We start from the raw sequence: 54,900 nt of genomic DNA on the forward strand, positions 1-54,900 counted from the left end.
CAGGCGCGCGCCGTCCATGTGGTAGGCGAGGCCCTGCTGCTGCGCCAGGGCGCCCAGCGCCTCGATGTCCGACAGCGGCCAGATGGCGCCGCCGCCCATGTTGGCGGTCTGCTCCACCGCGATCATGCGGGTCTGCGGATTGTAGCGGTCCTTGGGACGCAGCGCCGCGCGCGCCGCCTCGACGCTGAAACGTCCGCCGGGGCCGTCCAGGCCCTGCACCTGGGCGCCGGAGAAGGCGGCGGTGCCGCCGCCCTCGAAGTTCAGGATGTGGGCCGAGCGGTGAGCGATGATTTCCTCGCCCGGGCGGCAGTGGATGTGGATGGAAAGCTGGTTGCACATGGTGCCCGAGGGCAGGAAGACCGCCGCCTCCTTGCCCAGCAGCTCGGCGGTCATCTCGCAGAGCCGGTTGACGCTGGGGTCCTCGCCGCGCTGCTCGTCGCCGACCTCGGCCTCGGCCATGGCCAGGCGCATGGCCTTGGAGGGCTGGGTCTGGGTATCGCTGTAGAGGTTGATCAGCTTTCCGGCCATCGCGTCTAGTCCTCGACCTTCCCGGCCAGGGCGCGCTGGCGCAGCAGGTGGTCGGCCAGCACGATGGCCATCATGGCCTCGCCGACCGGCACCGCGCGGATGCCGACACAGGGATCATGGCGGCCCTTGGTGACGATCTCGGTCTCCTTGCCGTGGCGGTCCACGGTCTTACGCGGCGTCAGGATGGAGGAGGTCGGCTTCACCGCGAAGCGCACCACCACGTCCTGGCCGCTGGAGATACCGCCCAGGATGCCGCCGGCCTTGTTGGAGGTGAAGACCACGCGGTTGCCCTCCAGGCGCATCTCGTCGGCATTCTCCTCGCCGCTCAGCGCCGCCGCTTCCAGGCCGGCGCCGATCTCCACCGCCTTGACCGCGTTGATCGACATCATCGCCTTGGCCAGGTCGGCGTCCAGCTTGTCGTAGACCGGTTCGCCCAGGCCCGCGGGCACGCCCGAGGCCACCACCTCGATCACCGCGCCGGTGGAGGAGCCCGCCTTGCGGATGTCGTCGAGGAAAGCTTCCCAGTCCTGGGCCGCCGTGGCGTCGGGGCACCAGAAGGGGTTCTGCTCGACCTGGTCCCAGTCCCAGTTGTCGCGCTCGATCCGGTGCGGGCCCATCTGCACCAGGGCGCCGCGAATGGAGACCGGCTGCGGCAGGATGTGGTCCAGCACCTTGCGGGCGATGCCGCCGGCGGCGACCCGCATGGCGGTCTCGCGCGCCGAGGAGCGTCCGCCGCCGCGGTAGTCGCGGATGCCGTATTTCTTCCAGTAGGTATAGTCGGCGTGACCCGGGCGGAACTTGTCTGCGATGTCGCCGTAGTCCTTGGATCGCTGGTCCTGGTTCTCGATGACCAGCGACAGCGGCGTACCCGTGGTCTGCCCCTCGAAGACGCCGGAGAGGATCTTCACCTCGTCCGCTTCGCGCCGCTGCGTGGTGAAGCGCGACTGGCCGGGCTTGCGCTTGTCCAGCCAGTGCTGCAGTTCTTCGGCCGCCAGCGGGATGCGCGCCGGCACGCCGTCGACCACGCAGCCGATGGCGGGGCCGTGGCTTTCACCCCAGGTGGTGAAGCGAAACATCTCTCCGAAACTGTTGCCTGCCATCGCCGGGTCGCCCTCGCGCAGTAGGTGGAGGGCCTCAGGATTGAGGCGTGAAATTCTTCAGCAGCTCGGCCAGCTGAGGCGCCGCGTCGACGGACATCATGCCGACCACGTGGTAGCCGGAATCGACATGGTGCACCTCGCCGGTGACGCCGGTCGAGAGGTTGGAGAGCAGGTAGAGTCCGGCGCCGCCGACCTGATCGATGCTGACGTTCTGGCGCAGCGGCGAGTTCAGCTCGTTCCACTTCAGGATATGGCGGAAGTCGCCGATGCCGGAGGCCGCCAGGGTCTTAATCGGTCCGGCGGAGATGGCGTTCACGCGGATGCGCTGGTCGCCCAGGTCCGCGGCCAGGTAGCGCACGCTTGCCTCCAGCGCCGCCTTGGCGACGCCCATGACGTTGTAGTGCGGCATGACCCGCTCGGCGCCGTAGTAGGTCAGCGTCAGGATGCTGCCGCCGTCCTTCATCAGCGGTACCGCCCGCTGGCTGATCGCGGTCAACGAATAGCAGGAGATGTCGAGCGAGCGCAGGAAGTTGTCGCGGCTGGTTGCGAGGTACTTGCCTTTGAGCTCCTCCTTGTCCGCATAGGCGATGGCGTGGACCAGGAAGTCGAGCTGGCCCCAGGACTTCTCAATCTGGGTGAAGACCGCGTCGATGGAGGCGTCGTCGGTGACGTCGCAGGCGATGACCTGGTCGGAGCCCACCGATTCGGCCAGCGGGCGCACACGCTTCTCCAGGGCCTCGCCCTGGTAGGTGAAGGCCAGCTCGGCCCCCTGTTCGTGTACGGCCTTGGCGATACCCCAAGCAATGGACCGGTCATTGGCGACACCCATCACAAGGCCACGCTTGCCGGCCATTAACGGTTGGGGCTCGGTCATTCCATTCCCTCGATGTAAGTCAGATTTCAAAGGCGTTGCAAATCGTGCGGCATCCTACACCAAAGGTCTCAGGGGTCAACGCTGGGGCCTCCGAATATTCCCACATTTCCGCCGATTCTTGCTGTAGAATGGCGATCTTTCGGGGGAGTGTGGCCGGAGCCGGGAAAACGCCATGAAGAATCCCGATTTGTCAGGATTTTCGCGGAATCTGATCCGCTTCGCGGCCTATTGCGGCCGTCGCTTTCTGAGCGACCAATGTCTGCGCCGGGCCACCCAGCTCAGCTATGCCTCGCTGCTGGCCATCGTCCCCATCCTGGCCATCTGTTTCAGCCTGCTCTCCGCCTTTCCGGCCTTCGAGCAGCTGCGCGTCGATGCCCAGCTCTTCCTGTACGAGAACCTGGTCCCCAACGCCGGGGTGGAGGTCAGCGACCAGCTCGCCACCTTCGTGGAGAATGCCCGCTCCATGACCGGGATCGGCATGGCGGCGCTGATGATCACGGCGATCCTGCTGCTCTCGGCGGTCAACGGCGCCTTCAACGCCATCTGGCGGGTGACCGAGCCGCGGCCGCTGATGATCCGGATCATGGCCTACTGGATGGTGCTGACCGTCGGCCCGATCCTGCTCGGCGCCTCGCTGTCGCTGTCCAGCTACGGCTTCGCCACGGCGGTCATGGAGCACGGCGAGCGCGCCTTCGGCCTGACCCGCCTGCTGCCCTACGCGCTGACCGCCGGCGGTTTCACGCTGCTGTATATGGTGGTGCCGGCGCGCAGCGTCGCCTTTGCCCATGCCCTGGCCGGCGGCGTCGTCGCGGCGGTGCTCTTCGAGGGCCTCAAGTCCGGCTTCGCCTTCTACCTCGGGCAGTTTCCCTCCTACGAGGCGATCTATGGGGCGCTGGCCGCGGTGCCGATCTTCCTGATCTGGATGTATCTCTCCTGGGCGGTGGTGCTGTTCGGAGCGGAGATCGCCGCGGCGGCGCGGGAGTGGCGCCTGGTCGACCGCCTGGGCGAGGGCAGCCGGGGTTCCGGTCACCGCCTGGCCCTGGCCCTGGCGCTGCTCTACCGGCTGCGCAATGCCGCGCGCAGCGGCACGGTGCTGAAGGAGTCGGCCCTGACCCGCGGCCTGCCGGCGGACCTGGATCAGCTTTCCTCGGTGCTCCACTCTCTGAAGCAGAGCGGTTTCATCAGCCGCAGCGGCGGCCGCTTCTTCCTGGCCCGCGACCTCACCGCCGCCAGCCTGGACGACCTCATGGGGGGCCTGGACCTGACCCTCGATCCGGGGGAGGGCTGGCCCGAAGGGGTGGAAGCCATCGTCACCGAGGCCGGCCAGGTGGGCGCCGGGGTCAAGGGCAAGAGCCTGGCGATGCTGATCGACAAGGCGACGGTCAGCGATCCGCCCGACGGCGTGGCGCGCCTGCACCCGGCCCCCCAGGACGAGCGCTGATTTCTATGGGTCTTAGGTAAGAGGAGTGGTTTGACGTGGAACTGGTTTCTGTTCTGGCCTTCGCCGCGGTGGCGAGCCTGCTGGTCATGTCGCCCGGCCCCAACGGGGTCCTGATCGCCAAGACGGTGCCGACCTCCGGGCGCGCCGCGGGCTTCGCCAACGTCGCCGGCTTCGTCGGCGCATTCTATCTGCACGGCGCCCTGTCGATCTTCGGTATCTCCATCATTCTGGTGCGCTCGGCCGAGGCTTTTTTCGTGGTGAAGGCCCTGGGCGCGGCCTACCTCTGCTGGATCGGCCTCAAGGCCCTGCGGGAGGCCTGGCGCGGCGTCGAGAGCGTGGCGCAGGTCGCGCCCGCGAAGCGCCGGCGCAATCTCGGGCGGGCTTGCGCCGAGGGCTTCCTCACCAATGCCCTCAATCCCAAGGTCTCGATGTTCTACCTGGCGGCCTTTCCGCAGTTCATGCCGCTGGGCGAGGGCGCGGCGCGGGGCGCCTTCGTGCTGGTCACCGTCCACGCCCTGCTGAATCTCGTCTGGTTCTCGGCCATGGTGCTGCTCTTCGCACGCCTGATGAAGGCGGCGCGCAGCGGCCGCTTCCAGCGTTGGCTGAAAGCCGTGACCGGGGTGATCTTCGTGGGCTTCGGCGCCAAGCTGGCCGCGCTCAATCCCTGAACCGGCCCCCGCCGTGGAGGGGGTTCAGTGGGCGGTGTGGTCGCCCTCGTCCTCGTCCTCGTCCTCGCCATCGCTCAGGTAGTCGCGCAGCTGTTCCTGCGCCGACTCCGGCAGTTCGTGGATGGCGTCGTTCAGTTCCGCCAGGGCGCGGCGCAGGCTGTAGACCTGATCGAGCAGGCGCAGCACCACCGGAATGGCGTCCTCGTTGACGCCCAGGTCGTTGCGCAGTTCGGCGATCAGCCGTACCCGGGCGACGTCGCTGTCGTCGAAGAAGAAATCGCCGTTCTCCTCGACCGGCAGCACCCAGTTCTGCTCGATCCAGGCGTGCAGCTCGCTGGCGCCGATGTCGACCGAGACCAGGACTTCGTCGAATTTCACCAGCATGCGCTCCCCTCGCTCACTGATCCTGCATCTTTCCGCCTGCCTGGCGTCCCCCCTCGGCGGGGGGGCATTCTTCCCTTGGGCGCCCCTTGCCCGGGGCGCGGTCTTTCCAATGCTATTTTCGATCGACCGGGATGCGGCCGTATCCGGTCAGGCGTCTCGGTCCCAAACAATGTCCGGCTTTGATTTATCGAATTTTGGACCGAATATCGACAGGGCGGCAAAGCTTTGTCCTTCGTCCAGAATGGGACCGTGGAGCGTGTCGCGGGGGATAAAGACCAGATCACCGCGCTTCACCTCCTTGACCTCCTCGCCTACTTGGAAGTTCACGCCGCCATCGATAATGACAAGCACCTCGTCGTGCTCCTTCTGCGTGTGAAGCGCGTTGCCGCTGTCCCTGACGATCCCAACGTTTGCGGTCAGGTGATCACCATCGATGACAAATATCCGCTTGATCGGGTGGTCTTTTGTCGAGGGTTCTATGTCCAGCGACTCGGCGATCTGATCCAGGTTTTGAAAGTAGGTCATGACACGCCTCCTTGAGTGGTCAGAGCAACACTACAGCACTTCTTAGTGTTTGCTCCACAACCTGCCCGAGCGCGGCCGAGAGGGGCTTCTGGTGGACCTATGAAACTCAGGTGAGGCCCGCCTTGCGGCGCGGATCATAGTCGTGCGAGCGGCTCCAGTTTTCGATGAAGTCGCGCAGTTCCTGGTCCGGGCGCTCCGGCAGCATGACCTTCAGCTTCACGTACTGGTCGCCGATCTCGTCGCTGTCGCGCGCCTTGATGCCCTTGCCCTTGAGGCGCAGCGTCGAGCCGCTGTTGGAGCCGGGCGGAATCTTCATCGACACGCTGCCGTGCACCGTCGGCACGGTGACCGTGGCGCCCAGCACCGCCTCCTGCAGCGTCACCGGCAGTTCCACGTGCACGTTGTTGCCTTTGCGCTCGAAGAAAGGGTGCGGCTGGATGTGCGCCTCGACCAGCGCGTCGCCGGCCGGCCCGCCGCCGACCCCGGGCATGCCCTGGCCCTTCAGGCGCAGGGTCTGGCGGTCCTCGGTGCCCGGCGGGATGCGCACGTCCAGGGTCTTGCCGTCGGCCAGCTTGATGCGCTTCTTGGCGCCCTTGGCGGCCTCCAGGAAGGTGATCGGCACGGTGTAGGAGACGTTGGCGCCGGGGCGGCGGACACGACGGTTCCGTGCGCCAAAGAGGTCGGCGAAGATGTCGTCGGCGCTGATGTCCTCGCCGAAGTCGAAGGGGTTGTATTTCGCGCCGCGCCGGGTGCCGGCGTGGTTGCGGTAGAAGCCGCCCTTGAAAGGCGTCTCCTGTCCGCTGGCGTCGATCTCGCCCTTGTCGAAGCGCTTGCGCTTCTCCGCGTCGCCCAGGATGCTGTAAGCCTGGGAGATTTCCTTGAATTTCTGCTCGACCGCCTCGTTGCCCGGATTGATGTCCGGGTGCAGCTCCTTGGCCAGCGCGCGGTAGGCGCGCTTGATGTCCTCTTGCGAAGCCGTCCGGTCGATGTTCAGCAGCTTATAGGGATCCTGCATAGGCTCTACGATTGCGACCCAAGAATCGGGGAAAGGGGTATCCCGTGTAGAATACCCCCTCCCAATCGCTCGCTAAAGGGGCTCGATGCCCCCGCGGCCGGCCGGCCGCGTCTGCCGGCTACCTGATTTCCCAGGCGCCGTCCGGCTGGCGGCAGGCCACGCCGTAGGCGCTCTCTTCCTTGCCGCCGATGATGACGGTCTGCTGGAACTCTCGGCAGTAGGCCCCGGTGGTGGAGGTGCCGTCGCGGGTCGGAGTGATTGTGCCGCTGTTGCCGGTGTTGGGGTTGTTCCAGCTGATGGTCTCGCCCACCGGCGCGGTGGTGGCGCGGGAGTAGGCGGCCTCGGCCTTCTGGCGGTCGACCTCATCCATGGTGCGGCCGATCTCGCTGCCGATGAAGGCGCCGAGCAGGGCGCCGGCCGCGGTGGCGGCAAGCTGGCCGGAGCCGCTGCCGAACTGGGCGCCGAACAGGCCACCCGCGGCGGCGCCGCCCAGGGTGCCGATGGTCTGTTTGGTGCCGCCCAGGCTGCTGTTTTCACAGGCGGCGGCGGTCAGCGCGATGGCGCCGGCGGCGATGACGACTCGGAGTTTCATTGAACGTCCCTCTCTCCACATGCGGGGGCCGCAGGGCGGCCTTGATAAATAACGGGCCGGCGGAATCTGTGAGCTTCTTAGCCCCGCTGGATGGCCCTGGGGAATGACTTGGCTCAAAAATTTGGCGATCGCAAGGCAAACGCCGGATTTACCTGTGTCTTACGGGGGGCGTGGCCGAACCATCCCCACGGCCTGTCCGGATCGCAGCGAATCCCGCCGATTTCCGGGTTTTCGAGCTTTTTTTAGGCCCTGCGACCGCTATATGGTGGCATAGATGCGGACATCAACCCAAACGCTAGGGAACAGCCCTTTTATGGAGATCAGATCGGACCGGCCCGCCGATCCCCTTGCTATTTTTGCCGCTTGGCTGGCCGAGGCCGAGACGTCGGAGCCCAACGATGCCAACGCCATGGCCCTGTCTACCGTGGGTAGCGACGGCATGCCGTCGTGCCGCATGGTGCTGCTGAAGGGCTATGACGATGCCGGCTTCGTTTTTTACACCAATTTCGAGAGCCGCAAGGGCCGGCAGCTACTGGCGACCCCCAAGGCGGCCCTGCTGTTCCACTGGAAGAGCCTGCGCCGCCAGGTGCGCATCGAGGGCGAGGTCGCCCCGGTGAGCGACGCCGAGGCCGATGAGTACTTCGCCAGCCGCCACAAGCAGAGCCAGATCGGCGCCTGGGCCAGCCAGCAGTCGCGCCCGCTGGAAGGGCGCTTCGAGCTCGAGAAGCGGGTCGCCCTCTACGCCGCCAAGTACGCCGTCACCCAGGTGCCGCGTCCACCCCATTGGTCCGGCTTTCGCCTGACGCCCCGGCTGATCGAGTTCTGGCAGGACGGCGCCTTCCGTCTGCACGACCGCCTGGTCTATACGCGCCGGGACAGCGGCGCGGGGGACAGCTGGACCACGGAGCGCCTCTATCCATGAGCGTCCGGTCATGAGCGGATCGCAACAGGCCGCGCCCCGGCTGAAGGGCGAGGAGGCGGGCCGCCTGCTGCGCCTGGCCACCACCGCCTCGGTGGCCACGGCCTGCGTGCTGATCGTGGTGAAGCTCTTCGCCTTCCTTTTGACCGACTCCATCAGCATCCTGTCGACGCTGATCGACTCCCTGCTCGACGCCGCCGCCTCGATGGTGAACCTTATCGCCGTGCGCCATGCCCTGGTGCCCGCCGACCACGAGCACCGCTTCGGCCACGGCAAGGCCGAGCCCCTGGCGGCGGTGGGTCAGGCGATCTTCATCACCGGCTCGGCGGTGTTCCTGCTGATCGAGGCGGGCCAGCGCTTCTTCACCCCTCAGCCGCTGACCCACAGCGAGGTCGGCATTGCGGTGATGGTCTTCTCCATCGTCGCGACCCTGGGCCTCGTCACCCTGCAGCGGCACGTCATCCGGCGCACCGGCTCGCTGGCCATCAGCGCCGATCAGCTGCACTACACCGGCGACCTGTTGGTCAACGGCGCGGTGATCCTGGCCCTGGTCCTGGCGGCGCAACTCGACTGGCGCTATATCGACCCGATCTTCGGCATCGCCATCGCGCTCTACATCCTCTACAACGCCTGGCAGATCGCCGCGGGCGCCCTGGACATGCTGATGGACCGTGAGCTGCCGGAGGAGGATCGCAAGCGCATCCGTGAGGTGATCATCACCCACGACGGCGTGCTGGGCTTCCACGACCTGCGCACCCGCGCCTCGGGCCCGCAGATCTTCATCCAGTGCCATATCGAACTGGACGCCGGGCTCAGCCTGATGAAGGCCCATGACATCGCCGACGACGTGGAAAACGAGCTGCGCACCGCTTTTCCCGGGGCCGAAGTGATCGTTCACCAGGATCCCCACGAGCCGGGCGCGCAGCCGCGCATGCAGGCCCCCTGATCCGCGCAGGGCTCCCCCGCGGCGGCGGGGGTTGACGCAGGTCAATGCCGGGCCGGACTATTCATTCTTCGATCAAGCGGGCAGGCGGCCGGGCCTACGGTCGCCCTGGCCCGGCAGTTCATCATTTCAGATAAGGAGCCAGCCATGGATTGGGCCAGCATTCTCGCCGTCACCGATGGGGCCGCGGGTAGTGATGCGGCCATGGTCGCCGCCATCGACCTCGGCCAGCGCTTCGGCGCGCGGGTCGACTTCCTGCACGTGGCCAACGACCCCCGCGACCTGATGCCCTATGTGGGCGAGGGCATGTCTGGCACCGCGATGGAGCAGATCATGGCTTCCGTCGACGCCAGCAACGCCAAGCGCAGCGAAGCGATAGAGGCCAGCTACAAGCGCCTGTGCAGCGGCGCCGGCCTGCCGGAGGTCCAGCCGGAGGAGCTGGTCGAGGCCGGGCAGTTCGCGGTCTGCCTGGACAAGGTGACCGGGCGCCAGCCTGAAGAAATCGAGCGCCGGGGGCGGCTCGTCGACCTGGTCGTCATGCCGCATCCGGCGTTGATCGACGGTGACGAGTCGGCTTCCATGGATGCCGCGCTCTTCGGCAGCGGCCGGCCGGTCCTCGTGGCGCCGGCCGACCTGAAGTCGGGTTTCGGCAACAAGGTCGCCATCGCCTGGGACGGCTCGCGCGAGGGCGCCGCCGCCACCACCGCCGCCCTGCCGCTGCTGAAGCAGGCCTCCGAGGTGGTGATCATCACCGCGCGCGAGGACGAGGATGTGATGGAGCCCAGTTCCCTGGCGCGCTACCTGGCCGGTCACGGGGTCAAGGGCAAGACCTGGGCCTACACGCCGGGCTCTGAATCCATTGCCGAAGGGCTGCTCGACCAGGCCGACCACGCCGGGGCCGACTGTTTGGTGATGGGCGCCTACGGTCACAGCCGCCTGCGCGAACGCATCCTGGGCGGGGCTACCGAAGGGATCCTGGAGAACGCCAAGATCGCCGTTCTGATGAAGCATTGAGCCGCTCCGGTCCCCGCCACCGCGCGACGCGGGGCGGGGGTTTGCGCTGTGCGCGGGAATAGGCGAAGCTAATCGCCGGGCCTAGATTGCCGGGCCTGGCTTCGTGTTGATGCCGCGGCAGGCAGCCCGGCAGGCAGGTTTGTGTCAGGAGGTTCGATGTCTGTGAAAACGATCCGGCTGGAGCTTGCCCGGGACCATGACTTCCCCAACGGCAGTCCGGACCGGGGCTATATTCTGAAGGCGCCCTTGACGGCGGAAGGCCACATCGACGCGGAGGGCTGGCGCAAGGCGCGCAAGGACTTCACCGTTGCGCGCTTCTGGGAAGGCGAGGCGGACCAGATCGGCCATCTGCGGCATACCCGCGGCGGCAAGTGGGCCTTCCACTACGATGTCGACGGCGATGCCGACGATGACGAGGTCGGCTTCAAGTTCGAGTCCCACGTCTTCAACGAAGGCGAATATGTCTCCATCAGCGAACAGGACGGGGTCCTGCGGACCTTCCGCGTTGTTTCCGTCCGCTGAGCGTCCGCAAAACATCTCTGGCGCCGTGCGGCTTCCCGGGTAAGATCGCGCCATGACCGAAGAACGCAACAGGGTGATCCTGACCGGCGCCAGCCGTGGGATCGGCCACGCGACGGTGAAGCGCTTCAGCGACGAAGGCTGGGAGATCATCACCTGCTCGCGCGACGAGGTGCCGGCTGAATGCCGCCGCGACCCCAACTGGACGCACCACCTCACCGCCGACCTGGCGGACAAGAAGGCGGTGACGGATTTCGTCGCCGAGGCCAAGTCCATCATCGGCGAGGGCGCGGTCCACGCCCTGGTCAACAATGCCGCGGTCTCGCCCAAGACGACCTTCAAGGAGCGCCTCGGCTGCCTCAACGGCAGCCTGGACCTCTGGCGCGAGGTTTTCGAGCTGAACTTCTTCGCGCCCCTGGCCCTGGGCCGGGGCTTTGCGGCGCCTCTGCGCAAGGGCCAGGGCGCCATCGTCAACATCACTTCCATCGCCGGGCACGGCGTGCACCCCTTCGCCGGCTCGGCCTATTCGACCTCCAAGGCGGCGCTCTCGGCGCTGACCCGCGAGATGGCGGTGGAGTTCGCCGAGCTGAACGTGCGCGTCAACGCCGTGGCACCCGGCGAGATCGAGACGGCGATGATCGGGGAGGAGTACGAGGCCTTGATCCCCCGCATCCCGCTGCACCGCATGGGCCGGCCGGAAGAAGTGGCGGCGACCGTGTTCCGGCTCTGCACGCCGGACTTCGGCTACGTGACCGGGACCGAGATCTTCGTCACCGGCGGCCAGCACCTCTACTGAGGTTCTGCGCCCGCGGGCTGCTTCCAGGATATCGTCTTGAGAGAGGTCGGGCCCGGCTCAGGCCAGGCTGTCGCGCAGCTTGGCGGTCCAGTCCAGGCGTGCCCGGGACTGGGCGATTTCCAGATCCAGCCAGTCGTGAAGATGGCCGGCCTCGACGTCATGGTGCTGGCGCAGATCGGTCAGGCGGGCCAGCTCGCGCTCGCAGATGTCGTGCAGCAGCTCCGCCTGGACGCGCTGGTCGGCAGGCTCCATCAGGTGAAGGAAGCGCATCTTCAGGGCGACGATCAGCTTGTTGAGGTCGCTGATCTGCGGGCGCACGTTGGCCGACAGCAGGCGCAGCAGCTCGGCGCGGCCCTGTTCGGTGACCGTCAGCAACTGGTTCTCGGCTTCGGGATCGTCTTCCGGCAGATCGGGCGCGCCGCCGTCGTTCTGCACCAGCCCCTCGACTTTCAGCACTTCCAGGGGGGCGCCCACCAAATCCAGCGAGGGGCCCACGATGCGCCCGGTGAAATGCCGCACCTCGCGCGCCAGCTCGGCATAGCTCCTCGGCTTGCTGGCCAGGATACCCAGGGCCAGCAGCCGTACGGCCTCGCTGGGGATCAGGGTGTTGTCGCGATACATGGCGGGCAGTTCCGGTTGGTGCCTGCGGGACCTGAGATGTGGTGCGATTCCCGCGCCACGTCCAGGGCCCGGACTATAGGTGAGGCCAGGTTAATTGTCCACATAAACGCAAATGAGAGGCAATCGCAACTATAGGACGGTTGGCTTTGGGAAGACAGTGCCGATTTGTGCGCGAAGCAGGGCGCGGAAAAGCTTGCCCGGGCGCTCCCGTCTGGGAGGCCCGGGCAAGGGCGGCGCGGTCGTGCGCGGCGGGAGGGGGCTCTCGCCTTTACGGCGCCCTGCTTTACTGGGGGGTCATGCCGCGCAGGCGCTCGGAGCGGCGGCGCAGCAGCTCGACCGACGTCAGCAGCAGGATGGAGATCGTCACCAGGATGGTGGCGACCGCCAGGATGGTCGGGCTGATCTGCTCACGCAGGCCGGAGAACATCTGCAAGGGGATGGTGCGCTGATCGAAGTCGGCCAGGAAGAGCACCACCACGACCTCGTCGAAGGAGGTGATGAAGGCGAAGAGGCCGCCGGAGATCACGCCCGGCAGGATCAGCGGCATGATGACCTTGAAGAATACTGTCGGCGGTGCGGCGCCCAGGTTCTGGGCCGCGCGGATCAGGCTTTGGTCGAAGCCGACCAGGGTGGCCGTGACGGTGATCACCACGAAGGGGGTGCCCAGCGCCGTGTGCGCCAGGATGATGCCCAGGTGCGTCTGGGCCAGACCGACGTTGGTGTAGAAGAAGAACATGCCGGTGGCCGAGATGATCAGCGGCACGATCATCGGCGAGATCAGCGCGCCCATGATCGCCGCCTTGTACGGCGTGTAGGGCTTGCTCAAGCCCAGCGCGGCCAGGGTGCCGAGCACCGTCGAGAGGATCGTGGAGAAGATCGCGATGATGAAGCTGTTCTGCAGGGAATGGATCCACTGCGGATTGTTCACGAAGTCCTTGTACCAGCGCAGCGAATAGCCGGCCGGATCGAAGCTCAGCATCTCCGGCGTGAAGGTGAAGAAGGGCACCGAGTTGAAGGACAGCGGGATGATCACCAGGATCGGGATGATCAGGAACAGGAAGATCAGGCCGCAGACGAAGCGGTAGCCATAGTACCAGGCGATCTCTCCAGGGCCGGCGTAGGAAGGAAGTGCCATGATGTCTTACCCCAGCTTCATCTTGTCGACGCCGACAATGCGGTTATAGAGGAAATAGAGCGCGATCACCGTGGCCAGCAGAATGACGCCCAGCGCGGCGGCGAGGCCCCAGTTCAACGACTGCTGCATGTGATAGGCGATCTGGTTACTGATCAGCGTGCCCGACGTGCCGCCGACCAGGGCCGGCGTGATGTAGTAGCCGATGGCCAGAATGAAAACGAGGATGCTGCCGGCGCCGATGCCGGAGAGCGTCTGCGGCATGTAGATCCGCACGAAGGCGGTAAACTGGTTGGCGCCCAGCGAGCGCGCCGCGCGCATGTAGCTCGGCGGGATGGTCTTCATCACGCTGTAGAGGGGCAATACCATGAAAGGCAGCAGGATGTGCGTCATGGCGACGATTGTGCCGATCTTGTTGTAGACCAGCTGTGGTCTGGCGTCGTCGGAGAATACTCCTACCCAGACCAGCAGGTCGTTGAGCACCCCTTCGGATTGCAGCATCACGATCCAGGCGGTGGTCCGCACCAGCAGCGAGGTCCAGAAGGGCAGCAGCACCAGGATCATCAGCAGGTTGCTGTAGCGCAGTGGCAGGGTCGCCATCAGGTGGGCGATGGGATAGCCCAGCAGGATGGTCAGCCCGGTGATGAGGATGCTCATCCAGAAGGTGCGCAGGAAGAGGTCGACGTAGATCTGGCGGAAATCCGGCTGTGCCTCGATGTTGCCGTCCACGTCGAAGCGCATGTCGACGGCATTGAGGTAGTAGCCCATGGTGTAGGGCGAGCTCAGGCGCTTCAGCAGCTTCCAGGTCGCCGGATCGCTCCAGTCCTTGTTCGCCTTGATCAGGGCCTCCTGGTAGGGGCCTTCATCGACCGAGGCGATGCGCCGGGCGGTTCCCATGACGGTGCCGCGCATGCCGCTCAGTTCATAGTTCAGGCGCGTGGCGACCTTGCCGATGTCGCGGCTTTCACGTCCGGCCTTCATATCGGCGGCGAGCGCCGCGAAGGCTTCCTCGGGCGGCAGGCCCTCGCCGTCCCAGTCCGCCAGCGCGGCCACGGTGTTCGGCAGTACATCGGGGATCACCGAGTTGTCGACGCTGCGCAGCGACATGTCGATGATCGGGATGAGGAAGCTGAAAAGAATAAAGACGAAAAGCGGCGCGATCAGGGCCAAGGCCTTCAGTTTGTTGCGCCGCATGGCGCGTGCGATGGAAATCTTCAGCGGCGTACCATCCGCTGTCCGCATCAAATCGCCTTGGTCCAGGGTCGCTTCTGCCATGATCCGTCCGCTCTTCCTAGGTACGTTGGTTCTTTGGGAAACTCTTGCTCTTGGGCAGGAACAGAAAGGAAGAAGGGGACGGGCTGGGCCCGTCCCCTTCGTTCAACCTTACTGCTGCAGCCAGGCTTCGAACCGCTCGTTGAGTTCGTCGCGGTTGTCGGCCCACCACTGGAAGTCGGTCAGGAAGCCCTGATCGGCATACTTGGTCGGCATGTGCGGAGCCATGTCGATGCCGAGTTCGGCGTGCTTACCGACCAGCGGCAGCGAGGAGTTACGCGCCGGGCCGTAGGAGATGTACTTGGCCTGGTCGGCGAGGCGCTGCGTGTCCGTGGCGAACTTCACGAATTCCAGCACCTCGTCCTTGTGCTTGCCGCCCGAGGGGATGGCCCAGCCGTCGATGTCCAGCACCTGGCCGTCCCAGATGATGGCCAGCGGCTGCTTCTCTTCCTCGATTGCCGAGAAGAGGCGGCCGTTGTAGCCGGTGCCGAAGACCACTTCGCCGTCAGCCAGCAACTGAGCCGGCACGGCACCCTCGGTCCACCAGATCACCTCGTCCTTGATGGTGTCGAGCTTGGCGAAGGCGCGGTCGACGCCTTCCGGCGTGTCGAGCACTTCATAGACGTCCTTGGCCGGCACGCCGTCGGCGATCAGCGCCCATTCCAGGTTGTTGATCGGCGCCCGCTGCAGGGTCCGCTTGCCCGGGAACTTCTCCAGGTTGAAGACGTCCGCCATGGTCTTCGGCTGCTCGCCCTTGAAGGCGTCGGTGCGGTAGGCGAAGGCCGTCGAGTAAATGATCTGCGGAATGAAGCAGTCGGACAGCGTGCCTTCCAGGAAGTCCTTGCTCGGCGGGGTGCCGTCGGGCGCCTTGGCGAGCATTTCGTCATGATCGATTTCCATGAACAGGCCTTCGTCGCAGCCACGGATGGCGTCGGAGACAACCACGTCGACCAGATCCCAGGTGACGTTGCCGGCTTCAGACTGGGCGCGCACCTCGGCGAGACCACCGCTGTAGTCGATGGAGTTCAGGGTGACGTCGGAATTGGCCTTCATGTAAGGCTGGTGATAGGCCTTGAGCTGGCTGGCGGTGTAGGCACCGCCCCAGGAGACGACACCCAACTCCACGGCCTGAGCCGAGAAGGCAAATGCCATGGTGACGGCGCCGGCAAGGCCAACGGTCGTGTATCGCAAGGTATTCTTCATAGAAAGGTTCTCCCTGTTTTTGCTGCCGGGCGTGCCGGCTCTCTTGCAATGATCTGAGTCTAGCGCGCCGAACCGGCCTCGAATCGCCGGATAGCGACGCAAGACTCCATCAGAGCCCCAATCCGCCTCAGGAGGCGTCCAAGGCCCTGCAATCCTCCATGGCCCAACCCACGCGTACCGAGCCGCCTTCATCGATGATGGCATGGCCCTGCGCATTGGGGACTTTCACGACGAACTGATCGTTGCCGGCGAAATTGATCCGCGTACGGATGTGGTCGCCGAGATAGATCAGCTCCTCGACCTTGGCCTCGAAGGTGTTCGGATACTTGTCCTGCGGCGGGTTGATCAGCACCCGCTCGGGCCGCAGGGACAGCGTCGTTTTCTCGCCCTGGCCGGCGATGTTGACCGCCAGAGCCTCGACCGTGCCGCCGCTGTCGAGCTCAACGGTGCAACTGTTTCCGTTGGTGCCGGTGATGCGGCCGGTCAGGCGGTTGTTTTCGCCGATGAAGGCCGCCACGAAGGCGTTCTCGGGCTCTTCGTAGAGGGTCGGCGGCGTTGCCAGCTGCTGGATCACCCCATCGTCGAAGACAGCGATGCGGTTCGACATGGTCAGCGCCTCGGACTGGTCGTGCGTCACGTAGACGACCGACACGCCGAGGCTATCGTGGATGTGCTTGATCTCGAACTGCATCTCTTCGCGCAGGTTCTTGTCCAGCGCGCCCAGCGGTTCGTCCATCAGCACCAGTTCAGGTTCGAAGACCAGCGCGCGGGCGACCGCCACGCGCTGTTGCTGACCGCCGGAAAGCTGGGCGGGACGGCGGTTGCCGAAGCCGTCCAGGCGTACCATCGACAACGCCCGGTTGACCTTCTCTTCCGCCTCGGCCTTGCCCATGCGGCGGACCTGAAGCGGGAAGGCCAGGTTCTCCGCGATCGTCATGTGCGGGAACAAGGCGTAGTTCTGGAACACCATGCCGATGCCGCGTTTGTGCGGCGGCACGTTGTTGATGGGCTGGCCGTTCAGCAGAATCTCGCCATGGGTTGGGACCTCGAAGCCGGCCAGCATCATCAAGACCGTGGTCTTGCCGGAGCCGGATGGGCCGAGCATCGTCAGAAACTCGCCCCGTTGAACGTTTAGATTGAGGTCCTTAACGACCAGGGTTTCGCCGTCGTAGCTCTTTTGAACTCCGACGAACTGAACAATAAAATCCTCTTGTCCGCTATTCACTCGCGGTTTCTCCCTGCGCCCCCGAAGTTACCGTTAGTATTGCCACAATGCTCATTCGGGGAGCCTGTGGCCTACGGCTAATTTGTATTATGGGGCGAAGCCTAACCGATCATTTGGTGGGATGAAACCTTCAAAAATCACCGATGACCGCCATGGGCGGAATCCGGCGTCCACGGCGTTATTTTATCGGGAATCCGGTTATACCGCCGATATATCACCGCGCTAGCCACTTATTGAAGCGGTCGACCAGGGCCGGGCCCTCTTCGCGCCAGAAGAGAGCGTCGCTGCGCAGGGCCGTCTCCAGGTTCTCCGGCGTCGTCGGCAGGTAGGGCGCGATATCTATCTCGGCGTGGACGAAATCCCCCGTCAGGGGCGCCGATGAGCGACGCACCGGGCCATAGGGCAGCCAGCGGGTCTGGCTGGCCAGCGGCTGGGTGCTGGTGGCGAAGCGTATGAACTCCAGCGCCGCCTCCCGATGCGGGGCGCCGCTGAGGATCGCCCAGAGGTCGATATCCCAGAGCTGGTGATCCCAGATCAGTTCGATGGGGCGCTGGCGCACGGCGATATCGTTGAAGATCGGCGCGTTATAGGTGGAGGACATGACCACCTGGCCGCCGGTCAGCAGCTCGGCCGGCTCGTTAGCGTCCTGCCACCAGACGATGGCCTCCTTGATGGTGTCGAGCTTGGCCAGGGCGCGCTCGACCCCCGCCTCCGTGCGCAGCAGGTCGTAGACTTCGCCCGGCGCCACGCCGTCGGCCAGCAGCGCCCATTCCAGGTTGGCCATCGGCGTGCGGCGCAGGCCGCGCCCGCCCGGGAAAGTCTGCAGGTCGAAGAAGTCCGCCAGGCTGTCGGGGCGCAGGTCGTCGGCCAGCACCTCGCCCTCGCTGCCGCTGCGGGCGATCACCATGGACCAGGCGACCGAGCCGATGGCGCAGGGATGAATGGTGCCGGGCAGGAAGTCATCGCTGGCCGAGGTGCCGTCGGGCGCCGCCGGCAGCACGAAGCTCAGCCTCTCGAAAAGGCCCTCGTCGCAGCCCGTCTCGGCATCGGCCGGGTCCACGTCGACCACGTCCCAGGCGATCTCGCCGCCGGCCAACTGGCTGCGGATCTGGTCCAGGGTGCCGGCGTAGACCTTGTCGCTGATCGCGATCCCGGTGGCGCGGGTGAAGGGGCGGTAGATGGCCTCCTGCTGGCTCTTCGAATAGACGCCGCCCCAGGAGACTACCGTCAGGGGACCTTTCGCTTCGCTGTGCCCGCTGGGTTCGGCCGGGCTGGGCTTGGCGACCGGCGCCGGCTGGGTGGGTTCCTCGGCCGCTGCGGGATCGGCCCCGGCGGCGGGCGCGCCGCCGCCAGTGTCGCCTGCTGTTTCGTCGGACGGCTCCGTCGTGGCGCCGGCCTCAGTTCCGGCTTCGGTCTCCACCGTTGCCGGTTCCTCCGCGGCGCTTGCGGCGGGCGCCGGCGTGGCCGCGTCCTGCGCGCGGCCCCCGCCCGGCAGCATGACGCCCAACAGCGTCAGTACCAGCGCCGCCGCGGGCAGGCCGCCGGTGGCCCTTGTTCTGCCGTAAATCATGTGCAGCCTCTCCCCAGCTTCGGCGCCCCAGACAGGGCATCGCGGGAGCCGCCGCCCGCAGACTCGGCATCCCAGGCCCTAGCATTGCCCGGCGCGCGCGCGGGGGCAATGCCCCGCCGGCCCGGCGGCTGTAACAATTGTTGGTTGATCCGTGAGCCGGAAACGACCGGTCAGGCGGCGCGGCGCAGGTCCATGGCCTGCCAGATCTCGCAGAGGGCCGCTACCAGGCGGTCCATCTCGGCATCGCTGTGCAGCGGCGTCGGCGTCAGGCGCAGGCGCTCTGTGCCCCGCGGCACCGTCGGGTAGTTGATCGGCTGCACGTAGATGGCGTACTGCTCCATCAGGCGGTCGGTCACGGCCCGGCAGGCCACCGGATCGCCGACCAGGATCGGCACGATGTGGCTCTCCGAGGGCATGACCGGCAGGCCGGCCTCGGTCAGGCGGCGCTTCAGGGTCGCCGCGCGTTCCTGGTGGGCATCGCGCTCGGCCTGGCTGCGGCGCAGGTGGGAGACGCTGGCCAGCGCCCCCGCGGCCACCGCCGGCGGCAGCGAGGTGGTGAAGATGAAGCCGGAGGCGAAGGAGCGCACGAAGTCGCAGAGCGCCGCCGAGGCGGCGATGTAGCCGCCCATCACGCCGAAGGCCTTGCCGAGGGTGCCCTCGATCACCGTCAGGCGGTCCATCAGGCCCTCGCGCTCGGCGATACCGCCGCCGTGCGGGCCGTAGAGGCCGACGGCGTGGACTTCGTCCAGGTAGGTCATGGCGCCATGCCTTTCCGCCACGTCGCAGATCTCGGCGATGGGGGCGATGTCACCGTCCATGGAATAGACCGACTCGAAGGCCACCAGCTTGGCCGCGCCCGGGTCGGCGTCGCTCAGCAGGCGGTCCAGGTCGGCCGGGTCGTTGTGCCGGAAGATCGCCTTCTTGGCCTTGGAATAGCGGATGCCCTCGATCATCGAGGCATGGTTCAGCTCGTCGGAGAAGACATGACAGTTCGGCAGCCGCGCCGCCAGGGTGCCCAGCGCCGCCCAGTTGGAGACGTAGCCGGAGGTGAAGAGCAGGGCGGCCTGCTTGCCGTGCAGGGCGGCGAGTTCGCGCTCCAGCAGCACGTGGTAGTGATTGGTGCCGGAGATGTTGCGGGTCCCGCCGGCGCCGGCGCCGCAGGTGTCGATGGCCTCGTGCATGGCCGCCAGCACGCCCGGGTGCTGGCCCATGCCCAGGTAGTCGTTGGAGCACCACACGGTGACCGCATCCGTTCCCTGGGCGTTGTAGCATTTGGCATGCGGGAAATCGCCCGCCTGGCGCTCCAGCTCCGCGAAAACGCGGTAGCGGCCCTCGGCCTTGAGGCCGGCCATCTCCTGTGCAAAGAAACGCTCGAAATCCATGCTCTTAACGTCTTGAATTCGTTTCGTTTTTCCTCAAGCGCCGACCCGTCCGTCCGGCTCTGCCTAGCCTCTCGGGAAGCCAGGAAGGCCGCAGAATACCAGAAGCCGCAGGGTTTAAACCTGACTAAAATCAATCTGGCAGCTCCTCGGCCGCGTCAAATCGACACGTTTGCCTACGGCCGGCTTCAAAACCAATTAATTTCAGAGGCTTACGCGGCGCGGCGGCGCTGATCCTCCTTTAGGCCACCTTCCCCAGGCCCTGTTCGGCCGCCCAGGCCGCGGTTTCCTCCAGCGCCTTGCCGAAGGCGTCCAGCACCTCGTCGATCTCCGCCTCGGTGATGATCATCGGCGGGCAGCAGGCGATGCTGTCCCCCAGATTGCGGAAGATCACGCCGTGGGCCTGGGCCCGGCCGGCGAAGTAGGCGCCGACCTTGCCGACCGGCTCGAAGGGGGCCTTGGACGCCTTGTCGGCCACCAGTTCCACCGCGGCGATCAGGCCGATGCCGCGCACCTCGCCCACCAGCGGGTGGTCGGCGAAGCGGCGCAGGCCGTCCTGCAGGCGCGGGGCCACCGCGCGGACGTGGGCGACGATGTCGCGCTCCTCGTAGATCTTCAGGGTCTCCAGCGCCACGGCGGCGGAGACCGGGTGGGCGCTGTAGGTATAGCCGTGACCGAAGGAGCCCAGCTTGGCCGAGTTGTCGGCGATGGCCTGGTAGATGGCGTCCGACACCAGCACCGCGGAGATCGGCATGTAGGCGGAACTGAGTTGCTTGGCCATGGTCATCATGTCCGGCTGCAGGCCGAAGGTCTCGCAGCCGAAGAGGCTGCCGGTGCGCCCGAAGCCGGTGATGACCTCGTCGGCGATCAGCAGCACGTCGTACTTCTTCAGCACCGCCTGGATCTTCGCCCAATAGCCCTCCGGCGGCACGATGACGCCGCCGGCGCCCTGCAGCGGCTCGCCGATGAAGGCGGCCACGGTCTCGGGGCCTTCCTTGAGGATCAGCTCTTCCAGTTCGCGGGTCAGGCGGTCGGTGAAGTCGGCCTCGCTCTCGCCCGCTTCGGCGAAGCGGTAGTGGTGCGGGCAGCCGGTGTGGATAATGTTGGGGATGGGCACGTCGAAGTCGGTCTGCACGTAGGGCATGGCCGTCAGGCTGGCGGCGGCGATGGTGACGCCGTGGTAGCCCTTCACGCGGCTGATGACCTTCTTCTTTTCCGGCCGGCCGAGCGCGTTGTTGTAGTACCAGACCATCTTGACGGCGGTGTCGTTGGCCTCCGAGCCGGAGTTGGCGAAGAACACCTTGGTCAGCTGCGGCGGGGTGATCTGCACCACCTTCTCGGCCAGGTCGACCACCGGGGTCGCGGTCTTCTGGGCGAAGGAGTGGTAGTAGGGCAGCTTCGACATCTGTTTCGTCGCCGCGTCGACCAGGCGCTGCTCGCTGAAGCCCAGGCCCGCGCACCACAGCCCGGCCATGGCCTCCAGGTAGCGGTTGCCGTCCTCGTCGACCACGTAGACCCCGTCGCCGCGGTCGAGGATCAGCGAGCCTTCGTCCTCGTTCTTGCGGGCGTTGGTGTAGGGGTGCAGGTGATAGGCGATGTCACGGCTGGCCGCCGAGTTTGGCCGGACGCTCATGGGTGTTCTCCTAAAGAAAGACTCGCGCGGCAAGGCGCGCTGCCGCAGCCTAACCCCGCCCCCGGCGCGGGGCCAAGCTTTTGAGGCCGCATAGGCGGGCTGTGTGCCGCGCATGGGCAGCCGGCGCAGCAAGGCCTCATAGGCTGCGCGCCGCCCGTTCCACGCGCCCAAGGAAAGCCTCCCGCTGCGCGGCGCTGAGCTTTTCCGTCCCATAGCAGTTCAGCATGCGGAAGCGGGCCTGCCGGGCGCAGGCCCAGACGATGCCGCTCTTGATCTGCCGGCGCACCGGGTTGCGCATCACCAGCTCCGCCACCCACCAGGGCGAGCCCAAGGTGGTGACTGCGAGCACGCTGTCGAGTTTATCGAGGCGTGGTTCGATCTGTCCGTAGCCGGGGGTGTGGTCGAAGGCGACGCCGGGCTGGAAGACGCGATCGAACCAGCCTTTCAGGATCGCCGGCACATTGAACCACCACTGTGGGAAGACCAGCACCACCTTGTCGGCGGCCTGCAGGCGGTCGACGTAGGATGCAACGGCGCTGAGGTCGGCCGGCGGATGGTAGTAGGAATGGCGCTCGGCGGCGGTCAGCCGGGGATCGAAGCCCTCCTGGTAAAGGTCGAGGCGATCGACCTCATGGCCGCCGGCGGCCAGGGCGGTCTCGGCGCGATCGGCAATGGCCGCGCAAAAGCTCTCCGGCAGGGGATGGGCGAGCAGCAGGTGCACGCGGGCCATGGCGGTGGGACTCCTTGGCATTGGGCGCCGGCTTGGGGACCCGGCGCCGGGATGATAGAGATGGGGTCGGGACGCTTCTATAGCAGGCGGCGGCGCGGTGCAGCATCCATGGGCCGCGAAGGTGCCGGACAAAGGGAGAAAACGCGATGACCAAGATCTGCATGGCCGGGGTGACCGGCTGGACCGGCAGGGCGATCGCCGCCGGCATCCTGGACGCCGACGATCTGACGCTGACCGGCGCCCTGGCGCGCAAGACCGCCGGGCTGGACGTCGGAGACGCCCTGGACCGCGCGCCGACCGGCGTCGCCATCACCGCCGACGTGGGCGAAGCGCTGAGCGGTGCCGAGGTGCTGATCGACTACACCCACCCGGAGGCGGTGAAGGAGCACACCCGCGCGGCGATCCACCGCGGCATCTCGGTGGTCATCGGCACCTCGGGCCTCACCGCCACCGACTACGCGGAGATCGACAAGGATGCCAAGGCCGCCGGGGTCGGCGTGCTGGCGGCGGGCAACTTCTCGCTGACCGCCGCCCTGGTGCAGCACTTCGCCCTCATCGCCGCCCGGCACATCGGCCACTTCGAGGTCATCGACTACGCCAAGGCGGCCAAGCCCGACGCGCCCAGCGGCACCGCGCGGGAAATGGCCGAGCGCCTGGGCGACGTGCGCCAGCCCGAGCTCGGCTATCCGCTGGACCAGATCGGCGGCACGCCGGAGACCCGCGGCGGCACGGTCAACGGCGTGCAGGTCCATGCCCTGCGCCTGCCCAGCTACACCGCTTCGGTGGAGGCGCTCTTCGCGGTGCCCGGCGCGCGCATGACGCTGCGCCACGACGCCGGCGAGACCGCGGCACCCTACGTCGAGGGAACGCTCGCCGCCGCGCGCAGGGTGCGCGAGGTGAAGGGCCTGGTGCGCGGGCTCGACCAGCTGCTGTTTGCCGATTGAATTCGCACGACGCTTACACATCGCCAGCAGAAACAGTTTATTCCCGGCAAACACAAAGCTGTCGTCCCGGGACTTGTTCCCGGGACCCAATGCCCGAGCCACCACAAAGGCCGTCCCACAATGAGGTGCGGCGCTTGCGGCTCGCGGGGATGCGATGATGGCACGGGATCGCCACGCACCAATGCCAATGGGTCCCGGGGCCAAGCCCCGGGACGACAATGGTGTGCGCTTCGCCGCGGCGAGACTGCAGAGTCGGGGATTATGGAGGCGCTAGGACGCCTTGAGCGCCGCCGCCGCGGCCGCGGCCTCGTCGACGCCGATGAAGCCGCCGGACTGGCGCTCCCAGAGCTGGGCGTAGAGGCCGCCCTGGGCCAGCAGTTCGGCGTGGCTGCCCTGCTCGACGATGTGGCCCTTGTCCATGACCACCAGGCGGTCCATGGCGGCGATGGTGCTGAGCCGGTGGGCGATGGCGATCACCGTCTTGCCGCGCATGAGGTGCTGAAGCTGGCTCTGGATCGCCGCCTCGACTTCCGAGTCCAGCGCCGAGGTGGCCTCGTCCAGCACCAGGATCGGCGCATCCTTCAGGATCACCCGGGCGATGGCGATGCGCTGGCGCTGGCCGCCGGAGAGCTTCACCCCGCGTTCGCCGACGTGGGCGTCGTAGCCGCGCCGCCCCTTGAGGTCGCGCAGATCGGGAATGAAGCTGGTGGCCTCGGCCAGCTCGGCGGCGCGCATCATTTCCTCTTCGCTGGCCTGCGGGCGGCCGTAGACGATGTTGTCGCGAATCGAGCGGTGCAGCAGCGCGGTGTCCTGGGTCACCATGGCGATCTGCGCACGCAGGCTGGACTGGGTCACCTGGGCGATGTCCTGCCCGTCGATGAGGATGCGCCCGCTCTCCAGGTCATAAAAGCGCAGCAGCAGGTTGACCAGCGTCGACTTGCCGGCGCCCGAGCGGCCGACGATGCCGACCTTCTCGCCGGGCCTGACGGTCAGCGACAGCTTGTCGATGACGCCGCCTTCCTGGCCGTAGTGGAAGCCGATGTCTTCGAAGCGCACCTCGCCGGCGGTCACGTTCAGGGCCGGCGCGCCTTGCCGGTCGGTCACCTCGTAGGGCTGGGAGATGGTCTCGATGCCGTTCTGCACCGTGCCGATGCTCTCGAAGAGGTGGGTGATGGTGCGCAGGATCCAGCCGGACATCTGGGTCAGGCGGATGATCAGGCCGATGGCCACGGCAATGGCGCCGACCGAGATGCTGGCGTCCATCCACAGCACCACGGCCTGGGCGGTGACCGCCAGGATCAGCACCGTGTTGAGCAGCGTCAATGTCACCGTCATCACGAAGATGGCGCGCATCAGCCGGCGGAAGGCGTTGGTGTGGCGGCCGATCACCTCGGCGACGAAGGAGTCCTCGCGCTCGGTGTGGGCGAAGAGCTTCACCGACTGGATGTTGGTGTAGCTGTCGACCACGCGGCCGGTGAGCGCCGAGTTGGCTTCCGAGACCGCGGCGGACTTGCGCCGGACCGGCGGCACCATGAAGTAGATGACGGCGCCGTAGGCGGCGATCCAGACCAGCACCGGGACCAGCATGCGCCAGTCGATGCCGGCGAAGAGCGCCAGGGTGCCGAAGAGGTAGATGGCCAGGAACCACACGCCGTCGATGACGTTGACCACCGCCTCGCGCACCGCGTGGCCGGTCTGCATGACCTTCTGGGCGATGCGCCCGGCGAAGTCGTTCTGGAAGTAGGTGAGGCTCTGGCGCAGCACGTAGCGGTGGTTCAGCCAGCGCACCCGGTTGGTCAGGCCCGGCACGATGGCCAGGTTGATCAGCCCGCGCGAGGCCAGGGTCGCCGCGGGGCGCAGCAGCAGGGCGACGACGGCCATGCCGATCAGCGCCCAGCCGTGGTCGGCCAGGAAGCTCTCCGGCGCGCCTTCGCTGATCCAGTCGACCAGCACGCCGAGGAAGGCGTAAAGCGCCAGCTCGGCGCCGGCGGCGATGCCGGAAATCACCAGGGTGACGAGCAGCAGCCAGCGGATCGGCCCCAGGAAATGCCAGAAGAAGGCCGCGGTCGACTTGGGCGGCCGCGTGACCTTGGAGGGGGCGAGGGGGTCGAAAAGGCGCTCGAAGAAGGCGTACATGCGGTTCTGGCTGCAGCTCGCTCGAAAAGTGGTGATCGGGTGGACAGGCTATATCTGGGGGCTCGGCCGGCGCGAGGCAATCACGCGGCGGCTTTTACGTCGGCAATAGTAACAGCTAAGCTGTCGGAAAGCCGTGCAAATCGGGCAGGGCGGCTGCCCGCCGCGGCGGCGCCGGAGCGGAAATTGTCAGGAGAGCGGTTATGGGGATGCGGAAAACCGGCGGCGGATTGGCGATGGCGGCGGCATTGCTCCTGACAGCCTGCGCGGCCCCCGCGCCGCCGCCCGACCCGGCTGAAGAAGCCCTGCTCAGCGATTTCCACCGGCTCGCTTACGGGACCGAGCGCCCCGGCCGCGACCACCTGGCCAAGTGGGAGATCCCGATCCGCGCCGCTTTCGTCGGGGAATCGGAGGAGGCCTACCGGGAGGAGGCCCGGCGGCACCTGGCCGACCTCGGCGCGTTGACCGGCCTGGAGATCACCGAGGCCGCGGCGGGCGAGGCGAACCTGCTCATCTTCTTCGCCGACGACCCCTTCGCCGCGGCGCGCCGCCACCGTTCCCTCTACGCCCATCGGATCTTCGATACCCGCAGCTTCGACGATCTCATCGCCCGCATGGAGCAGAGCGCCACCTGCTTCGGCCTGCTGTGGGGCGGCTGGCCCAGCGGCCGCGGCATCGACTTCAGCGTGGTCTTCATCCGCACCGGCCTAGGCGCGCGCACCGTGAAGGGCTGCCTGGTTCAGGAGACGGCGGAAGTCCTGGGCCCGAGATTCGGCCTCGACCCGGACGCGGACTCGGTGTTCAGCGATTCCGGGAAGCAGGTGGAACTCACAGACCAGGACCGCCTGATGATCCGTCTGCTCTACGACCCGCGCCTGAAGCCCGGCATGAGCTGGGCCGAGGCCGAGCCTCTGGCCCGCGCGGCGCTGCGGGAGCTGCGCAACGGGACCGCGGCGGCCGGCGGGTGATTCCCGGTTTGCAGTCCGACCGCCGCCGCATAGCATAATGCGGCGAGGGGTGGACGAAGGAACCTGCGACAGATGATCCTGTTCGAGAACTGCCGGCTGTTCGACGGCCTGGGGAGCGAGCTGCTGGACGGCCGCCACGTGCTGGTCGAGGGCGAGCGCATCAAGGAAGTTTCCGACACGCCGATCAAGGCAAGCGGCGCCGAGGTCTTCGACCTGAAGGGCCGCACTCTCATGCCCGGCCTCATCGACGCGCACTTTCACGCCATGGCGGCGGAGCCGGACTTCGTGAAGATGGAGGACCTGCCGCGCTCCTTCCTGCACCAGCACGCCCGCCACCTGCTGGAGGCGGCGCTCAAGCGCGGCTTTACCACGGTGCGTGACGCCGGCGGCGCCGACTACGGCCTCGCCATGGCGATCAAGGCCGGGCTCATCGAGGGGCCGCGGCTGTTCTATTCCGGGCGCGCGCTGACACAGACCGGCGGCCATGCGGACTTCCGTTCGCTGGAGGCCGGGCACGGCGACTTCTGCTTCTGCAGCCAGAGCGGCCCCATCTTCGGCGTCATCGCTGACGGCGTGCCGGCGGTGCGCAAGGCCGCGCGCGAGGAGCTGCGCAAGGGCGCGACGCAGATCAAGATCATGGCCTCGGGCGGCGTGTCCTCGCCCAGCGATCCGATCTGGAACCTGCAGTATTCGGAGGAAGAGATCCGGGCCATCGTCTGGGAGGCTGAGTCCTGGCGCACCTACGTCATGGCCCACGCCTACACGCCGGAGGCCATCGCCCGCTGCGTCGCCTTCGGGGTGCGCTCCATCGAGCACGCCAACCTGATCGACGCCGAGACCGCCGCGGCCTGCGCGGCGGCGGGCGCCTTTGTGGTGCCCACCCTGGTGACCTACGAGGCGCTGGAGCGCGACGGGCCGGAGCTGGGCCTGCCGCCGGTCAGCATCGAGAAGCTGAAGGTGGTGCGCGAGGCCGGCGTGCAGTCGCTGGAGATCCTCAAGGCCGCCGGCGTCGCGGTCGGCTTCGGCACCGACCTGCTGGGCGCCATGCAGTCCCACCAGTCGGGCGAGTTCTCGATTCGCGCCGAGGCTCTCTCGGCAGATGAGATTCTGCGCTCCGCCACCTCTGTCAATGCGGCCCTCCTGAACGCGGAGGGCGACCTCGGCGTCGTCGCACCCGGCGCCTTCGCGGACCTGCTGGTGGTCGACGGCGATCCCCTGGCGGACCTTGGTCTCCTGCAAAACCAGGGCGCGCATCTGCCGGTAATTGTGAAGGGCGGACGCTTCATCAAGCAGGGCCTCTAAGACTTAAATACCTACAGCTAGAAGGGGTAAACGCCCAGCAAGCCGCTTGTTTTCCGGAAGCGGCTCGTAATAGGCTAAGTTGGTTACAAACAAGATCCAAGACCTCATTAGAGGTTGTAACGCAAACGGACAAATCAACGCGCACTTATCATTTGTGCGCAACTTTGACGAACAGGGGGGTGCAGCGATGTTTCTGCGAATTGGGTTCACTTCGGGACGCGGTTTCTTCGCTGCAACGCTGATAGCCGGCTTTCTGGCGGCTATGGCTCTTCCCGGCGTCAAGACCGCCGAGGCCAAGCCCTTCAAGTGGGCTTTCCAGGGCGACGTGCAGACCGTCGATCCGCATGGGCTGTTCGAGACCTTCACCCTGGGCTTCCAGCTGAACTTCTATGAAGGCCTGGTCTCGCGCTCCGCGGATCTGGAACTGCAGCCGGGACTGGCGACCTCCTGGGAGAACGTCGAACCGACGGTCTGGCGCTTCACCCTGCGCCAGGGGGTGACCTTTCACAACGGCAGCACCTTCAACGCCGACGACGTGATCTTCTCCGTCCAGCGCATCAATACCGAAGGCTCGGACATGAAGGTCATCGCGGGCCTGATCAAGGACGCGGTGAAGGTCGACGACTACACCGTCGATCTGGTGACGGAGCAGCCCGACCCCATCCTGCCGCTGCAGCTCGAGATCTTCATGATCATGGACAAGGAATGGTCCGAAGAGCACGGCACGACGCAGGCCACCAACGTCAAGGGCGACGACCAGGGCAACTATGCGAACCTCCACGCGAACGGGACCGGCCCTTTCATGGTGGTCGAGCGCCAGCCGGATGTGCGCACCGTGCTGAAGGCGAATCCGAACTGGTGGGGCGAGACCAAGAGCAACGTCACCGAGGCGACCTTCACGCCCATCAGCCAGGACGCGACCCGCGTGGCGGCGCTGATCTCCGGCGACGTCGACATGGCCTATCCGGTGCCGGTGCAGGACTGGAAGCGTCTGGAAGGCGCGGCGGGGGTCAGCCCCCTGACCGGGCCGGAGGCGCGCACCATCTTCCTGGGCTTCGACCAGGCGCGCGACGAGCTGCTCTATTCCAACGTCAAGGGCAAGAACCCCTTCAAGGATCAGCGCGTGCGCCAGGCCTTCTACCAGGCCATCGATATCGAGGCGATCAAGTCCAAGATCATGCGCGGCGCCTCGACCCCCAGCAACCTGATGATCGCCCCGCAGATCAACGGTTTCAATCCGGCGCTCAACAAACGCCTGCCCTACGACGTCGACACGGCCAAGGGCCTGCTTTCGGAGGCCGGCTATCCCGAGGGCTTCGAGGTAACCATGGACTGTCCCAACGACCGCTACGTGAACGACGAGCGGATCTGCCAGGCGGTAGCCTCCATGCTGGCGCGCATCGGGGTCAAGGTGGACCTGCTGGCGCAGACCAAGTCGAAATACTTCGGCAAGGTTCTGGCCCAGAACGATTACGACACCAGCTTTTTCCTGCTGGGCTGGACGCCCTCGACCTTTGACGCCCACAATGCCATCTCCTCGCTGATGTCCTGCCGGGTGGATGGCAAGGGCGCCTTCAATCTGGGCGGCTACTGCAACGAACGGGTGACCGAGCTGGCCGACCTGATCCAGGTGGAGACCGACCCGGAGAAGCGCCAGGCGCTGATCGACGAGGCCAACAAGATCCACTCCGAGGAGGTCGGGCACATCCCGCTGCACCAGCAGCCGCTGTCCTGGGGCGTCAGCGACGGCGTGACCGTTGCCCAGCGCCCGGACAACATGTTCCATCTGCGGCACGTGACGGTGAAGTAGACGAGATGCTATGAAGAGGGCCCGGGCAGGTTGTCCGGGCCCTTTTTGATTCGCTCTTTCCGGGCGCCTGTTTCAGGGATCGAAGTAGCAACGCATGATCGCCTTCGTCGTCCGACGGCTCTTACAATCGATTGGGGTGATGCTGGCGGTCGGCCTCATTGCCTTCTCGCTCTTCAACTACGTCGGTGATCCCATCAACAACATGGTGGGGCAGGACACGACCCTGGAGCAGCGCCAGGAGCTGCGTGAGCGCCTGGGCCTGGATGACCCCTTCTTCGTGCAGTACGGGCGCTTCCTGGTGAACGCGGTGCAGGGCGACTTCGGCATCTCCTACCGCCACCGCCGCCCGGTGGCGGACCTGATCACCGAGCGGGTGCCGGCGACCCTGGAGCTGTCCTTCATCGCCGCCGTTCTGGCGCTTTTCATCGGCGTGCCCATGGGGGTCTATACCGGGCTGCACCGGCGCGGGGCGCTGTCACAGGTCTTCCTCAGCGTTTCGCTGGTCGGTGTTTCGCTGCCGACCTTCCTGATCGGCATCCTGCTTATCCTGGTCTTTGGGGTCATGTCGCAGGACATCAACGCCGCGGTCGGCTTCTACCTGGTTCCGCAGCTGCCGACCTTCGGGCGCGGCGACACGGTGCAGCTCGGCTGGTGGTCTACCGGCTTCCTCACCAAGTCCGGCCTCCTGGCCCTCATCCTGCCGTCGATCACCCTGGCGCTGTTCCAGATGACGCTGATCATGCGCCTGGTGCGCTCTGAAATGCTGGAGGTGCTGCGCACCGATTACATCAAGTTCGCCCGCGCCCGCGGCCTGACCAACCGCGCCGTCAACTTTGGCCATGCCTTGAAGAATACCCTGGTGCCCGTGATCACCATCACCGGCCTGCAGCTCGGCTCCATCATCGCCTTCTCGCTGATCACCGAACAGGTCTTCCAGTGGCCGGGCATGGGCCTGCTGTTCATCCAGGCGATCAACGAGGTCGATATCCCGGTCATGGCCTCTTACCTCATGATGATCGGCTTCTTCTTCGTCTTCATCAATCTCGTCGTCGACCTGCTCTACTACGTCGTCGATCCCCGCCTGCGCGCCGACAAGGCCGTCTCCGGCGGGCATCAGTAGGAGAGGGCAGATGGCTGTCGGCGAAAATCAGCAAGCAGGCGTGCGAAGAGGCTTCGCCACGCACCTCGCGGACGGCGTCCGGCGCTTCTTTCACGGTGACCTTTGGCACTCCTTTACCCGTTCGCCGGTAGTGATGGTCTCCGCCGTCATTACCGTGGTGTTCGTCGCCTCTGCGATCTTCGCGCCCCTGGTGGCGCCCTATGACCCCTTCGACCTGGCCTCCATCGACCTGCTCGACTCCGAGATACCGCCGATCTGGATAGAGGGCGGCGACCCGCGCTTCCTGCTGGGCACCGACGACCAGGGTCGTGGCATTCTCTCGACCATGATCTACGGCGCGCGCATTTCGCTCGGCGTCGGTTTCGCCTCGGTGCTCTTCGCCATGGTGCTGGGGGTCGGCCTCGGTCTGCTGAGCGGCTATCTCGGCGGCACAGTGGATGCGATCATCATGCGCATCGCCGACGTGCAGCTCACTTTCCCGGCCATTCTCATCGCCCTGCTGATCGACGGGCTTTCGCGCACCGTGCTGCCACGCGACCTGCACGGCGAGATCTGGTTCTACGTGCTGGTGCTCGCCATCGGCTTGTCGTTCTGGGTGCAGTACGCGCGCACCGTGCGCGGCTCGGCCATGGTCGAGCGCAGCAAGGAATACGTCCAGGCCGCCCAGGTTATCGGCATTCCGCCGCTGCTCATCATGCTGCGCCATGTGCTGCCCAACGTCATGGGGCCGGTGCTGGTGATCGCCACCATCAACCTCGCCATCGCGGTGATCACCGAGGCGACGCTGTCCTTCCTGGGCGTCGGCGTGCCGCCGACCTCGCCCTCGCTGGGCACGCTGATCCGCGTCGGCAACGATTTCCTCTTCTCCGGCTCCTGGTGGATCACCATCTTTCCCGGCGCCGCGCTCGCCATCCTGGTGCTGGCCGTCAACCTGCTGGGCGACTGGCTGCGCGACGCCCTGAACCCCAAGCTGCGGTGACGGGCATGAGCCGGACCGGAACCAACCAGCCGCTGCTCCAGGTCGAGAACCTGCGCGTGGAGATTCCCGGGCGGCGCGGCACCCTGGTCGCCGTCGACGACATCTCCTTTGCCATCGGCGAGGGCGAGGTGCTGGGCGTGGTCGGCGAGTCCGGCGCCGGCAAGTCGCTGACCGGGGCCGCCGTCATCGGCCTGCTGGAGCCGCCCTGCCGCATCGCCGGCGGACAGATCCTCTTCGACAGCCGGCGCATCGACAACCTGCCTTACGAGAAGCTGCGCCGCATCCGCGGGCGCCACATCGGCATGGTCTTTCAGGACCCGCTGACCTCGCTGAACCCGCTCTACACCGTCGGGCGGCAGCTCACCGAAACCATCCTCACCCACAGCGACCTCAGCGAGAAGGGCGCGCGCAAGCGCGCCCTCGAACTGCTGCAGGAAGTCGGCATCCCGGCGGCCGAGCGCCGCATCGACCAGTACCCGCACGAGTTCTCCGGCGGCATGCGCCAGCGGGTGGTCATCGCGCTGGCGCTCTGCGCCAGCCCGCGCCTCATCATCGCCGACGAGCCGACGACCGCGCTGGACGTCTCGATCCAGGCGCAGATCATCACGCTGCTGAAGCGGCTGTGCCGAGATCACGGAGCCGCGGTTATGCTGGTGACCCACGACATGGGCGTGATCGCCGAGACCGCCGACCGGGTCGCGGTGATGTACGCCGGGCGCATCGTCGAGATCGGCCCGGTGGCCGACGTGGTGCTGCGTGCGCGGCATCCCTATACCGAGGGCCTCATGGGCTCGATCCCTCTGGTTGGTCACGATGTCGATCGCTTGACCCAGATCGACGGCGCCATGCCGCGCCTCAACGCGATCCCCGCCGGCTGCGCCTTCAATCCGCGCTGTCCCAAGGCCTTCGAGCGCTGCCGGCAGGCGCGCCCGGAGCTGGAAACCGTCGAGGCGACGGAAGCGGCCTGCTGGCTCTACGAGGAAGCGCCGGAACGGAGCGGCACCGATGGCTGAGGCGCGCCCTGTGCAGGCGGTGGACGACGTCCTGGTCGAGGTCGAGGGCCTCGCCAAGCTCTTCGACGTTTCGCCGCCCTTGCTGAACCGGCTGCTGCAGGGCCAGAAGCGCGTCCTGCTGACGGCGGTCGACGATGTCTCCTTCAAGATTCCGCGCGGCAAGACCTTCAGCCTGGTCGGCGAGTCCGGCTGCGGCAAGTCCACGGTGGCGCGCCTGGTGGTCGGGCTGCACGCCGCCACGCGCGGCCGGATCCTCTTCGAGGGCGCCGACATGGCGGGCGTCACCGAGCGCGCCGAGGCGGCCGCCTTGCGCAAGCGCCTGCAGATGATTTTCCAGGACCCCTATGCCAGCCTCAATCCGCGCTGGCGCGTATCCGACATCATCGCCGAGCCGATCCGCGCCCATAAGCTCATTGACGGACGCCGCGCCATCGCCGCGCGGGTCGGCGAACTGCTGGAACAGGTAGGGCTCGCGGCGGCCGACGGCGAGAAGTTCCCGCACGAGTTCTCCGGCGGCCAGCGCCAGCGCATCTCCATCGCCCGCGCGCTGGCCAGCAACCCGGAGTTCCTGGTCTGCGACGAGCCGACCTCGGCGCTCGACGTCTCGGTGCAGGCGCAGATCCTGAACTTGATGAAGGCGCTGCAGCGCGAACTGGGCCTGACCTACCTCTTCATCAGCCACGACCTGGCCGTGGTCTATCACATCTCCGACTACGTCGGCGTCATGTACCTGGGCCGCCTGGTGGAATGGGGTGAGGCCAAGGCCCTGTTCCGCCGCCCGCAGCATCCCTATACGCGCATGCTGCTGGACGCCATCCCGGACCTGGAGATGACCGGCCGCCCGCGCATTCCCGTGGCCGGCGAGGTGCCGAGCCCCATCGCGCCGCCCAGCGGCTGCCACTTCCACCCGCGCTGTCCCTTCGCCGAGGAGCGCTGCCGCCGCGAGGCGCCGCAGCCCTTGGCGACGGCGGCGGGTGAGGTATCCTGCCACGCGGTGGCCGAGGGCCGCCTGCCGGAGGTGGAGCGGGCGGCCCCGCCCGCCGCGACCGAAACCTGAACACAAGCGCCTGTAGGAGAGTCACGTCCATGGCCGTCATCAACCGCATCGCCGAGTTCCACGAGGAGATCAAGGGCTGGCGCCGCGACATCCACGCCCATCCGGAAACCGCCTTCGAGGAAGTGCGCACCGCGGACTTCGTGGCCGAGAAGCTGGCCGAGTTCGGCATCGAGGTGCACCGCGGGCTGGCCACCACCGGCGTGGTCGGCGTGCTGGACGGGCGGAGCAACACCTCCGGGCGCGCCATCGGCCTGCGCGCCGACATGGACGCCCTGCACATCCAGGAGCTCAACGGCTTCGATCACCGCTCGCGCCACGACGGCAAGATGCATGCCTGCGGTCACGACGGCCACACCGCCATGCTGCTGGGCGCCGCCAAATACCTCTCCGAGACCCGCAACTTCGACGGCCGTGTCGCCTTCATTTTCCAGCCGGCCGAGGAGAACGAGGGCGGCGGCCGGGTGATGGTGGAGGAGGGGCTGTTCGAACAGTTCCCGGTGGAGGCGGTCTACGGCCTGCACAACATGCCCGGCATGCCGGTCGGCACGGTGTCGCTGCGCAGCGGCCCGGCCATGGCGGCCTTCGACATCTTTGAAATCACCATCACCGGCAAGGGCACCCACGCGGCCATGCCGCAACTCGGCATCGACCCGGTGGTGACAGGCGCGCAGATCGTGACATCGCTGCAGACCATCGCCAGCCGCCGCACGGCGCCGCTCGATTCCGTGGTGGTCAGCGTGACCCAGTTCCACGCCGGCGATACCTGGAACGTAATCCCGGAGACCGCAGTCATCCGCGGCACCGTGCGCTCCTTCAAGAAGGCAACCCAGGACCAGATGGAACGCGACATCGACCGCATGGCCCGCGCCATCTGCGAGTCACAGGGCGCCAGCATGACCCTGCGCTACGAGCGGCGCTATCCGGCGCTGGTCAACTCGGAGGCCGAGACAGCCATCGCCGGCGCGGTGGCCGCCAAGGTGGTGGGCGACGACAAGGTGGTGATGGGCGCCGAGCCGCTGATGGGCTCGGAGGACTTCGCCTACATGCTGGAGGCCAAGCCCGGCTGCTACGTCTGGCTGGGTAACGGCACCGAGGGCGGGCCGGGCGGCTGCGCCGTGCACAACCCGCACTACGACTTCAACGACGAAATCTCCGTGGTCGGCGCCAGCTACTGGGCGACTTTGGTGGAGCAGACCCTGCCGAAGTCAACCTGAGAGATTACTGCGAAAGCTGACTCCGATCATTGCCGCGCCTCGGGAAAGAGGTAAGCTAACGATCAGGAACATCGGGCACTGAGAGCCGGCCGCGATGCCGTGCGGCCGGAAAGTGTTCGTTCTTCCGCTCCCTTATGGTGATGTCGGATGAGCGAGAAGCCGCAAGACAGGAACTATACTGCCGAAGCCGCGCCCCTGTCGGCGCTGTCGCACCCGGACCACATCTGGTTCTTCGAGTATTGGCGGGCGCGCAAGCCGGCGGATGGCCTGCCGAGCCGCCACGACATCGACCCCGCCGACTTCCCCAAGCTGCTGCCGCGCGTTGCCATGATCGCGGCCGAGGCCGCGGACGGCGGTTTCCACTACCGCTATCGCCTGGCGGGGACCGAGATCGTCTCGCGGGCCGGGCGCGACCCGACCGGCAAGACCTTCGACGAGCTCTACCAGGGCGACTACCTGAAGAGCGCCCAGGCGCTCTACGATGATTTGCGGGACTCGATGGAACCGCACTTCTCCGAGCGGGTGTTCCCCATCGGCGACGGCGAGAGCTTCCTGCGCTACGACCGCCTGATCCTGCCCCTGGCCAGCGACCACCAGAACGTGGACCAGTTTCTGCTGCTCATCGTGGTGGTGGAGCAGCGCGGCAGGGTCCGCCGCGAAGGCAGCTTCGAGCGCGCCGGCTGGCCGAAGCTGCGCTAGCCGCGGCGACCGCACAGACTCCTGAAATAGCGGAAAAATTTCCTGTATCTGACCTCCGACGACCCCCTTGAAACCGCCTGGGAGGTACCTATCTCGGGCCTCGGGATCGCTCTTGAGGAGGATCCCCTTGGCTATCCAGGCGGGGCTTGACGGCGCCTTCTTGGTTGGGTCGACGGCAGCGCCCCGCGATACAGCTCATCAGGAGGGTATCATGCGTAGCGCTTTTGATTTCAGTCCTCTGTACCGTTCCACCATCGGTTTCGATCGCCTGCCGGGCCTGCTGGAATCAGTGGCCCGTCTCGACGAATCGAGCCTTGGCTATCCTCCCTACAACATCGAAAAGCAGGATGAAGAGTCCTACCGCATCACCATGGCGGTGGCCGGCTTCGCCGAAGGCGATCTCGACATCCAGGTCCGCGGGCAGACCCTGGTGGTCAGCGGCCGTATGGGCGATGACGGCGACGACCGGACGTACCTGCACCGCGGCATCGCCGGACGCGCCTTCCAGCGCAGCTTCGAAATCGCCGACCACGTGAAGGTGACCGGGGCGCGCCTGGAAAACGGCCTGCTGCACATCGACCTAGTGCGCGAACTGCCTGAGGAGATGAAGCCGCGCCGGATCGAGATCGGCACGGGACCGGCTTTCAAGCAGGTCACGGACGGCACCAAGAAGGCCGCCTGATTCGGCGGTGGCTCTGGGGGCCTGGTGGGCCGGAGGCGTCCGGTCGGCGCGGCCGGCCCACCACCCCTCTTCAGGAGGACAGGAGCATGTGCAGGTTTTCTCAACCCTTCGTGACCGATAAGCGGATTGCCTTTGCGGTGCGCCGGGCCGGGGAGATCGCCGACCGGCGGCGCGAGGATTCGGCCTTCGACTGCGCTGCCGCCGCGGTGCGCCAGGTTTTCGGGCGCTGGCTGCTGGACCATACCGCAGCTGTGCCACCCTCCAAGATGCCGCTTTACCTGCGGTTGGTGGACGAGGTGGAGCAGCGCCTGGGGCTGCACCGCCGCCGCCGTGGTGTGACGCTGCCGCAGAATCCGGCGATGGCAGCGCCGCTGCCCTTTGCGCCGGACTGCGTCGAGGCCCGCGCCTCGGCCTAAGCGGGCAGGGCGCGATCCTCCGAACCGCGAGGGCAGGGAGGTGGAAGCCATGCAGCATCGAGGTTGGTTCGACGACGGGCATTGGAGGCGGGGTCACGGCCGGCGTCGCGACGGTGAACGCGGTGCGAGCGACCTCATCGCCCGGCTGCGGGACGTGCTGCTGGAGACCGGGCTTTGGGCGGCCGGCAGTCTGGCCGCGGCCTCCCTCATGCCGCCGGTTCTGGTGGCGCCGCTGCTGCGCGAGCTGCTGCTGTTCTCGGCGGCCTTTGTCTCACTGTCCGCGCTGTTCCGCGGTGAGGCACTGACCCTGCGGCGCGTCAACCGCCAGGACGTGGCGATGCTGCTGCTTGCCCTGGCGCTGATCGCCGGTCTTTTCGTCGAGCCGGAGGCGGTCAGGGCCTTCGTGGAATCCGGGGCGGCCGGCCAGGCGGGGAGCGCCGGCCTCTAGTGACGGCAGCGCTTTCTCCTTGCCTTCGTGCGGGCGAGGGGTCACATCGAAGGGGCTTTTCGTTCCTGCAGCCAGCCCTGTCCTTCATGTCCGTCCCGCCCGAGCACTTCCACGACCCCGATCAGGGTCCGCCGCCGCCACGCGGCCGTGAGCCGGTGTTCAACCTGCCGCCGGGGACGCTATGGCTGACCCTGGCGATGCTGGCCTGCTTTGCCCTGCAGAACATCCTGGAGGGGCCGGCCTGGACCTGGTTCATGTCGGCGCTGGCTTTCGTTTCGCCGGTTTTCTGGCCGCCGGGCAGCGACCTGCCCAGTCTCCTGGCGCTACCCTCCCTGGTGACCTATGCCTTCCTGCACGCCGACTTCATGCACCTGGCGCTGAACCTGGGCTTCTTCCTGGCCTTCGGCAGCTTCGTGGAGCGCCATCTGGGCCTCCTCCCCTATCTGCTGCTCTTCGCGCTGACCGCCGCGGCCGGCGCGCTGGCGGAGTTCTGGTTCCGCGGCGCGGAGCCGGTGGCCCTGATCGGCGCCTCCGGGGCCGTTTACGGTATGACCGGGGCGGCCATGCGCTTCATGTTCGCCAGCGGTCAGCCCGGCCAGCGCCGCCGGGCCCTGGCCTTCGTCGGGGTCTTTATGGGGCTCAACCTGGTCTTCGGCATCTCGGGGCTGGGCGATTTCCTGGCCGGGGCGCAGATCGGCTGGAAAGCCCATGCCGGCGGTTTCATCGCCGGGACGGCCCTCTCCTTCCTGCTGGCGCGCCGGCCGCCGGGCCTGAAGAGGCGCGCCTAAACCCCCACTGCCCCCTTTGCGGTTTGACGGCGAGGGACCGCTCTTAGTACCTTCGCCCGGCAGAATCCTGGCCTGTCCGAATTCCGGGCAGCCGGCCGTCAGTTCGACAGAGGGGGTACGATGAAGGGGCTTCGATGGAGCGCAGGCGCGCTCGCCGTCGCGGGTGTGGTGCTGGCGACCGCCGGCTGTGGCGGCCCGCGCGGCTACTACGAATCCGGCCCGCCCCGCGTGCCCGCCGGCGGCACCTTCACCATCGAGCCGGGCCAGGAGGTGGTGGTCTACGGCGTGCGATCCAAGTACTGCGGCATGACGCCCCCGACCTTCGAGACCGCCAGCCAGGAGATGTTCAGCGGCGAGGGCTCGCAGGGCCCGGCCACGGGGCAGGTCTACGACGCCGGCATCGGCCAGCGCGTCAGCGTGCCCTGTGGCGGCACCGTGCCGGTGCGGGCCATAGGCTACCGCGCGCCCGAGGGCTTCGAGGGCGAGGTATCCATGGTGTTCTACGGCGTCGATCAGGCCACCGTGACCGTCGCCCTGCCGGAGCCGGAGCCGGAGGAAGAACCGGTTCTGGATCCGGAAGCGGCCTCCGAGCCGGCGCCGCTGCCGGACCCCGCGACCGAGCCGACGCCCAGCGAGGGGCCCATGCCCGAGGGCGAAGCCGGGCCGCCGGAAAGCCCCCTGGAGGAGCCCCCGGGCGTCCAGCCGAACTGATGCGCTGAAGGACCTAGTCCTCGCTTTGCAGGGCGCGCGGGTCTAGGGCGTCCTGCAGGCCGTCGCCCAGGAAATTGAAGGCGATGACCGTGAGGAAGATCAGCGCCCCCGGATAGATCGCCAGTGCCGGCGCGTCCCAGATCAGCTCCTGCGCCGAGGTCAGCATGTTGCCCCAGGAGGGCAGCGGCGGCTGGATGCCGAGACCCAGGAAGCTCAAGACCGATTCCAGCAGGATGATGCCGCCGATCGACAGGGTCGTGGCAACGATGATCGGCGAGACCACGTTGGGCAGGATGTGCACCAGCATGATGCGCGGCGCGGAGGCGCCCAGGGCCTCGGCGGCGCGCACGAATTCCCGGGTCTTCATTGACAGGGTGGCGCCGCGCACCAGGCGCGCAACGGTGGTCCAGCCGACCAGCGCGATGAGGAAGACGATGCGGTAGAGACTGATGCTCTCCGAGGTCACCAGGTCTTGGGGCAGGCCGATCTTGCCCAGGTCGATGGCCGCCAGGATGATCAGCAGCGGCAGGATCGGCAGGGCGATGACGCCGTCGGTGAAGCGCATCAGCAGGGCGTCGAGGCGGCCGCCGTAGTAGCCGGCGGCGAGCCCCAGCAGCGTGCCGACGACGGCCGCGCAGAGCGCCGCGGCGAGCCCCACCACCAGCGAGACCTGGCCGCCGTAGAGCAGGCGGACCAGCAGGTCGCGGCCCAGTTCGTCGGTGCCCAGCGGATTGGCGGGCGAGGGCGGCTGCTTGGCGTTGAAGAGGTCGACCAGGTTGCCGTCGACGCCCAGCAGCGCCTCCACCAGCGGCGCGGCGGCGGAGGCCAGCGCCAGCACCACCAGGAAGGCCAGGCTGGCGACGGCCAGGCGGTGGCGCAGGAAGCGGCGCCAGAAGATCTGCCGCACGGTCAGCGCCGTGCCCTGGGCGTGGGCGGCTTCGGCGGCCAGCAGGCCCTGGGGTGGTGGTGCGCCCGTCATCGGCAGGTGATGCTCATTGGTAGCTGATCCTGGGGTCGAGCCAGCTGTAGGCCAGGTCGGCCAGCAGGTTGGCCAGCAGGGTGGTCAGCGTCGCCAGCAGCAGGCCGAGCAGGGCGACGTTGTAGTCGTTGCCGATGACCGCGTCGTAGATGGTCTTGCCCATGCCCAGGTAAGCGAAGATCTGCTCGGTGATCAGCGCGCCGGAGAAGAGGTTGCCCATCTGCAGCGCCAGGATGGTGACCACCGGGATCATGGCGTTGCGCAGCACGTGGCCCAGCACCACCTGGCGGCCGCTGAGGCCCTTGGCCAGCGCGGTGCGCACGTAGTCCTGGCGCAGCGCCTCCAGGGCGGCGGCGCGCATGAAGCGGATGACGCCGCCCACGGTAGCGATGGTCAGCGCCATGACCGGCAGCGCCAGGTAGCGCAGGTCGGCCCAGAAGTCGCGGCCGTCGCCCATACCGCCGGCGGGCAGCCATCCCAGCGTCACGGCGAAAAGAATGATCAGCAGGATGGCGAGCCAGAAAGGCGGCACCGAGATGCCGGCGAAGGCCAGCAGGTTGATGGCGTGGTCGACCGGGCTCTGCGGCCGTGTGGCGGCGTAGATCCCGGCCGGCAGAGCGATGGCCAGGGCCAGCAGGAAACTGAGGCCCATGAGGATCACGGTATTGCCCAGGCGCGGCAGCAGGATGTCCAGGGCCGGCTGGTTATAGAGCCGCGAATAGCCGAAGTCGCCGGTCAGCGCGTTGCCGAGCCAGGCCAGATAGCGCTCGAAGATCGGCTGGTCGAGCCCGTAGATGGCCCGCAGGCGCTCGGCCTCCGCCGGCGTCATCTCCGGGTCGGAGAAGATCATGATGTCGATGGGATCGCCCGGCATGAGCCCGATGAGGGCGTAGATCACCAGCGACATGACGGCCAGCACGAAGAAGGACTCGATCAGCCGCCGGGCGAGGTAAGAGAGCATCCGGCTCTAGCGCCCCTCGACGGTCCAGTCCTCGATCCACAGCGTCGAGGAGGCCTGCTGTCCGGTCGGGCGCACGCCTTTCAGCCACTTGGGCAGGATGTAGGGATTGGCGCGCCAGTAGAGCGGGATGACCGGCACCTCCTCGGCATAGATCTCCTGCAGGCGGTGCCACATCTGCTCCCGCTTGGCGCGGTCGAGCTCCAGGTTGATGGCCTCGATGAGTTCGTCCATCTCGGCGTTCCTGAAGCCGGTGTAGTTCTGTCCCGACCAGCCGTTCTGCTCGCTGGGGATCTCCTCGGAATGCAGGGTCGAGCGCGGCGCGTTCTCCGGCGACGATCCCCAGGCGAACATGGCGAGGCCGGTGAAGCGGCGTTCATGCACGGTCTGGCCGAAGAAGACGCGCGGCGGCTCGTTGCGCACGCGCACGTCGATGCCGAGCTGCTTCCACTGGCTCTGCAGCACCTGCTGTACCAGCTCGCGCACCCGGTTGCCGGCGGTGGTCATGAACTCCAGCTGCAGCGGCTCGCCCGCCGCGTTGTGGCGGATGCCCTGCCTGAGGTCGCTCCAGCCGGCGGCCTCCAGCAGCCCGGCGGCCTTCTCCGGGTCGTAGGGATACTTCTTCACGTCCTTGTAGTAGACCCAGTCCAGCGGCGAGACGCTGGTATGGGCGACCGGCTGGCGGCCCTCGAAGAGGCGCTCGTTGATGGCCTCGCGGTCGAGGCCGTAGACCAGCGCCTGGCGCAGCCGCTTGTCGGCCAGGATCGGGTTGTCGAGCATCAGGTCGATGTGCTCGTACAGCAGGCCCGGCTTGTAGATGACGTTGAAGCGGTCGCCGTGGCGTTTCTCGAAGGCCAAGGCCTGGTCGAGAGTCAGGCCCAGTTCGCCGGAAATCATGTCGATGTTGCCCGACAGCAGGTTCGCCTCCAGCGCCGTGGTCTTCTCGATGATCAGCACGGTGATGCGGTCGAAGGCCGGGGGCTTGCCCCACCAGGTCTCGTTGGGCTCCAGCACGACGCGCGAGCCCGGGATGATCTCGGTGATGCGGTAGGGGCCGTAGTAGAGCGCCTTGTTGGTGGGATCGGTGTCGAAGGTGGTGCGGTTGCGGTAATCCTCCGGCGCCGCGTCGAAGATCGGCTCCTCGATGTGCGCGGGCAGGATGCGGAAGTCGTTGATCGCCGCGTACTCGTAGGAGATGCGGTCGGCGTGCATGACGAAGGTCTTGTCGTCGATCACGTCGATGGCGTGGATGCGCTTGTAGAGCTCCAGGTTGCCGATGCCGGCGGTGGGATGGCGCCCCGCCTTCCAGGTGAAGAGCACGTCCCTGGTGGTGACCGGCGTGCCGTCGCCCCAGGTGGCGTCGGGGCGCAGGCTGTAGGTGAGGGCGATGCCGCGCCCGTCGCCGGCGCCCTCGACCCCCGGCGGCAGGTCCTCCGGCTCGGCGGTTCCGGCCTCGATGGACGGCAGCTCGGTGCAGAGCATGCAGATCAGCTCCCACTGCTGGTCGTAGACCGTCATCGGCCGCCGGGTCATGGAGGCGACGTAGGACTTGGCGACCGAGGGCTCGCGGCTGGGGTGCAGGGTGGTGGGGTACTGCGAGATGCCGATGCGCAGCTCTTCGGCGGCGGCGGGCCGCGCCGCGGCGGCGGCCAGCGCCAGGAAGAACATCAGGATCAGCTTTCGCATGACGGGCCCCCTCGCACCATCTTGGCATACCGTGTCATCATCCTAACCGACCGGGGCGGCGGCGCGAAGGGGCCTGAGGGCCCGCCACCGCGGAGCGGGTCGGAAGGGGGATTGGTTGGAAATCACCTTTCGGTGATTATATGCAGAATCGAGAGAGCAAAGGGCTTCTCGGTGGGAGAGACGGTTTCAGGATGAACGGACGCAGCATCACCCTTTTCGAACTGCTGGGCTTCAAGATCCGGGTCGACATCAGCTGGATCTTTCTCGCTCTGCTGGTGACCTGGTCCCTGGCCAAGGGCGTCTTCCCGGCCTGGTACGAAGACGCGGGCCTCAGCCAGGCGGCTTTCTGGTGGATGGGCATCGCCGGCATGGCCGGCCTGGTGTTCTCGCTGATCTTCCACGAGCTTTCGCACTCCCTGGTGGCGCGGCGCTACGGCCTGCCGATCAAGGGCATCACTCTCTTCATCTTCGGCGGAGTCGCCGAGATGACCGAGGAGCCGAAGAGCGCCAAGGTCGAGTTCTGGATGGCTATCGCCGGCCCCATCGCCAGCTTCGTCCTGGCGCTGGCCTTCTGGCTGCTGGCGGGCCTCGGCCGGGCGCAGGGACTGCCGGTGGCGGTCACCGGCGTGCTCGGCTACCTCGCATTCATCAACCTGCTGCTCGGCGGCTTCAACCTGATCCCGGCCTTTCCCATGGACGGCGGGCGGGTGCTGCGCGCCGCCCTGTGGTACTGGCGCGGTGACTTTCGCCAGGCGACCCGCATCGCCTCGGGCGCCGGCAAGGGCTTCGGCATGGGGCTGATGCTGCTGGGCCTGCTCAGCGTGGTGACCGGCAACTTCATCGGCGGCATGTGGTGGTTCCTCATCGGGCTCTTCGTGCGCGGCGCGGCCGAGGCCTCCTACCAGCAGATGGTCACCCGCCGCCTCTTCGAGGGCGAGCCGGTGCGCCGCTTCATGACCCACGAGACCGTCGCGGTGCCGCCGGACCTGCCGCTCACCGCCTTCGTCGAGGATTATGTCTACGAATATCACTACGACCTCTTCCCCGTGGTCTCCGAAGGACACCTCCGCGGCTGCATCTCGACGCGCCAGGTGAAGACGGTGCCGCGCGAGGCCTGGCCCTACCGCAGCGTCGCCGACCTCATGGCGCCCTGCAACGAGGAGAACACCGTCGACCCCGGCATGGACGCCATCGAGGCCATGGCCCTGATGCGCCGCACGGGGGCCAGCCGCCTGATCGTCGCCGTCGGCGACCGCCTGGTCGGCATCGTGGTGATGAAGGACATGCTGGAGCTGTTCAGCCTGAAGATGGACCTGGAGGGGCAGCGCTAGCGATCTGCCGGACGGGGACATGGACCAGGATTACACCGCGCATCCGCAGTACAGCCGCGCCGAGCATATCGCCGACGCCGTGATCCATGTTCTGGGCCTGACCTTCGGGCTGGCGGCCTGCGTCTCCCTGATCATCGCCGCCTGGCCCAGCCACGACCCGCTGCTGCACCTCGCGCTGGCGCTCTACGGCCTGGGCCTGCTGGCCATGCTCGGCTGCTCGGCGCTCTACAACCTTTCCGGCCACGGCCCCTGGAAGGTCATCTTCCGGCGCTTCGACCATGCCGCCATCTTCGTGATAATCGCCGGCACCTATACCCCCTTCATGGTGGTGGTGCTGGGTGACGCCTGGGGCTTCGGCCTGCTGGCCTTTGTCTGGGGTGTGGCGCTGGCCGGCGTGGCGCTGAAGCTGTTCTGGCCGAACCGCATCGACCGCCTCTCCGTCGCCGCCTACCTGCTGCTCGGCTGGAGCATTGTGGTGGCGGCCGGGCCGCTGCTGGGCGCGATTTCCGTGCCGGGCCTCGTGCTGTTGATCGTCGGCGGCGTGCTCTACAGCCTCGGCGTGGTCTTCCACCTGTGGCATCGCTTGCCCTACCAGAACGCCATCTGGCACGCCTTCGTGCTGGCCGCCGCCGCCTGCCACTTCTCGGCGGTCTTGAGCGAGGTGGCGATCGCCGGCTAGGGCGCGCCGACACATCGCGGCGGGACTCAGACCCTGATTCTGGTTTTGCCTCACAGCGGGCGCCGGCCCTCGAGAGCTGTGGTCCCGGTTTGACCCTGAGAGGAAGCGATACACAACGGCAGCGATACCAGCAATGTGGGCTTTGCGAAGGTTCTATTTCCGTGCCGTCATGGTCAGGCACTGTGCCGGCGAGGCGAGGCCGTCGTCGTCGTGGTAGTCCGCAAGTTCGGCGACGATCTCTTTAATCAGCCGGGCGTGTTCGGCCTCGGCCAGGTCGGCCATGGTTTCTGCGATGGGAGAGCCGGCGATGGCGCCGGTGATGAAGGCCTCCGGGTCGGGATGGCGGGCGAATTTCACGTCCAAGGTGATATGGACGTCACGGAACCCGGCGCCCTCGGCCAGGTTGTGCAGGCGGTTGCGGTCGCCGAGCGAATAGATCATCTCCCACGGCGCCGTGGTGCCGGCACCGAAATGCCGGTCGAGCACGGTCGCGAAGGCGGCCCCGATGGGGGCACGGGTCTTCCAAACGCTAAGTGCGAGCCGACCGCCGGGCTTCAGCACACGCGCCATCTCGGCCATCGCGCCGGGCTTGTCGGGCATGAACTGCAGTCCCTGCTGGCAGAGCGCTACGTCGAAGGCGTCGTCTGGAAGGGGCATGGCGGCGGCGTCGCATTCGAGCCAGGCGATCTCCGCTTGCCCGGCCTCGGCGGCGAAGCGCGCCGCGGCTTCCAGCATACCGGCATGGACGTCAGTTCCGGTCACGTATGCGGCGGTGCCCGAGCGGGTGGCGGCCGTGCGAGCTACGACGCCGGTGCCGCAGGCGATATCGAGTACCCGGTCGCCGCGGGTGACGCCGGCGGCGGTAACCAGCTCCTCGGCGCAACGACCCATCTGAGCCCGGACCCAGCAGAGTTCGTAGACGTCCGGGCCGCCCCGTTTCAACTGAAAGCCGGATTCGTCTGCCAAGGTCGTTCTCCCGATTTGGTCGGCGGCCGATCGCCGACGTGAGCGCTTGCTTTGGGCTCAAGAACCGTCATCTGACAGTTTCGCTCAGGCCGTTTGTTTTGAAACCCCGAATGACCGCTGCGAGGACGGGACCGCTACGTGACGATCATGTAAAACTTGCGAAGCCTTTCAGTGATTTCCAAAGTCACTTTCGCGCCCTTCGGAATGAGGAATGTATCACCCGCGGTGAAGGTTTCTCTCCTGCCCTGCGCATCGGTGATGTCGAGGCTTCCCGATAGCACCGTCATCAGTTCGTTGACGGAGTAGGCGTCGATTTCCACCAAAATGGGTGCGCACTCCCATACACCCGACGTGATCGAGCCGTCCGCGGTTTCAAAGAACTTGTGCCGCAGTTCCGAACGGTCGTCCGTAGTGAAAGCAGTTGCAGGAACCGCGTGGGACGGCCCCATGCCCGTCTCCGGGTGACCGTCCGGCAGAAACCGGTGAAACGTCACTGCCATGCAGAAGTCCTCCTCTATCTCGGGAGCGAGAGGAGTGTAGAGGAGAATTGTCTTTACGATCACATCATTAATATGCAAATCATCTTTGCAGTATTTGCATAAATTATTTTCAGGTGAATGTCATTGGATAGGCTGGGAGCAATATCGCTGTTTGCGAAGGCCGTGGAAACGGGCTCGTTCTCCGAAGCCGGGCGGCAGTCTGGTTTGTCACCTTCTTCAGTCTCCCGTCGCATCGATGAACTTGAAGATTGGGTCGGTTCTGCCTTGTTCCATCGCACGACGCGCAAGTTGAACCTGACAGAAGCTGGCCTTTCGTTCTATGAGCGAACGCACGACATTTTGCTCGACCTGGAAGAGGCGAGGACAGTCGCTGGGCAACTGCAGGACCATCCCTCTGGCCTGATCCGAATGACGGTTCCTGAAGGCATGGAGCGTCACTTGTCGCCGGCCATCAACGCCTTCCAGACACAGTGGCCCGATGTCAGCTTCGTGCTGGATATCAGCGCCCGGATTGTAGATTTGGTTGGGGAAGGTTTCGACTTGGCTGTCCGCATTGGACAGATGGAGGATTCGACCCTCAAGGCACGAAGAATTGCGGCGGCGCAACGCTATCTATGCGCCAGCAAGCAGTATCTGATGGAAGCAGGAACACCCAAGCGGCCTGAAGACCTGGAAGACCACAACTGCCTGATCTACAGAGCGCTTCCCGGCTACAACGTTTGGCGGTTCAAGACTGGGAACCGCACCGTCGACATTCGCGCGTCGGGCAGCTTTTCCGCCAACAGCGGCAATGCCCTCGTCAATGCGGCCCGCGACGGCAGAGGCATCATTCTGTCGCCGGGTTGGCTTGTCGGACCCTCTTTGGCGAACGGCGATCTTGTCGAGATCCTGCCGGGGGTTTCGCCAAATCCGGCACGGGTGCCGCTTTATGCCGTCCATCCATACCGGCGGTTCGTGCCGCCAAAGGTGAAAAAGCTTGTGGATTTTCTGGCGAGGCGATTTGGCGACGACTACGATTGGAGTCACCTGACTCCCTAGCAGCGAAAGCAGTCCTCTGAGCCAGGAACAGGAACTTCCTGGGCAACGGCCTACCCAATTCATGACCGGCTTGAGATGCCCGCAATGGGCGAAGGCTCTGCTCTGTTGGCTGCGGCGGGATTTTCTACTCCTGGCACTTGGGCGACGTGCGCCGTCTCGGGATGAATGTCCGGGAATCCGCCGAAAGCGGTCATCTACCCAGTGAGTGCGCGTCCTAGTCCAGCAGGCGCTTGATGATGTGGCCGCCTGACTTTTCGTCGTGCTGCAGCTCCAGCAGCTTGCGGTCTTCGGCTTCCTCCAGCAGCTGGCCGAAGGGGCGGAAGCCGTGGTGATGAAGGACATGCTGGAGCTGTTCAGCCTGAAGATGGACCTGGAGGGGCAGCGCTAGCGTTCTGCCGGACGGGGACATGGACCAGGATTACACCGCGCATCCGCAGTACAGCCGCGCCGAGCGTATCGCCGACGCCGTGATCCACGTTCTGGGCCTGACCTTCGGGCTGGCGGCCTGCGTCTCCCTGATCGTCGCCGCCTGGCCCAGCCACGACCCGCTGCTGCACCTCGCGCTGGCGCTCTACGGCCTGGGCCTGCTGGCCATGCTCGGCTGCTCGGCGCTCTACAACCTTTCCGGCCACGGCCCCTGGAAGGTCATCTTCCGGCGCTTCGACCATGCCGCCATCTTCGTGATAATCGCCGGCACCTATACCCCCTTCATGGTGGTGGTGCTGGGTGACGCCTGGGGCTTCGGCCTGCTGGCCTTTGTCTGGGGTGTGGCGCTGGCCGGCGTGGCGCTGAAGCTGTTCTGGCCGAACCGCATCGACCGCCTCTCCGTCGCCGCCTACCTGCTGCTCGGCTGGAGCATTGTGGTGGCGGCCGGGCCGCTGCTGGGCGCGATTTCCGTGCCGGGCCTCGTGCTGTTGATCGTCGGCGGCGTGCTCTACAGCCTCGGCGTGGTCTTCCACCTGTGGCATCGCTTGCCCTACCAGAACGCCATCTGGCACGCCTTCGTGCTGGCCGCCGCCGCCTGCCACTTCTCGGCGGTCTTGAGCGAGGTGGCGATCGCCGGCTAGGGCGCGCCGACACATCGCGGCGGGACTCAAACCCTGATTCTGGTTTTTGCCTCACAGCGGGCGCCGGCCCTCTAAAGCCGCCGACCCCGCAACACCTACCCGGCTTCGACCAGTCGGTAGCCGCAATCCAGTTCGTCCAGGCTCATGAGGTGGCCGTAGCGCTGCTCCCATGCGCCGCTCTTCAAGTCCGCTTCAAGCTGTCTCAGGCCTTCGGAAACATCGCCGATGGCCCAGAAGGAAGACATTGCCGCGCGCGCTCTCTCCTCGAGATAGGCCGCAGGGCGCCGCCAATAGCCGGCCAGAAAGCCGTCGGTGCAGTCGTGGGGGATCGGCACGGCGGAGACCTGGGCGGCACCGAGCCATTTCCCATAGTCCTCCATTCGGGGCATCTGTCCTTCATCCAGTGTGATGAGCGCGGGGAAGTAGTCGGTGAGCCAGAAGCCACGGAACGCCGGATCAAAGGTCAAGAAGACGATTTTGTCCCGCGTGACGCGGCGCATCTCCCTCACGCCTCTTTCCTGATCGGACCAGTGGTGAATGGTCAGGATCGCCATGGATGCATCAAAGGAATTGTCGGGGCAGGGAAGGTTTTCCGCGCTTGCTTGGATCACCACGGCATCCGAAGGAGGGCGCTGCTGGATCATCTCGGCCGAAGGTTCCACTGCCGTGATCTCTCTGCCGCTGGGCTCGTAGGAACCGGCGCCGGCCCCGACATTCAAAACGGTCCGGGCATCGCCCAGGGCGGTTTCGATTCGCTGGGCAATTCTCGCGTCGGGCTGACGCAGGTTCGCGTAGTTCAGTCCGATCTTGTCGTAAAGAGCGGTCATGGCCCCACCCACCGTCGATGATGCGCGGTCTAGTCCAGCAGGCGGTTGATGATATAGCCGCCGGACTTCTCGTCGTGCTTCAGTTCCAGCAGCTTGCGGTCCTCGGCTTCCTGCAGCAACTGCCCGAAGGAGCGGAAGCCGTGGTAGCTCTCGCTGAAGCCCGGCTTGCGGCGCTTCAGGGTCTGCTTGACCATGGAGCCCCAGACTTTCTCCTCCTGGCCACGCTCCTTGAAGAGGTCGTCGATGACCTCGGTCACCAGGTCGAAGGCCTCCTGCTTCAGGACTTCCTCGCTGCTGGGCTTCTTCCTGGTGGTCTTCTTGGTGGCGCTGCGCCGGCGCTTGGCCTTTTGCTGCGTGTCCGATTCGCGGATCAGGTCGTCGTAGTAGATGAACTCGTGGCAGTTCGCGGTCAGCAGATCCGAGGTCGAGTTCTTTACGCCGACGCCGATCACCGTCTTGTTGTTCTCGCGCAGCTTGCTGACCAAGGGCGAGAAGTCGGAGTCGCCGGAGATGATGACGAAGCTGTCGATGTGCGGCTTGGTGTAGCAGAGGTCCAGGGCGTCGACGACCAGGCGGATATCGGCGGAGTTCTTGCCGGAGACGCGCACGTGGGGGATCTCGATGAGCTCGAAGGCGGCCTCGTGCATGGGCGCCTTGAATTCCTTGTAGCGGGCCCAATCGCAGTAGGCCTTCTTGACCACGATGTCGCCCTTGAGCAAGAGCCGCTCCAGTACCTTGGCGATGTCGAAGGCCGCGTACTTGGCGTCCTTGACGCCCAGGGCCACGTTCTCGAAATCGCAGAAGACAGCCATGTTCTGGGCCATGTTCTGCGTCGTGTCGCCTTCGCTCATGCTGCTCTCCGCCTCTATCGTATCGCCAGTCGTGTCACTGCGATCATAAGGCGGTAAGCGCCCTACAGCCAGCCGCGTTCCTGGTAGTAGCGCAGCGCCCCCTCGTGGAGCGGCGCGCTCAGCCCGTCGGTGATCATGCGTTCGGGCATGAGATGCCGAAAGGCCGGATGCATGCCGCGGAAGGCGTCGAAGTTCTCGAAGAGCGTCTTGGTCAGGACGTAGACGGTGTCGGCATCGACTTTGGCGGAGGTGACGACCGTGGCCTTGACGCCGAAGGTCTGCACGTCGTGGGGGTTGCCGGCGTAGAGGCCGCCGGGGATCTCCATGCGGGCGTAGAAGGGATACTTCGCCACCAGGATGTCGATGGGCCGGCCCGAGACCTCGACCAGGGTGGCGTCGCAGAGCCGCACCGCCTGCTTCACCGAGTCGTTGGGGTGGCCGACCACGTAGACCATGGCCTGGATTCGGTTGTGGCACAGCGCCAGGGACTGCTGGCTGGCCGGCAGTCCCTCGGCCAGGCTGAAGGTCGAATTCTCCCAGCCCATGGCGAACATCACGACTTCCATGGTGCCGCGCTGGCCGGAGCCCGGATTGCCGATGTTGACCCGCTTGCCGACCAGGTCCTGCAGGTGCGCGATCTCCGAATCGCGCCGGGCGACCAGGGTGAAAGGCTCGCCGTGCACGGAGAAGAGGGCCCGCAGGTCGCCGTCCGGCTTGTCCTCTGTGAAGCTGCTGGTGCCGTTCAGGGCGTGGTACTGCCAGTCGGACTGGACCACCGCGAAGTCCAGCTTGCCGGCCCGCAGGTCGCGCAGGTTGGCAATGGAGCCCGCCGTCGGCTGGGCCGTGCAGGCGGGCGCGGCGCCGTCGGCGCTGCGCGCCACCAGGCGGCAGAGGGCGCGGCCGACCTGGAAGTAGACTCCGGCGCGGCTGCCGGTGCCGATGGTCAGGCTCTGGTCCGCCGCGGAAGCCGACGGGCTGACGGTCCCGGCGGTGACGCCGGCAAGAAGGGATGCGAAAAGCAGGCTGCGGACAAGCGTGCGGGATCTCATGCGCCGGCCTCCTGAATTCTCATTTTTGACAATAAAGTCTGCTGCTTACGATATTTCTTCTGAGCTGCAAACTGTCAGCGAGACCCTAACAAAGTCTAAAAGAGAATTCGACAGTGTACGCCCTAAAGATGCGGCCGTCAGGCGCCGGTGGGCAGGTTGCTGTCCCAGGCGACGATGTCCTGATAGAGGGCGTCAAAGCGTTCGTCGTTGCGGTTGTCGAACAGGGGGTCGGCGATGGGCGCTGCCTGGGCGGCCAGCTGGCGCCAGTCCTCCGGCGTCAGGGCGCGCTGGGCGGCAGGGAAGAAGTACTTCTCCTCCATCAGGATGTGATGGCGATAGCCCTTGAGGAAGGCGCTGGCGGCATTGGTCAACTCGTCCCGCTCCATGGGGATGTCCTGTTCCACGGCGGCCAGGGCCTCGGCGAAGCGCTCGGTCACCTGGGCCAACTTGCGGTGCTCGGTCCGCAGGTCGCCCATGGCCGCCGCCGCTTCCGGATCGCGGGCCTTCAGACGGTCGAAGACCATGTCCTCGCGCGGGTGGTGGTGCAGGTCCGGATAGGTCTGGCAGTAGTGCAGGACGCCGTCGGCGATTTCGAAATCCAGGGTGCCGCCTTCGCCGAAGGCGTCGACCTGGCGTTCCAGGGCGTCGAGAAGCTTGGTCAAGCGGGAATGGTCGCTGCGCAGGGCATCGATGATGCTGGCCATTTTTTCCACCTCAGGTCGGGACAGGGACTTCCCGGTTGAGCTTCGCAGCGAAGCGCCGGAACTGTCCGAAAGCGTATTTTCCCCGCATTGCCAAGGCATTGACTTGCGTCAAGCGAGTCCCGGCGCGGGCCGGGAAGGGGGGCGACTTTTTGCTTCGCCCCAGGGGGGCGGAATGCTAAGGTTTTGTTGCGTCGCAGCATCGGTTGCCAGGACGGCGCAGCGCAGGCCCGCAGTTTCGGCCCAGCGGAAAAAAACAAGGCAACACAGTGGGAGTGCCCTACAGGGTGCGCCAACTCTGGGGACCGAGGTACCTTGCTTTACCATGCTTATGAGATGACCCATGCTGCGGTGCAGCCGTTGCGTCTGCAGTCTGACGCCATGCGCCGTTTCTACCGCAGCGCCTTCAATCCCGTCGCCTACACGTCCGTCGGCAAGGCCGTGGCGGCGGCCTGCGAAGTCTTCGAGAACGTGACCCGGCGCTACCGCAAGCCGGAATGGGGCATCGACGAGACCATGATCTTCGGCCTGCCCGTGAAGGTCGAGCCGGAGGTGGTGCATTCCAAGCTGTTCTGCGATCTGCTGCACTTCAAGCGCGACGAGAGCATGGCCGGCAAGCGTTACGATCCCAAGGTGTTGGTCGTGGCCCCGCTGTCGGGGCACTACGCGACGCTGCTGCGCGGCACGGTCAAGGCGATGCTGCCGGAGCACGACGTCTACGTCACCGACTGGCGCGACGCGCGCGTGGTGCCGATGATGTACGGCGACTTCGACCTCGACGACTTCATCGACTACATCATCGAGTTCCTGCAGTTCATCGGGCCGAACACCCATGTGATCGGCGTTTGCCAGCCTTCGGTTCCGGTCCTGGCCGCGGTGGCGGCCATGGCGGCGGCGGACGATCCGATGCAGCCGGCCTCTATGACCCTGATGGGCGGGCCGATCGACACGCGGCGCAATCCGACGGCGGTCAACGAACTGGCCGCCTCACGGCCGCTGTCGTGGTTCGAGCAGTCGGTGATCCATACCGTGCCCTATCCGAACCCGGGCGTCATGCGGCGCGTCTATCCCGGCTTCGTCCAGCTCTCCGGCTTCATGACCATGAACCTGGAGCGCCACATGGACGCCCATGCCGGGCTGTTCCGCCACCTGATCGAAGGTGACTGCGACTCCGTCGAGCAGCACCAGAACTTCTACGACGAATACCTCTCGGTCATGGACCTGACGGCGGAATTCTATCTGCAGACCGTGCGGACCGTGTTTCAGGAGCATTCCCTGCCGGAGGGACGCATGATGCATCGCGGCGAACTGGTCGACTGCCGCAAGATCCGCAAGACGGCGCTGATGACCGTCGAGGGCGAACTGGACGACATCTGCGGCCTGGGCCAGACCGAGGCGGCGCACGATCTCTGCGTCAACATCCCCATCGACGACCACTACCACTATGTGCAGCCGGGCGTCGGCCACTACGGCGTGTTCAACGGCACCCGCTGGCGCACAGAGATCCAGCCGCGGGTGCGCGAGATGATCCGCTCCACGGACTTCAAGCGCCGTATCCAGGCCAAGCCGGCCAGAATCATCCGCCGCGTCGACGCGGCGGGATAGGTCATCATCCGCCGCGGCGACGCCGGGGAAAAGGTCATCATCCGCCGCGTCGACGCGGCGGAGCAGGCCTCAGAAAATTTCCGGAAACAAAAAACGCGCCGGCGCAGTCTCAGGCGCTTTGCTTTTCCTGCATCTTCACGCCGTGCGGCGGGCGGTAGCGCCACACGCTGGCCGGCGGGATGTTGTCGACCACCCAGTTGATGCGCTCGGCCTGCAGGCCCAGGCGCGTCAGGATGCGCCGCGACACCGGTGAGGCCGGGCCGTAGGTGAACTGCAGCAGCACGCCGTCTTCCTCCAGCACCTCGGTGGCCTCGGAAACGATGCGCAGGCAGACGCGCTCGGGAATGGAAAGCAGCGGCAGGCCGGAGACCACCGCCTTTACCGGGCCGATGCCGGCGGCGCGCAACAGGCGGCGCAGCTCGGCGGCATCGCCCTGAAGCAGGCGCACGTCTGGAAAGCGGGCGGCGATCACCCGGGCGAAAGCGGGATCTCGCTCCACCACGGCGATGTCCTCGATGGGAACCCCACTCTGCAGCAGAGCGGCCGTGATGTTGCCGGTGCCGCCGCCCAGCTCGACCACGGCGCCGGGGGCCTCCAGGTCGATGCCCGCCACCATGGCGCTGGCCAGGCTGCGGCCGCTGGGCACGAGGGCGCCCACCGCCTTGGGGTTCTGCAGCCAGCGCCGCAGAAATCCGAGATTGCGCCGCAGGGGCGCCAGGCGGGTCGGCTCTATAGGCATGGGGTTTTGGTTTCTATCGCAGGAGCGGCCATCGTCGAAGTCCGTTTCGCGGAGCTTGGTCGCGCGCCTGCTGGCGGCCAGCGACTCCGACACCGCACTTTATCTCGGACTGTATATGGAGAGTAACCCTTCGCGCACAAGTGTTTATGATGGGGCCGCCCGACCCCCGGGGCGCCAAGGGCCTTGGGGAAGCCCGGAGAATGCGGGGCCGGAAAGGGGAAGCGCCCCGAAGGAAAAACCGCGGTTTTCCCTTCGGAGCGGTCTAAGTAGAGACATCTTTTTCCCCGGCGCTAGTGGCGCGAAGGTTTGGCGATCAGGCTTCGAAGTCGATCGCCTGTCCCCGGTTGGGTTCCGGATAGGGGAACCGCGGGGGAGGGTCCTTCGGGGCCGCGTCGACAGGACGCGGCGTTTCCGCTTTGGCCCCGGCGGAGACCTCCTGGGTCTTGCCGGCGGTCTCTGCGCCACTGTTGGCGAGAGGCACCGGGGCTGGTTGGATCTGCATCGTATCCTCCATTCAATCCAGGCATCTAATCAGCCTGATAAAATATTATTTGTTGGTGCTTAAGTAAAGGTATAAATAAAAGTCGATTTAATATTGATTTATACTAAGTTTGTATCGAAATGTATCGATTTGCTGATGTATTGTTCCTTGTGTACTATCAACCTTCGGTTATTTTCTTTGAAGTCGTGCGGCTTCGGACACCCTGGCGGCCCTCGATTGATCGCCTTCCAATGATTGTCTTTCTGGATTGTTTGATCACAGGTTGTGTTGCACAAAGCCCACAGCCTGGGGTAAGAAGAGGCGTGGCAGTCTTTTTTGTCGCAAGACCTGTAACATCGCCTTCCATTGATACGCTATATATAGTAGAAATTAACTAATTGTTAACTTTCGCTGCTGGGCGTCGGGGCTTAGTCTTCGGTGTCGGACGTGATCGGAGCCACTGGCGCTGCGTCGGGCCGCAATGCGCCAAGTATAGTTGGCTCCTGGAGAACTTCGGGGGGCAAGCAGGTTGAAGGTTTTGGTTGTTGCGTCTCAGAAGGGTGGTTCGGGCAAGACCACCCTCGCCGGGCATCTGGCTGTCCAGGCGGAGATGAGTGGAAACGGGCCGGTTGGCCTGATTGATGTGGATCCCCAGGGCAGTCTCGCCGACTGGTGGAACGAGCGCACGGCGCCGAACCCCTTTTTCATACAAACCGCAGTGCCGCGGCTGGCCGACGACATCAAGGAACTGGCCGCCCACGGCATGGAACTGCTGATCATCGACACGCCGCCGGCCTTGACCGCGACCATCGCCGACGTCATCGGCGTCGCCGACCTGGTGGTGATCCCAACCCGGCCGAGCCCGCACGATCTGCGCTCCATCGGGGCCACGATGGAACTGGTCGAGCACCTGGGCAAACCGCTGGTCTTCGTCGTCAACGGGGCCGCCGCGCGGGCCCGCATCACCAGCGAGGCGGTGTCCCTGCTGTCCCAGTACGGCCCGCTGGCGCCGTCCATCATCCACCAGCGCGTCGACTTTGCCGCGGCCATGATCGACGGCCGCACGGTGATGGAAC

Annotated in this window: 57 protein-coding genes (2 of these 57 running past the window's edge); 29 read left to right on the top strand and 28 right to left on the bottom strand. The window is 66.3% G+C overall.

Features of this window, described 5'->3' with window-relative positions; all coding sequences use genetic code 11:
- The 3 genes in view from H7X47_RS17335 to fabI are tightly spaced (at most 34 nt apart) and all read right to left on the bottom strand, a layout consistent with a single transcriptional unit that may run on beyond the window.
- Positions 1–528, bottom strand: partial view of a threonine aldolase family protein gene (locus H7X47_RS17335; protein WP_193369968.1) — the 5' portion only. 519 nt of this gene lie to the left of the window's left edge; the window shows 528 of its 1,047 coding nt (coding positions 1–528); the start codon lies at positions 526–528; its stop codon lies off the left edge, out of view.
- Between the two features lie 5 nt (positions 529–533).
- Positions 534–1,628: a chorismate synthase gene (aroC, locus tag H7X47_RS17340; RefSeq protein WP_193369969.1), complete on the bottom strand. Its 1,095-nt coding sequence runs from the start codon at positions 1,626–1,628 to the stop codon at positions 534–536.
- Between the two features lie 34 nt (positions 1,629–1,662).
- Positions 1,663–2,502 (bottom strand): enoyl-ACP reductase FabI, encoded by an 840-nt coding sequence (gene fabI, locus H7X47_RS17345; RefSeq protein WP_193369970.1) that lies wholly within the window; start codon positions 2,500–2,502, stop codon positions 1,663–1,665.
- Positions 2,503–2,674: 172 nt separating this feature from the next.
- Between fabI and H7X47_RS17350 the strand changes: the two genes are divergently transcribed.
- Together H7X47_RS17350 and H7X47_RS17355 are read left to right on the top strand one after the other, a co-directional pair.
- Positions 2,675–3,943: a YihY family inner membrane protein gene (locus H7X47_RS17350; protein ID WP_193369971.1), complete on the top strand. Its 1,269-nt coding sequence runs from the start codon at positions 2,675–2,677 to the stop codon at positions 3,941–3,943.
- Between the two features lie 35 nt (positions 3,944–3,978).
- Entirely contained in the window at positions 3,979–4,611 is a 633-nt protein-coding gene (locus tag H7X47_RS17355; RefSeq protein ID WP_193369972.1) for a LysE family translocator, read from the top strand.
- 24 nt (positions 4,612–4,635) lie between these two features.
- On the opposite strand, the gene H7X47_RS17360 is transcribed toward H7X47_RS17355, so the two are convergent.
- The 4 genes from H7X47_RS17360 to H7X47_RS17375 form a co-directional block, all read right to left on the bottom strand.
- On the bottom strand, positions 4,636–4,989 hold the full coding sequence (locus H7X47_RS17360) for a chaperone modulator CbpM (RefSeq protein ID WP_193369973.1): 354 nt from the start codon (positions 4,987–4,989) through the stop codon (positions 4,636–4,638).
- A gap of 153 nt (positions 4,990–5,142) precedes the next feature.
- Positions 5,143–5,520, bottom strand: a complete 378-nt coding sequence (locus tag H7X47_RS17365) for a cupin domain-containing protein (protein WP_193369974.1) — start codon at positions 5,518–5,520, stop codon at positions 5,143–5,145.
- A gap of 106 nt (positions 5,521–5,626) precedes the next feature.
- The gene (locus H7X47_RS17370) at positions 5,627–6,535 is read right to left on the bottom strand and encodes a DnaJ C-terminal domain-containing protein (protein ID WP_193369975.1); all 909 of its coding nucleotides are present in this window, start codon (positions 6,533–6,535) and stop codon (positions 5,627–5,629) included.
- 118 nt (positions 6,536–6,653) lie between these two features.
- The gene (locus H7X47_RS17375) at positions 6,654–7,127 is read right to left on the bottom strand and encodes an RT0821/Lpp0805 family surface protein (protein WP_193369976.1); all 474 of its coding nucleotides are present in this window, start codon (positions 7,125–7,127) and stop codon (positions 6,654–6,656) included.
- Between the two features lie 319 nt (positions 7,128–7,446).
- On the opposite strand from H7X47_RS17375, the gene pdxH reads away from it, so the two are divergent.
- From pdxH to H7X47_RS17400, 5 genes are all read left to right on the top strand, one after another.
- Complete coding sequence (gene pdxH, locus H7X47_RS17380) at positions 7,447–8,049, top strand: pyridoxamine 5'-phosphate oxidase (RefSeq protein WP_437126583.1); 603 nt, start codon at positions 7,447–7,449, stop codon at positions 8,047–8,049.
- A gap of 10 nt (positions 8,050–8,059) precedes the next feature.
- Positions 8,060–8,992, top strand: coding sequence for a cation diffusion facilitator family transporter (locus H7X47_RS17385; protein ID WP_193369978.1), 933 nt, complete (start codon positions 8,060–8,062; stop codon positions 8,990–8,992).
- Between the two features lie 144 nt (positions 8,993–9,136).
- On the top strand, positions 9,137–10,003 hold the full coding sequence (locus H7X47_RS17390; RefSeq protein ID WP_193369979.1) for a universal stress protein: 867 nt from the start codon (positions 9,137–9,139) through the stop codon (positions 10,001–10,003).
- Positions 10,004–10,159: 156 nt separating this feature from the next.
- Positions 10,160–10,525 (top strand): hypothetical protein, encoded by a 366-nt coding sequence (locus H7X47_RS17395; protein WP_193369980.1) that lies wholly within the window; start codon positions 10,160–10,162, stop codon positions 10,523–10,525.
- Between the two features lie 52 nt (positions 10,526–10,577).
- Positions 10,578–11,318, top strand: a complete 741-nt coding sequence (locus tag H7X47_RS17400) for an SDR family NAD(P)-dependent oxidoreductase (RefSeq protein WP_193369981.1) — start codon at positions 10,578–10,580, stop codon at positions 11,316–11,318.
- A gap of 57 nt (positions 11,319–11,375) precedes the next feature.
- On the opposite strand, the gene H7X47_RS17405 is transcribed toward H7X47_RS17400, so the two are convergent.
- From H7X47_RS17405 to H7X47_RS17445, 9 genes are all read right to left on the bottom strand, one after another.
- Positions 11,376–11,939 carry a hypothetical protein gene (locus tag H7X47_RS17405; protein WP_193369982.1) on the bottom strand — a complete coding sequence of 188 codons (564 nt, stop codon included), beginning with the start codon at positions 11,937–11,939 and terminating at the stop codon, positions 11,376–11,378.
- A gap of 283 nt (positions 11,940–12,222) precedes the next feature.
- Positions 12,223–13,074 (bottom strand): ABC transporter permease, encoded by an 852-nt coding sequence (locus H7X47_RS17410; RefSeq protein ID WP_193369983.1) that lies wholly within the window; start codon positions 13,072–13,074, stop codon positions 12,223–12,225.
- A 6-nt stretch (positions 13,075–13,080) separates the two neighbouring features.
- Entirely contained in the window at positions 13,081–14,346 is a 1,266-nt protein-coding gene (locus tag H7X47_RS17415; RefSeq protein WP_227010562.1) for an ABC transporter permease, read from the bottom strand.
- Positions 14,347–14,454: 108 nt separating this feature from the next.
- Positions 14,455–15,546: an ABC transporter substrate-binding protein gene (locus H7X47_RS17420; RefSeq protein WP_193369984.1), complete on the bottom strand. Its 1,092-nt coding sequence runs from the start codon at positions 15,544–15,546 to the stop codon at positions 14,455–14,457.
- Between the two features lie 127 nt (positions 15,547–15,673).
- Positions 15,674–16,771, bottom strand: a complete 1,098-nt coding sequence (locus tag H7X47_RS17425; RefSeq protein ID WP_193369985.1) for an ABC transporter ATP-binding protein — start codon at positions 16,769–16,771, stop codon at positions 15,674–15,676.
- A gap of 214 nt (positions 16,772–16,985) precedes the next feature.
- Complete coding sequence (locus H7X47_RS17430; RefSeq protein ID WP_193369986.1) at positions 16,986–18,341, bottom strand: extracellular solute-binding protein; 1,356 nt, start codon at positions 18,339–18,341, stop codon at positions 16,986–16,988.
- A gap of 170 nt (positions 18,342–18,511) precedes the next feature.
- Positions 18,512–19,723 (bottom strand): 5-aminolevulinate synthase, encoded by a 1,212-nt coding sequence (gene hemA, locus H7X47_RS17435; RefSeq protein WP_193369987.1) that lies wholly within the window; start codon positions 19,721–19,723, stop codon positions 18,512–18,514.
- A gap of 238 nt (positions 19,724–19,961) precedes the next feature.
- Positions 19,962–21,353 carry an aspartate aminotransferase family protein gene (locus H7X47_RS17440; protein WP_193369988.1) on the bottom strand — a complete coding sequence of 464 codons (1,392 nt, stop codon included), beginning with the start codon at positions 21,351–21,353 and terminating at the stop codon, positions 19,962–19,964.
- A gap of 136 nt (positions 21,354–21,489) precedes the next feature.
- A complete protein-coding gene (locus H7X47_RS17445; protein ID WP_193369989.1) occupies positions 21,490–22,083 on the bottom strand; it encodes an NAD(P)H-dependent oxidoreductase in 594 nt (197 codons plus the stop codon).
- Positions 22,084–22,229: 146 nt separating this feature from the next.
- On the opposite strand from H7X47_RS17445, the gene dapB reads away from it, so the two are divergent.
- On the top strand, positions 22,230–23,027 hold the full coding sequence (gene dapB / locus H7X47_RS17450; RefSeq protein ID WP_193369990.1) for a 4-hydroxy-tetrahydrodipicolinate reductase: 798 nt from the start codon (positions 22,230–22,232) through the stop codon (positions 23,025–23,027).
- Between the two features lie 270 nt (positions 23,028–23,297).
- On the opposite strand, the gene H7X47_RS17455 is transcribed toward dapB, so the two are convergent.
- Positions 23,298–25,163 (bottom strand): ABC transporter ATP-binding protein, encoded by a 1,866-nt coding sequence (locus H7X47_RS17455; RefSeq protein WP_193369991.1) that lies wholly within the window; start codon positions 25,161–25,163, stop codon positions 23,298–23,300.
- Between the two features lie 200 nt (positions 25,164–25,363).
- On the opposite strand from H7X47_RS17455, the gene H7X47_RS17460 reads away from it, so the two are divergent.
- From H7X47_RS17460 to H7X47_RS17525, 14 genes are all read left to right on the top strand, one after another.
- Entirely contained in the window at positions 25,364–26,128 is a 765-nt protein-coding gene (locus H7X47_RS17460) for a DUF2927 domain-containing protein (protein WP_193369992.1), read from the top strand.
- Between the two features lie 72 nt (positions 26,129–26,200).
- A complete protein-coding gene (locus H7X47_RS17465) occupies positions 26,201–27,430 on the top strand; it encodes a metal-dependent hydrolase family protein (RefSeq protein WP_193369993.1) in 1,230 nt (409 codons plus the stop codon).
- A 262-nt stretch (positions 27,431–27,692) separates the two neighbouring features.
- On the top strand, positions 27,693–29,240 hold the full coding sequence (locus tag H7X47_RS17470) for an ABC transporter substrate-binding protein (protein ID WP_193369994.1): 1,548 nt from the start codon (positions 27,693–27,695) through the stop codon (positions 29,238–29,240).
- A gap of 94 nt (positions 29,241–29,334) precedes the next feature.
- A complete protein-coding gene (locus H7X47_RS17475) occupies positions 29,335–30,360 on the top strand; it encodes an ABC transporter permease (RefSeq protein ID WP_193369995.1) in 1,026 nt (341 codons plus the stop codon).
- A 10-nt stretch (positions 30,361–30,370) separates the two neighbouring features.
- Positions 30,371–31,339, top strand: a complete 969-nt coding sequence (locus H7X47_RS17480) for an ABC transporter permease (RefSeq protein WP_193369996.1) — start codon at positions 30,371–30,373, stop codon at positions 31,337–31,339.
- A gap of 5 nt (positions 31,340–31,344) precedes the next feature.
- Positions 31,345–32,352 carry an ABC transporter ATP-binding protein gene (locus tag H7X47_RS17485; RefSeq protein ID WP_193369997.1) on the top strand — a complete coding sequence of 336 codons (1,008 nt, stop codon included), beginning with the start codon at positions 31,345–31,347 and terminating at the stop codon, positions 32,350–32,352.
- Positions 32,345–33,409, top strand: coding sequence for an ABC transporter ATP-binding protein (locus H7X47_RS17490; protein WP_193369998.1), 1,065 nt, complete (start codon positions 32,345–32,347; stop codon positions 33,407–33,409). The genes H7X47_RS17485 and H7X47_RS17490 overlap by 8 nt, the downstream gene beginning before the upstream one ends.
- Positions 33,410–33,438: 29 nt before the next feature.
- Entirely contained in the window at positions 33,439–34,623 is a 1,185-nt protein-coding gene (locus H7X47_RS17495; protein ID WP_193369999.1) for a M20 aminoacylase family protein, read from the top strand.
- Between the two features lie 147 nt (positions 34,624–34,770).
- Positions 34,771–35,322: a PAS domain-containing protein gene (locus tag H7X47_RS17500; protein WP_193370000.1), complete on the top strand. Its 552-nt coding sequence runs from the start codon at positions 34,771–34,773 to the stop codon at positions 35,320–35,322.
- Between the two features lie 211 nt (positions 35,323–35,533).
- A complete protein-coding gene (locus H7X47_RS17505; RefSeq protein WP_193370001.1) occupies positions 35,534–36,004 on the top strand; it encodes an Hsp20 family protein in 471 nt (156 codons plus the stop codon).
- Between the two features lie 86 nt (positions 36,005–36,090).
- A complete protein-coding gene (locus H7X47_RS17510; RefSeq protein ID WP_193370002.1) occupies positions 36,091–36,420 on the top strand; it encodes a hypothetical protein in 330 nt (109 codons plus the stop codon).
- Between the two features lie 49 nt (positions 36,421–36,469).
- Positions 36,470–36,868, top strand: coding sequence for a hypothetical protein (locus tag H7X47_RS17515; RefSeq protein ID WP_193370003.1), 399 nt, complete (start codon positions 36,470–36,472; stop codon positions 36,866–36,868).
- A gap of 86 nt (positions 36,869–36,954) precedes the next feature.
- The gene (locus H7X47_RS17520) at positions 36,955–37,656 is read left to right on the top strand and encodes a rhomboid family intramembrane serine protease (RefSeq protein WP_193370004.1); all 702 of its coding nucleotides are present in this window, start codon (positions 36,955–36,957) and stop codon (positions 37,654–37,656) included.
- 120 nt (positions 37,657–37,776) lie between these two features.
- Positions 37,777–38,367: a hypothetical protein gene (locus H7X47_RS17525; RefSeq protein WP_193370005.1), complete on the top strand. Its 591-nt coding sequence runs from the start codon at positions 37,777–37,779 to the stop codon at positions 38,365–38,367.
- A gap of 13 nt (positions 38,368–38,380) precedes the next feature.
- Here the strand turns inward: H7X47_RS17525 and H7X47_RS17530 are convergent, their stop codons facing one another.
- The 3 genes from H7X47_RS17530 to H7X47_RS17540 are packed head-to-tail and all read right to left on the bottom strand — an operon-like array spanning position 38,381 to position 41,990.
- The gene (locus H7X47_RS17530; protein WP_193370006.1) at positions 38,381–39,346 is read right to left on the bottom strand and encodes an ABC transporter permease; all 966 of its coding nucleotides are present in this window, start codon (positions 39,344–39,346) and stop codon (positions 38,381–38,383) included.
- A gap of 13 nt (positions 39,347–39,359) precedes the next feature.
- The gene (locus H7X47_RS17535) at positions 39,360–40,307 is read right to left on the bottom strand and encodes an ABC transporter permease (protein WP_193370007.1); all 948 of its coding nucleotides are present in this window, start codon (positions 40,305–40,307) and stop codon (positions 39,360–39,362) included.
- A gap of 6 nt (positions 40,308–40,313) precedes the next feature.
- On the bottom strand, positions 40,314–41,990 hold the full coding sequence (locus tag H7X47_RS17540; RefSeq protein ID WP_193370008.1) for a peptide ABC transporter substrate-binding protein: 1,677 nt from the start codon (positions 41,988–41,990) through the stop codon (positions 40,314–40,316).
- Positions 41,991–42,181: 191 nt separating this feature from the next.
- On the opposite strand from H7X47_RS17540, the gene H7X47_RS17545 reads away from it, so the two are divergent.
- Positions 42,182–43,321 (top strand): site-2 protease family protein, encoded by a 1,140-nt coding sequence (locus tag H7X47_RS17545; RefSeq protein ID WP_193370009.1) that lies wholly within the window; start codon positions 42,182–42,184, stop codon positions 43,319–43,321.
- Between the two features lie 19 nt (positions 43,322–43,340).
- The gene (trhA, locus tag H7X47_RS17550) at positions 43,341–44,000 is read left to right on the top strand and encodes a PAQR family membrane homeostasis protein TrhA (protein ID WP_193370010.1); all 660 of its coding nucleotides are present in this window, start codon (positions 43,341–43,343) and stop codon (positions 43,998–44,000) included.
- A 153-nt stretch (positions 44,001–44,153) separates the two neighbouring features.
- On the opposite strand, the gene H7X47_RS17555 is transcribed toward trhA (H7X47_RS17550), so the two are convergent.
- Both H7X47_RS17555 and H7X47_RS17560 read right to left on the bottom strand, forming a co-directional pair.
- Entirely contained in the window at positions 44,154–44,966 is an 813-nt protein-coding gene (locus H7X47_RS17555; protein ID WP_193370011.1) for a class I SAM-dependent methyltransferase, read from the bottom strand.
- A 134-nt stretch (positions 44,967–45,100) separates the two neighbouring features.
- Positions 45,101–45,466: a cupin domain-containing protein gene (locus H7X47_RS17560; protein ID WP_193370012.1), complete on the bottom strand. Its 366-nt coding sequence runs from the start codon at positions 45,464–45,466 to the stop codon at positions 45,101–45,103.
- A gap of 123 nt (positions 45,467–45,589) precedes the next feature.
- Here H7X47_RS17560 and H7X47_RS17565 point away from each other — a divergent pair, with 123 nt between their 5' ends.
- The 3 genes from H7X47_RS17565 to trhA (H7X47_RS17570) all read left to right on the top strand — a co-directional run bounded on the left by H7X47_RS17565 (position 45,590) and on the right by trhA (H7X47_RS17570) (position 47,571).
- Complete coding sequence (locus H7X47_RS17565; protein WP_193370013.1) at positions 45,590–46,504, top strand: LysR family transcriptional regulator; 915 nt, start codon at positions 45,590–45,592, stop codon at positions 46,502–46,504.
- Positions 46,505–46,763: 259 nt separating this feature from the next.
- Positions 46,764–46,892, top strand: coding sequence for a hypothetical protein (locus H7X47_RS26145; RefSeq protein WP_264373100.1), 129 nt, complete (start codon positions 46,764–46,766; stop codon positions 46,890–46,892).
- 19 nt (positions 46,893–46,911) lie between these two features.
- The gene (gene trhA, locus H7X47_RS17570; protein WP_193370014.1) at positions 46,912–47,571 is read left to right on the top strand and encodes a PAQR family membrane homeostasis protein TrhA; all 660 of its coding nucleotides are present in this window, start codon (positions 46,912–46,914) and stop codon (positions 47,569–47,571) included.
- A 95-nt stretch (positions 47,572–47,666) separates the two neighbouring features.
- On the opposite strand, the gene H7X47_RS17575 is transcribed toward trhA (H7X47_RS17570), so the two are convergent.
- The 4 genes from H7X47_RS17575 to H7X47_RS17590 form a co-directional block, all read right to left on the bottom strand.
- Positions 47,667–48,398, bottom strand: coding sequence for a class I SAM-dependent methyltransferase (locus tag H7X47_RS17575; protein WP_193370015.1), 732 nt, complete (start codon positions 48,396–48,398; stop codon positions 47,667–47,669).
- Between the two features lie 29 nt (positions 48,399–48,427).
- Positions 48,428–49,249, bottom strand: a complete 822-nt coding sequence (locus H7X47_RS17580; RefSeq protein WP_193370016.1) for an NYN domain-containing protein — start codon at positions 49,247–49,249, stop codon at positions 48,428–48,430.
- Positions 49,250–49,311: 62 nt separating this feature from the next.
- Positions 49,312–50,298 carry a TAXI family TRAP transporter solute-binding subunit gene (locus H7X47_RS17585; RefSeq protein WP_193370017.1) on the bottom strand — a complete coding sequence of 329 codons (987 nt, stop codon included), beginning with the start codon at positions 50,296–50,298 and terminating at the stop codon, positions 49,312–49,314.
- Positions 50,299–50,435: 137 nt separating this feature from the next.
- On the bottom strand, positions 50,436–51,002 hold the full coding sequence (locus H7X47_RS17590; protein WP_193370018.1) for a hemerythrin domain-containing protein: 567 nt from the start codon (positions 51,000–51,002) through the stop codon (positions 50,436–50,438).
- Positions 51,003–51,314: 312 nt separating this feature from the next.
- On the opposite strand from H7X47_RS17590, the gene H7X47_RS17595 reads away from it, so the two are divergent.
- On the top strand, positions 51,315–52,604 hold the full coding sequence (locus H7X47_RS17595) for a polyhydroxyalkanoate depolymerase (protein WP_193370019.1): 1,290 nt from the start codon (positions 51,315–51,317) through the stop codon (positions 52,602–52,604).
- Between the two features lie 109 nt (positions 52,605–52,713).
- Here H7X47_RS17595 and H7X47_RS17600 read toward each other — a convergent pair whose 3' ends face one another.
- Together H7X47_RS17600 and H7X47_RS17605 are read right to left on the bottom strand one after the other, a co-directional pair.
- A complete protein-coding gene (locus H7X47_RS17600) occupies positions 52,714–53,343 on the bottom strand; it encodes a class I SAM-dependent methyltransferase (RefSeq protein ID WP_193370020.1) in 630 nt (209 codons plus the stop codon).
- Between the two features lie 313 nt (positions 53,344–53,656).
- The gene (locus H7X47_RS17605; RefSeq protein WP_193370021.1) at positions 53,657–53,845 is read right to left on the bottom strand and encodes a hypothetical protein; all 189 of its coding nucleotides are present in this window, start codon (positions 53,843–53,845) and stop codon (positions 53,657–53,659) included.
- 508 nt (positions 53,846–54,353) lie between these two features.
- Here H7X47_RS17605 and H7X47_RS17610 point away from each other — a divergent pair.
- On the top strand, positions 54,354–54,900 hold the 5' portion of the coding sequence (locus H7X47_RS17610) for an AAA family ATPase (protein WP_193370022.1). The gene runs 158 nt beyond the window's last position; only the first 547 of its 705 coding nucleotides appear in the window; the start codon lies at positions 54,354–54,356; the stop codon falls past the right edge of the window.

The sequence above is a fragment of the Pelagibius marinus genome, assembly GCF_014925385.1.
In the GTDB taxonomy this organism is placed as follows: Bacteria; Pseudomonadota; Alphaproteobacteria; order Kiloniellales; family Kiloniellaceae; genus Pelagibius; species Pelagibius marinus.

Bases quoted from the DNA above. Each gene is read 5' to 3' on its own strand.
- H7X47_RS17410 (WP_193369983.1), bottom strand. From the start codon at position 13,074: ATGGCACTTCCTTCCTACGCCGGCCCTGGAGAGATCGCCTGGTACTAT.
- H7X47_RS17445 (WP_193369989.1), bottom strand. From the start codon at position 22,083: ATGGCCCGCGTGCACCTGCTGCTCGCCCATCCCCTGCCGGAGAGCTTT.
- H7X47_RS17395 (WP_193369980.1), top strand. From the start codon at position 10,160: ATGTCTGTGAAAACGATCCGGCTGGAGCTTGCCCGGGACCATGACTTC.
- H7X47_RS17530 (WP_193370006.1), bottom strand. From the start codon at position 39,346: ATGACGGGCGCACCACCACCCCAGGGCCTGCTGGCCGCCGAAGCCGCC.
- H7X47_RS17405 (WP_193369982.1), bottom strand. From the start codon at position 11,939: ATGTATCGCGACAACACCCTGATCCCCAGCGAGGCCGTACGGCTGCTG.
- H7X47_RS17560 (WP_193370012.1), bottom strand. From the start codon at position 45,466: ATGGCAGTGACGTTTCACCGGTTTCTGCCGGACGGTCACCCGGAGACG.
- H7X47_RS17390 (WP_193369979.1), top strand. From the start codon at position 9,137: ATGGATTGGGCCAGCATTCTCGCCGTCACCGATGGGGCCGCGGGTAGT.
- H7X47_RS17455 (WP_193369991.1), bottom strand. From the start codon at position 25,163: ATGTACGCCTTCTTCGAGCGCCTTTTCGACCCCCTCGCCCCCTCCAAG.
- H7X47_RS17500 (WP_193370000.1), top strand. From the start codon at position 34,771: ATGAGCGAGAAGCCGCAAGACAGGAACTATACTGCCGAAGCCGCGCCC.
- H7X47_RS17480 (WP_193369996.1), top strand. From the start codon at position 30,371: ATGGCTGTCGGCGAAAATCAGCAAGCAGGCGTGCGAAGAGGCTTCGCC.
- H7X47_RS17510 (WP_193370002.1), top strand. From the start codon at position 36,091: ATGTGCAGGTTTTCTCAACCCTTCGTGACCGATAAGCGGATTGCCTTT.
- dapB (WP_193369990.1), top strand. From the start codon at position 22,230: ATGACCAAGATCTGCATGGCCGGGGTGACCGGCTGGACCGGCAGGGCG.
- H7X47_RS17415 (WP_227010562.1), bottom strand. From the start codon at position 14,346: ATGGCAGAAGCGACCCTGGACCAAGGCGATTTGATGCGGACAGCGGAT.
- H7X47_RS17490 (WP_193369998.1), top strand. From the start codon at position 32,345: ATGGCTGAGGCGCGCCCTGTGCAGGCGGTGGACGACGTCCTGGTCGAG.
- H7X47_RS17535 (WP_193370007.1), bottom strand. From the start codon at position 40,307: ATGCTCTCTTACCTCGCCCGGCGGCTGATCGAGTCCTTCTTCGTGCTG.
- trhA (WP_193370014.1), top strand. From the start codon at position 46,912: ATGGACCAGGATTACACCGCGCATCCGCAGTACAGCCGCGCCGAGCGT.
- H7X47_RS17365 (WP_193369974.1), bottom strand. From the start codon at position 5,520: ATGACCTACTTTCAAAACCTGGATCAGATCGCCGAGTCGCTGGACATA.
- H7X47_RS17485 (WP_193369997.1), top strand. From the start codon at position 31,345: ATGAGCCGGACCGGAACCAACCAGCCGCTGCTCCAGGTCGAGAACCTG.
- trhA (WP_193370010.1), top strand. From the start codon at position 43,341: ATGGACCAGGATTACACCGCGCATCCGCAGTACAGCCGCGCCGAGCAT.
- H7X47_RS17540 (WP_193370008.1), bottom strand. From the start codon at position 41,990: ATGCGAAAGCTGATCCTGATGTTCTTCCTGGCGCTGGCCGCCGCCGCG.
- H7X47_RS17575 (WP_193370015.1), bottom strand. From the start codon at position 48,398: ATGACCGCTCTTTACGACAAGATCGGACTGAACTACGCGAACCTGCGT.
- H7X47_RS17350 (WP_193369971.1), top strand. From the start codon at position 2,675: ATGAAGAATCCCGATTTGTCAGGATTTTCGCGGAATCTGATCCGCTTC.
- H7X47_RS17440 (WP_193369988.1), bottom strand. From the start codon at position 21,353: ATGAGCGTCCGGCCAAACTCGGCGGCCAGCCGTGACATCGCCTATCAC.
- H7X47_RS17520 (WP_193370004.1), top strand. From the start codon at position 36,955: ATGTCCGTCCCGCCCGAGCACTTCCACGACCCCGATCAGGGTCCGCCG.
- H7X47_RS17460 (WP_193369992.1), top strand. From the start codon at position 25,364: ATGGGGATGCGGAAAACCGGCGGCGGATTGGCGATGGCGGCGGCATTG.
- H7X47_RS17545 (WP_193370009.1), top strand. From the start codon at position 42,182: ATGAACGGACGCAGCATCACCCTTTTCGAACTGCTGGGCTTCAAGATC.
- aroC (WP_193369969.1), bottom strand. From the start codon at position 1,628: ATGGCAGGCAACAGTTTCGGAGAGATGTTTCGCTTCACCACCTGGGGT.
- H7X47_RS17400 (WP_193369981.1), top strand. From the start codon at position 10,578: ATGACCGAAGAACGCAACAGGGTGATCCTGACCGGCGCCAGCCGTGGG.
- H7X47_RS17470 (WP_193369994.1), top strand. From the start codon at position 27,693: ATGGCTCTTCCCGGCGTCAAGACCGCCGAGGCCAAGCCCTTCAAGTGG.
- H7X47_RS17495 (WP_193369999.1), top strand. From the start codon at position 33,439: ATGGCCGTCATCAACCGCATCGCCGAGTTCCACGAGGAGATCAAGGGC.
- H7X47_RS17465 (WP_193369993.1), top strand. From the start codon at position 26,201: ATGATCCTGTTCGAGAACTGCCGGCTGTTCGACGGCCTGGGGAGCGAG.
- hemA (WP_193369987.1), bottom strand. From the start codon at position 19,723: ATGGATTTCGAGCGTTTCTTTGCACAGGAGATGGCCGGCCTCAAGGCC.
- H7X47_RS17430 (WP_193369986.1), bottom strand. From the start codon at position 18,341: ATGATTTACGGCAGAACAAGGGCCACCGGCGGCCTGCCCGCGGCGGCG.
- H7X47_RS17505 (WP_193370001.1), top strand. From the start codon at position 35,534: ATGCGTAGCGCTTTTGATTTCAGTCCTCTGTACCGTTCCACCATCGGT.
- H7X47_RS17385 (WP_193369978.1), top strand. From the start codon at position 8,060: ATGAGCGGATCGCAACAGGCCGCGCCCCGGCTGAAGGGCGAGGAGGCG.
- H7X47_RS17515 (WP_193370003.1), top strand. From the start codon at position 36,470: ATGCAGCATCGAGGTTGGTTCGACGACGGGCATTGGAGGCGGGGTCAC.
- H7X47_RS17590 (WP_193370018.1), bottom strand. From the start codon at position 51,002: ATGGCCAGCATCATCGATGCCCTGCGCAGCGACCATTCCCGCTTGACC.
- H7X47_RS17370 (WP_193369975.1), bottom strand. From the start codon at position 6,535: ATGCAGGATCCCTATAAGCTGCTGAACATCGACCGGACGGCTTCGCAA.
- H7X47_RS17580 (WP_193370016.1), bottom strand. From the start codon at position 49,249: ATGAGCGAAGGCGACACGACGCAGAACATGGCCCAGAACATGGCTGTC.
- H7X47_RS17475 (WP_193369995.1), top strand. From the start codon at position 29,335: ATGATCGCCTTCGTCGTCCGACGGCTCTTACAATCGATTGGGGTGATG.
- H7X47_RS17585 (WP_193370017.1), bottom strand. From the start codon at position 50,298: ATGAGATCCCGCACGCTTGTCCGCAGCCTGCTTTTCGCATCCCTTCTT.
- H7X47_RS17420 (WP_193369984.1), bottom strand. From the start codon at position 15,546: ATGAAGAATACCTTGCGATACACGACCGTTGGCCTTGCCGGCGCCGTC.
- H7X47_RS17605 (WP_193370021.1), bottom strand. From the start codon at position 53,845: ATGCAGATCCAACCAGCCCCGGTGCCTCTCGCCAACAGTGGCGCAGAG.
- H7X47_RS17600 (WP_193370020.1), bottom strand. From the start codon at position 53,343: ATGCCTATAGAGCCGACCCGCCTGGCGCCCCTGCGGCGCAATCTCGGA.
- H7X47_RS17375 (WP_193369976.1), bottom strand. From the start codon at position 7,127: ATGAAACTCCGAGTCGTCATCGCCGCCGGCGCCATCGCGCTGACCGCC.
- H7X47_RS17525 (WP_193370005.1), top strand. From the start codon at position 37,777: ATGAAGGGGCTTCGATGGAGCGCAGGCGCGCTCGCCGTCGCGGGTGTG.
- fabI (WP_193369970.1), bottom strand. From the start codon at position 2,502: ATGACCGAGCCCCAACCGTTAATGGCCGGCAAGCGTGGCCTTGTGATG.